Source organism: Rhodomicrobium sp., from assembly GCF_047605405.1.
Lineage (GTDB): Bacteria > Pseudomonadota > Alphaproteobacteria > Rhizobiales > Rhodomicrobiaceae > Rhodomicrobium > Rhodomicrobium lacus.
Window position 1 is genome coordinate 1 of the sequence record NZ_JASGFR010000007.1, and the last position, 56,693, is coordinate 56,693.

51 protein-coding genes and 1 tRNA gene (1 of these 52 running past the window's edge) are annotated in these 56,693 nt (G+C 62.9%); 24 read left to right on the forward strand and 28 right to left on the reverse strand.

What is annotated here, in order from left to right:
* Positions 1-209: 209 nt before the first annotated feature.
* A complete protein-coding gene (gene radC / locus QM659_RS04360) occupies positions 210-971 on the reverse strand; it encodes a RadC family protein (RefSeq protein ID WP_415187507.1) in 762 nt (253 codons plus the stop codon).
* A gap of 227 nt (positions 972-1,198) precedes the next feature.
* Positions 1,199-1,780: a TIGR00730 family Rossman fold protein gene (locus tag QM659_RS04365; RefSeq protein ID WP_127079893.1), complete on the reverse strand. Its 582-nt coding sequence runs from the start codon at positions 1,778-1,780 to the stop codon at positions 1,199-1,201.
* Positions 1,781-1,977: 197 nt separating this feature from the next.
* On the opposite strand from QM659_RS04365, the gene QM659_RS04370 reads away from it, so the two are divergent.
* Entirely contained in the window at positions 1,978-3,909 is a 1,932-nt protein-coding gene (locus QM659_RS04370) for an ABCB family ABC transporter ATP-binding protein/permease (protein ID WP_415187508.1), read from the forward strand.
* Positions 3,910-4,159: 250 nt separating this feature from the next.
* Entirely contained in the window at positions 4,160-4,891 is a 732-nt protein-coding gene (locus tag QM659_RS04375) for an outer membrane protein (RefSeq protein ID WP_415187509.1), read from the forward strand.
* A 100-nt stretch (positions 4,892-4,991) separates the two neighbouring features.
* Here the strand turns inward: QM659_RS04375 and QM659_RS04380 are convergent, their stop codons facing one another.
* Positions 4,992-6,185, reverse strand: a complete 1,194-nt coding sequence (locus QM659_RS04380) for an MFS transporter (RefSeq protein WP_415187510.1) — start codon at positions 6,183-6,185, stop codon at positions 4,992-4,994.
* A 301-nt stretch (positions 6,186-6,486) separates the two neighbouring features.
* On the opposite strand from QM659_RS04380, the gene infA reads away from it, so the two are divergent.
* From infA to yacG, 4 genes are read left to right on the forward strand one after another with little or no spacing between them, the layout of a single operon-like run.
* Positions 6,487-6,705, forward strand: a complete 219-nt coding sequence (infA, locus tag QM659_RS04385) for a translation initiation factor IF-1 (RefSeq protein ID WP_013417974.1) — start codon at positions 6,487-6,489, stop codon at positions 6,703-6,705.
* The gene (locus QM659_RS04390; protein ID WP_415187511.1) at positions 6,665-7,399 is read left to right on the forward strand and encodes a Maf-like protein; all 735 of its coding nucleotides are present in this window, start codon (positions 6,665-6,667) and stop codon (positions 7,397-7,399) included. Before infA ends, QM659_RS04390 begins: the two co-directional genes overlap by 41 nt.
* Positions 7,400-7,443: 44 nt before the next feature.
* On the forward strand, positions 7,444-7,689 hold the full coding sequence (locus QM659_RS04395) for a hypothetical protein (protein WP_415187512.1): 246 nt from the start codon (positions 7,444-7,446) through the stop codon (positions 7,687-7,689).
* Positions 7,674-7,871 (forward strand): DNA gyrase inhibitor YacG, encoded by a 198-nt coding sequence (yacG, locus tag QM659_RS04400; protein ID WP_415187513.1) that lies wholly within the window; start codon positions 7,674-7,676, stop codon positions 7,869-7,871. The genes QM659_RS04395 and yacG overlap by 16 nt, the downstream gene beginning before the upstream one ends.
* A gap of 99 nt (positions 7,872-7,970) precedes the next feature.
* On the opposite strand, the gene QM659_RS04405 is transcribed toward yacG, so the two are convergent.
* The 5 genes from QM659_RS04405 to QM659_RS04425 form a co-directional block, all read right to left on the reverse strand.
* The gene (locus QM659_RS04405; RefSeq protein WP_303487848.1) at positions 7,971-8,303 is read right to left on the reverse strand and encodes an HPr family phosphocarrier protein; all 333 of its coding nucleotides are present in this window, start codon (positions 8,301-8,303) and stop codon (positions 7,971-7,973) included.
* Positions 8,304-8,316: 13 nt separating this feature from the next.
* Positions 8,317-8,718, reverse strand: a complete 402-nt coding sequence (locus tag QM659_RS04410) for a PTS sugar transporter subunit IIA (RefSeq protein WP_127079876.1) — start codon at positions 8,716-8,718, stop codon at positions 8,317-8,319.
* Positions 8,719-8,822: 104 nt separating this feature from the next.
* On the reverse strand, positions 8,823-9,290 hold the full coding sequence (locus QM659_RS04415; protein ID WP_303487846.1) for an HPr kinase/phosphorylase: 468 nt from the start codon (positions 9,288-9,290) through the stop codon (positions 8,823-8,825).
* Positions 9,291-9,297: 7 nt separating this feature from the next.
* Positions 9,298-11,151, reverse strand: a complete 1,854-nt coding sequence (locus QM659_RS04420; RefSeq protein ID WP_415187514.1) for a stimulus-sensing domain-containing protein — start codon at positions 11,149-11,151, stop codon at positions 9,298-9,300.
* Between the two features lie 108 nt (positions 11,152-11,259).
* Positions 11,260-11,955, reverse strand: a complete 696-nt coding sequence (locus tag QM659_RS04425) for a response regulator transcription factor (RefSeq protein ID WP_013418339.1) — start codon at positions 11,953-11,955, stop codon at positions 11,260-11,262.
* Positions 11,956-12,319: 364 nt separating this feature from the next.
* On the opposite strand from QM659_RS04425, the gene QM659_RS04430 reads away from it, so the two are divergent.
* The 7 genes from QM659_RS04430 (at position 12,320) to QM659_RS04460 (ending at position 21,434) form a co-directional block, all read left to right on the forward strand.
* Positions 12,320-13,930: a phosphoenolpyruvate carboxykinase gene (locus QM659_RS04430; protein WP_415187515.1), complete on the forward strand. Its 1,611-nt coding sequence runs from the start codon at positions 12,320-12,322 to the stop codon at positions 13,928-13,930.
* Positions 13,931-14,316: 386 nt separating this feature from the next.
* A complete protein-coding gene (locus tag QM659_RS04435) occupies positions 14,317-16,137 on the forward strand; it encodes an ArnT family glycosyltransferase (protein ID WP_415187516.1) in 1,821 nt (606 codons plus the stop codon).
* Positions 16,138-16,322: 185 nt separating this feature from the next.
* Positions 16,323-16,547 carry a hypothetical protein gene (locus QM659_RS04440; RefSeq protein ID WP_303487836.1) on the forward strand — a complete coding sequence of 75 codons (225 nt, stop codon included), beginning with the start codon at positions 16,323-16,325 and terminating at the stop codon, positions 16,545-16,547.
* 263 nt (positions 16,548-16,810) lie between these two features.
* Positions 16,811-18,355: a helicase HerA-like domain-containing protein gene (locus QM659_RS04445; protein WP_415187517.1), complete on the forward strand. Its 1,545-nt coding sequence runs from the start codon at positions 16,811-16,813 to the stop codon at positions 18,353-18,355.
* A 179-nt stretch (positions 18,356-18,534) separates the two neighbouring features.
* On the forward strand, positions 18,535-19,326 hold the full coding sequence (locus QM659_RS04450; RefSeq protein ID WP_415187518.1) for a ribonuclease T2 family protein: 792 nt from the start codon (positions 18,535-18,537) through the stop codon (positions 19,324-19,326).
* 345 nt (positions 19,327-19,671) lie between these two features.
* The gene (gene truA, locus QM659_RS04455) at positions 19,672-20,409 is read left to right on the forward strand and encodes a tRNA pseudouridine(38-40) synthase TruA (protein WP_415187519.1); all 738 of its coding nucleotides are present in this window, start codon (positions 19,672-19,674) and stop codon (positions 20,407-20,409) included.
* Between the two features lie 293 nt (positions 20,410-20,702).
* The gene (locus tag QM659_RS04460; RefSeq protein ID WP_415187520.1) at positions 20,703-21,434 is read left to right on the forward strand and encodes a class I SAM-dependent methyltransferase; all 732 of its coding nucleotides are present in this window, start codon (positions 20,703-20,705) and stop codon (positions 21,432-21,434) included.
* Positions 21,435-21,496: 62 nt separating this feature from the next.
* On the opposite strand, the gene QM659_RS04465 is transcribed toward QM659_RS04460, so the two are convergent.
* On the reverse strand, positions 21,497-21,721 hold the full coding sequence (locus tag QM659_RS04465) for an FmdB family zinc ribbon protein (RefSeq protein WP_127079862.1): 225 nt from the start codon (positions 21,719-21,721) through the stop codon (positions 21,497-21,499).
* Between the two features lie 459 nt (positions 21,722-22,180).
* On the opposite strand from QM659_RS04465, the gene QM659_RS04470 reads away from it, so the two are divergent.
* A complete protein-coding gene (locus QM659_RS04470; RefSeq protein WP_415187521.1) occupies positions 22,181-23,458 on the forward strand; it encodes a hypothetical protein in 1,278 nt (425 codons plus the stop codon).
* An 800-nt stretch (positions 23,459-24,258) separates the two neighbouring features.
* Here QM659_RS04470 and QM659_RS04475 read toward each other — a convergent pair.
* A tRNA-Thr gene (locus QM659_RS04475) sits at positions 24,259-24,333 on the reverse strand.
* Positions 24,334-24,510: 177 nt separating this feature from the next.
* The gene (locus tag QM659_RS04480; RefSeq protein ID WP_415187522.1) at positions 24,511-25,923 is read right to left on the reverse strand and encodes a sodium:proton antiporter; all 1,413 of its coding nucleotides are present in this window, start codon (positions 25,921-25,923) and stop codon (positions 24,511-24,513) included.
* A gap of 143 nt (positions 25,924-26,066) precedes the next feature.
* Between QM659_RS04480 and msrB the strand changes: the two genes are divergently transcribed.
* Together msrB and QM659_RS04490 are read left to right on the forward strand one after the other, a co-directional pair.
* On the forward strand, positions 26,067-26,471 hold the full coding sequence (msrB, locus tag QM659_RS04485; protein ID WP_127075331.1) for a peptide-methionine (R)-S-oxide reductase MsrB: 405 nt from the start codon (positions 26,067-26,069) through the stop codon (positions 26,469-26,471).
* 863 nt (positions 26,472-27,334) lie between these two features.
* A complete protein-coding gene (locus QM659_RS04490) occupies positions 27,335-28,702 on the forward strand; it encodes a replication-associated recombination protein A (RefSeq protein WP_415187523.1) in 1,368 nt (455 codons plus the stop codon).
* A 143-nt stretch (positions 28,703-28,845) separates the two neighbouring features.
* Here the strand turns inward: QM659_RS04490 and QM659_RS04495 are convergent, their stop codons facing one another.
* The 4 genes from QM659_RS04495 to hisA all read right to left on the reverse strand — a co-directional run bounded on the left by QM659_RS04495 (position 28,846) and on the right by hisA (position 34,970).
* Positions 28,846-29,163 carry an RNA-binding S4 domain-containing protein gene (locus QM659_RS04495; RefSeq protein ID WP_415187524.1) on the reverse strand — a complete coding sequence of 106 codons (318 nt, stop codon included), beginning with the start codon at positions 29,161-29,163 and terminating at the stop codon, positions 28,846-28,848.
* Complete coding sequence (locus QM659_RS04500) at positions 29,160-32,582, reverse strand: helicase-related protein (RefSeq protein ID WP_415187525.1); 3,423 nt, start codon at positions 32,580-32,582, stop codon at positions 29,160-29,162. The genes QM659_RS04495 and QM659_RS04500 overlap by 4 nt, the downstream gene beginning before the upstream one ends.
* Positions 32,583-32,745: 163 nt before the next feature.
* On the reverse strand, positions 32,746-34,077 hold the full coding sequence (locus QM659_RS04505; RefSeq protein WP_415187526.1) for a DUF3108 domain-containing protein: 1,332 nt from the start codon (positions 34,075-34,077) through the stop codon (positions 32,746-32,748).
* A gap of 161 nt (positions 34,078-34,238) precedes the next feature.
* Positions 34,239-34,970, reverse strand: coding sequence for a 1-(5-phosphoribosyl)-5-[(5-phosphoribosylamino)methylideneamino]imidazole-4-carboxamide isomerase (gene hisA, locus QM659_RS04510; RefSeq protein WP_127075319.1), 732 nt, complete (start codon positions 34,968-34,970; stop codon positions 34,239-34,241).
* Positions 34,971-35,107: 137 nt separating this feature from the next.
* Here hisA and QM659_RS04515 point away from each other — a divergent pair, with 137 nt between their 5' ends.
* Entirely contained in the window at positions 35,108-35,479 is a 372-nt protein-coding gene (locus QM659_RS04515) for a hypothetical protein (protein WP_415187527.1), read from the forward strand.
* Here QM659_RS04515 and hisH read toward each other — a convergent pair.
* Genes hisH through hisB form a run of 3 tightly spaced genes read right to left on the reverse strand, consistent with a single transcriptional unit; the run spans position 35,442 to position 37,186 of the window.
* A complete protein-coding gene (gene hisH, locus QM659_RS04520) occupies positions 35,442-36,092 on the reverse strand; it encodes an imidazole glycerol phosphate synthase subunit HisH (protein ID WP_415187528.1) in 651 nt (216 codons plus the stop codon). The genes QM659_RS04515 and hisH overlap by 38 nt on opposite strands.
* A 1-nt stretch (position 36,093) precedes the next feature.
* Entirely contained in the window at positions 36,094-36,573 is a 480-nt protein-coding gene (locus QM659_RS04525) for a DUF2628 domain-containing protein (protein ID WP_415187529.1), read from the reverse strand.
* A 19-nt stretch (positions 36,574-36,592) separates the two neighbouring features.
* Positions 36,593-37,186 (reverse strand): imidazoleglycerol-phosphate dehydratase HisB, encoded by a 594-nt coding sequence (gene hisB / locus QM659_RS04530; protein ID WP_127075311.1) that lies wholly within the window; start codon positions 37,184-37,186, stop codon positions 36,593-36,595.
* Between the two features lie 85 nt (positions 37,187-37,271).
* Between hisB and hslV the strand changes: the two genes are divergently transcribed.
* From hslV to QM659_RS04550, 4 genes are all read left to right on the forward strand, one after another.
* Positions 37,272-37,844: an ATP-dependent protease subunit HslV gene (gene hslV / locus QM659_RS04535; protein WP_303487802.1), complete on the forward strand. Its 573-nt coding sequence runs from the start codon at positions 37,272-37,274 to the stop codon at positions 37,842-37,844.
* Positions 37,837-39,150, forward strand: a complete 1,314-nt coding sequence (hslU, locus tag QM659_RS04540) for an ATP-dependent protease ATPase subunit HslU (RefSeq protein WP_303487800.1) — start codon at positions 37,837-37,839, stop codon at positions 39,148-39,150. Before hslV ends, hslU begins: the two co-directional genes overlap by 8 nt.
* A gap of 121 nt (positions 39,151-39,271) precedes the next feature.
* Complete coding sequence (locus QM659_RS04545) at positions 39,272-40,150, forward strand: SHOCT domain-containing protein (protein WP_415187530.1); 879 nt, start codon at positions 39,272-39,274, stop codon at positions 40,148-40,150.
* 333 nt (positions 40,151-40,483) lie between these two features.
* Positions 40,484-40,954, forward strand: a complete 471-nt coding sequence (locus tag QM659_RS04550; protein WP_415187531.1) for a hypothetical protein — start codon at positions 40,484-40,486, stop codon at positions 40,952-40,954.
* 312 nt (positions 40,955-41,266) lie between these two features.
* Here QM659_RS04550 and QM659_RS04555 read toward each other — a convergent pair whose 3' ends face one another.
* From QM659_RS04555 to cysS, 3 genes are all read right to left on the reverse strand, one after another.
* On the reverse strand, positions 41,267-41,653 hold the full coding sequence (locus QM659_RS04555; RefSeq protein WP_415187532.1) for a DUF423 domain-containing protein: 387 nt from the start codon (positions 41,651-41,653) through the stop codon (positions 41,267-41,269).
* Between the two features lie 217 nt (positions 41,654-41,870).
* Positions 41,871-43,523 (reverse strand): citramalate synthase, encoded by a 1,653-nt coding sequence (gene cimA / locus QM659_RS04560; protein WP_303487792.1) that lies wholly within the window; start codon positions 43,521-43,523, stop codon positions 41,871-41,873.
* 100 nt (positions 43,524-43,623) lie between these two features.
* Positions 43,624-44,961 carry a cysteine--tRNA ligase gene (cysS, locus tag QM659_RS04565; protein ID WP_415187533.1) on the reverse strand — a complete coding sequence of 446 codons (1,338 nt, stop codon included), beginning with the start codon at positions 44,959-44,961 and terminating at the stop codon, positions 43,624-43,626.
* Between the two features lie 285 nt (positions 44,962-45,246).
* Here cysS and QM659_RS04570 point away from each other — a divergent pair, with 285 nt between their 5' ends.
* Positions 45,247-46,533 (forward strand): DUF2865 domain-containing protein, encoded by a 1,287-nt coding sequence (locus tag QM659_RS04570; RefSeq protein WP_415187534.1) that lies wholly within the window; start codon positions 45,247-45,249, stop codon positions 46,531-46,533.
* 175 nt (positions 46,534-46,708) lie between these two features.
* Here QM659_RS04570 and QM659_RS04575 read toward each other — a convergent pair whose 3' ends face one another.
* Entirely contained in the window at positions 46,709-47,428 is a 720-nt protein-coding gene (locus QM659_RS04575) for an RlmE family RNA methyltransferase (protein WP_415187535.1), read from the reverse strand.
* Positions 47,391-48,521: a Ppx/GppA phosphatase family protein gene (locus QM659_RS04580; RefSeq protein WP_415187536.1), complete on the reverse strand. Its 1,131-nt coding sequence runs from the start codon at positions 48,519-48,521 to the stop codon at positions 47,391-47,393. The genes QM659_RS04575 and QM659_RS04580 overlap by 38 nt, the downstream gene beginning before the upstream one ends.
* An 829-nt stretch (positions 48,522-49,350) precedes the next feature.
* Here QM659_RS04580 and QM659_RS04585 point away from each other — a divergent pair.
* Positions 49,351-50,976 (forward strand): acyl-CoA synthetase, encoded by a 1,626-nt coding sequence (locus QM659_RS04585; protein ID WP_415187537.1) that lies wholly within the window; start codon positions 49,351-49,353, stop codon positions 50,974-50,976.
* A gap of 78 nt (positions 50,977-51,054) precedes the next feature.
* Here QM659_RS04585 and QM659_RS04590 read toward each other — a convergent pair whose 3' ends face one another.
* Complete coding sequence (locus QM659_RS04590) at positions 51,055-51,348, reverse strand: hypothetical protein (protein ID WP_415187538.1); 294 nt, start codon at positions 51,346-51,348, stop codon at positions 51,055-51,057.
* 362 nt (positions 51,349-51,710) lie between these two features.
* Here QM659_RS04590 and QM659_RS04595 point away from each other — a divergent pair, with 362 nt between their 5' ends.
* Positions 51,711-52,355 carry an NYN domain-containing protein gene (locus QM659_RS04595; protein WP_415187539.1) on the forward strand — a complete coding sequence of 215 codons (645 nt, stop codon included), beginning with the start codon at positions 51,711-51,713 and terminating at the stop codon, positions 52,353-52,355.
* Positions 52,356-52,542: 187 nt separating this feature from the next.
* Here the strand turns inward: QM659_RS04595 and QM659_RS04600 are convergent, their stop codons facing one another.
* The 4 genes from QM659_RS04600 to QM659_RS04615 form a co-directional block, all read right to left on the reverse strand.
* Positions 52,543-53,517 (reverse strand): quinone oxidoreductase family protein, encoded by a 975-nt coding sequence (locus QM659_RS04600; RefSeq protein ID WP_415187540.1) that lies wholly within the window; start codon positions 53,515-53,517, stop codon positions 52,543-52,545.
* 114 nt (positions 53,518-53,631) lie between these two features.
* On the reverse strand, positions 53,632-55,485 hold the full coding sequence (locus tag QM659_RS04605; RefSeq protein WP_415187541.1) for a potassium transporter Kup: 1,854 nt from the start codon (positions 55,483-55,485) through the stop codon (positions 53,632-53,634).
* A gap of 173 nt (positions 55,486-55,658) precedes the next feature.
* Entirely contained in the window at positions 55,659-56,324 is a 666-nt protein-coding gene (locus tag QM659_RS04610; RefSeq protein ID WP_415187542.1) for a CAP domain-containing protein, read from the reverse strand.
* Between the two features lie 147 nt (positions 56,325-56,471).
* Positions 56,472-56,693, reverse strand: partial view of an FUSC family protein gene (locus QM659_RS04615; protein ID WP_415187543.1) — the 3' end only. The gene runs 888 nt beyond the window's last position; the window shows 222 of its 1,110 coding nt (coding positions 889-1,110); its start codon lies beyond the right edge, outside the window; its stop codon occupies positions 56,472-56,474.

The window sequence follows — 56,693 nt, forward strand, 5'->3', positions numbered from 1 at the left end:
GAGCCGGATCGATCGGGTTGGTTCAACCCGATCGATGAAGCCGTCTCTGAACTGCAAGAGAGACCGTTACCCGATCTGATTGCGATCCAATCAGATCGGGCAGGACTCAAGACCGGCTGATTGGAAATCGGGCTCGCTTTCCGCGCGCACCGGGAAGTGCCTTGCGCTTGTCAATTCTGGATGCGGGCCAGCCCCGCCGGAGTCCGCCGTCAGAAAGCGCCGAACGACTTCAGGCTGAGATGGCCGTCGCGGCCAAGGATGATGTGGTCGTGTACCGTGACGCCGAGCTTCTGGCCGACCTCGGCGATTTCCCTTGTCATGTCGATATCGGCGCGGGATGGCGTCGGATCGCCCGACGGGTGATTGTGCGCGAGGATGATGGCGGAAGCCGACAGTTCGAGCGCGCGCTTCACCACCTCGCGCGTGTAAACGGACGTATGGTCGACAGTGCCGCGTGACTGCACCTCGTCCGCGATCAGCTTGTTGCGCCGGTCGAGAAACAGGATGCGGAACTGCTCGCGATCCTCGAACGCCATCGCCGAGCGGAGATAATCGAGAACCGTCGACATCGAAGCCAGTATCGGCCGCTTTTTCACCTCTCCCTGCGCCGTGCGCAGCGCTGCCGCCTGCACGATACGGAACTCGGTGACGACGGCCTCGGTCACGCCTTCGACTTCGAGCAATCGGTCGCGGGGAGCATTTATCACCTCCCCGAACGAGCCGAACCGCGCGAGGAGTTGCTTTGCAAGCGGCTTCACGTCCCGCCGCGCAATGGCGCGAAAGAGCACCAGTTCCAGAAGTTCGTAATCCGGCAGCGACGCGGCCCCACCCTCAAGGAAACGCTTCCGCAGACGGTCGCGATGGCCCCAGTAATGCGGCGTGGGGCGCGGGGGTTGAGGCGGCGGAACACTCGCATCCGCTTCAAGGGTCAGGAGTTCGAAAAGCGGGCTTTCTTCGAAACAGTTCGCCATGGCTACGCACAACACCACGCAAAAGCGGAAACTTAGTTTCAACAGCAAGAATAAACATCAGATTTTATGAAAAGAAAAGCGGCATTTAGGCTGACCCGCGCCTTCATGCGCTCGTTCCTCGACTTGTGGCTGGCCAAATACAACGAGCGTCGTTGGAGAAGCGAGGCGCGAGGGGCCTCGCTGCCCGCCCCAGCGGGTCAGGCTCCAGAATATGAGACCCCAGCGTGTCAGGCTCTGATGAGCTTCGGAGCCGGCGCCTTCTTCGACGGGCGATGCTTGAGGAACAGCGGCACGACATCCTCAGCCTTTTCAACCACGATATAGCGCGTGTCGAGGCCGGGCCGGATGAACAGCTGTTCGCGCATCCGGTCGAACAGGGCCAGCAGCAGATCCCAGTAGCCCGCCGTGTTCACGATGAACACGGGCTTGTCATGATGGCCGAGCTGCGTCCAGGTGAGCTGTTCGACGAGTTCTTCCAGCGTGCCGACGCCGCCGGGCAGGGCGACGAACCCGTCGGACAGGTTGAACATGAGCATCTTGCGCTCGTGAAAGCCGTTGGTGACGTAGCGCTCGCTGATCGTTTCGAGCGCGTTCTCGATTTGAAGGAGCGAGGCCGGAATGATGCCGGTGACGTGGCCGCCATTGTCGATGACAGTCTGGGCGACCGTGCCCATCATCCCGTTTCCGCCGCCGCCATACACAAGGCCGATCCCCGCCTCGGCCATCGTGCGGCCAAGCGTTTTCGCCGCATCGAGAAAGCGCGGATCGCGCCCGGAGCCGGAGCCGCAATAAACACACAAACGCTTCATTTTCACTGCCTTCATACCGCCGCCACCACATCCTGAGCGTGTCTTTTCATGAGCTTACCAGCCCGGAACTTGCCCGCCGCTTAAAGCTGCGGGCCTCGCCCCCGAACGGGAATCCGCCTATATGGAGAGAAGACGCCGCCGCAGCCATACACCCGCCGAACCCCGAAGTTCCGGCTTCTCCGTCAACGAGGCCTTTTTTGCATCACCACGCATCGCGATCCGTCCCGCCTGAAAAACACGGCAAGACCGACCATAAAGCCATCATTCGCTACCTTCTGCCGTTCGCGTGGCCGAAGGGGCGCGCCGATCTGAAGGTCAAGCTTGTGCTGGCTGCGCTGGCGCTCGTGGCGGCCAAGGTCGTGACTGTCCTCATGCCCGTCACCTACAAATATGCAGTCGACGCGCTGACGGCCATGCCGAAGTCGGACGGCGCGCAAGCGGCGTGGGCGATCGCAGCGGTGCCGCTTTTCATGACGCTCGCCTATGCGGGCGCGCGCGTTTCGATGACCGGGTTTCAGCAGCTTCGCGACATGCTGTTCGCGCCCATCGAGCAGAACGCGACACGCGCGCTGACGACGAGCGCCTTCCGCCATGTGCACGACCTGTCGCTTCGCTTCCATCTCGACCGGAAAACGGGCGGCCTCACGCGCGTTTTCGACCGCGGCAAGATCGCGGTCGACCTCATCATTCGCATGGGCATTCTGAACCTCGTGCCCACGATCCTGGAAGTGCTGTTCGTGTGCGTGCTCTTCGGCTGGTATTTCGGCTGGCCCTTTGTTGCCATCGTGCTGGCGATGATCGCACTCTATACGTGGTACAGCATCGCGGTCAGCGAGAAGCGCATCGCGATCCGCCGCGAATATATCGAGGCCGATACCGACGCCACGACCAAGGCCGTCGACAGTCTCCTCAATTACGAGACGGTGAAATATTTCGGCAACGAGCGCTGGGAGGCGGACCGCTTCGACCGCTCGATGCGGCGCTATGAGCGGGCCAGCATCAGGACGGCGACCTCGCTCGCCGCGCTGAACTTTGGACAGACCGTCATCTTCACGGCGGGTCTGGCGGTCGCGATGGCGCTTTCGGCGCACGGCGTTGCCACGGGCGCGATGACGGTGGGCGATTTCGTGCTCATCAACGCGGTCTTCATCCAGCTTTACCAGCCGCTCAACCTGATGGGCGTCATCTATCGCGAGATCAAGCAAGCCTTCGTGGATATCGAAGCCCTTTTCGAACTCATCGGCGAGAAGCCGGAGGTGAAGGACAAGCCGGGCGCAAAGCCGCTCATCGCGGGCGCGGGCGCGATCCGCTTCGAAAACGTCGCATTCAGCTATGACGGCGTCCGCCCGATCCTGCGGGGCGTCGATTTCGAGGTGCCGCCCGGGCACATGGTGGCGCTCGTCGGGCCGTCCGGCGCGGGCAAGTCGACGATTTCGCGGCTGCTCTACCGCTTCTACGACGTGAAGACGGGGCGCATCACCATCGACGGGCAGGATGTGCGCGACGTCACACAGGACTCATTGCGCGCCGCGATCGGCATCGTTCCTCAGGACACCGTGCTCTTCAACGACACCATCGAGTACAACATCCGTTATGGCCGCGTCGACGCGACGGACGCCGAAGTGCGAGAGGCCGCGCGCATGGCGCAGATCGACGGCTTCATCAAGCAGCTTCCGCAAGGCTACAAGTCGATGGTCGGCGAGCGCGGGCTGAAGCTGTCCGGCGGCGAGAAGCAGCGCGTCGCCATCGCGCGCACGATCCTCAAGGGGCCGCCGATCCTCATTCTCGACGAGGCGACATCCGCGCTCGACAGCTTCACGGAAAAGGAAATCCAGTCGGCGCTCGACAGCGTTGCGAAAGGCCGAACCACGCTCGTCATCGCGCACCGGCTTTCGACGGTCGTCGGGGCGGATACGATCCTCGTGCTGGACAAGGGCCGCATCGTCGAGCGTGGAACGCACGCCTCGCTGCTTGAAGCGAGGGGGCTTTATGCCGCCCTCTGGATGCGTCAGCAGGAAGCGGAGGAGGCGCGGAGGAAGCTCGCGGAGATGGTTAACGAAGAGGCGCTCCCGCCCGTGGAGCCGAACGCGAGCAATGCGGCACTCCCTGCCCACACGCTTGAGATGTAATCCCGCAGAAGCTGTGACCTTGAAGAAACAGCCGGAAATAAGGGCGTTACTTCAAGGACTTGAGGTACGTACCGCTCTGCTTTTCCACAAGCTGTTCACGCTTCGGCTGTGCCCGGCAGAAGCACACGCTTGCGTTGCGATTCCGTTAATGCCACAGCTTTTTCAGTAACGTGTAAAGCTTCTCTGTGGCAACGTAAGCGGGAAAGTTATGTCAGTTGTAAAGTCAGTTGGTGGGGCCGCTCTCGGTTTGATGCTCGCGACCCAAACGGCCCATGCGGCCGATCCGTATTATGGCGGAGGCTATGGCGGATACAAGGATCCCTATCCCCCTCAGCCCGTCTTACCCATCCCACTCTGGCAGGGTTTCTATATCGGTGGCAATATCGGCGGCGCCTGGTCCTCGATCGACACTGCCAGCAACGTCGTCTTCATCAACGGCACATCGTCTGTCCTGTCTGACCGAACCGTGGACGGGTCCGGTTTTCTGGGCGGCCTTCAGCTCGGCTACAACATCCCGATCGGCAATTTTCTCTGGGGCATCGAGGGCGACATCGGTGGCCTCGGCAATGACGCGAGCAAGAGTTTCGCAATCAATACGGTGCCGGCGAGCGTTCTGTCGGTGTCATCGGATGGCGGCTGGTATGGCGACGTCACGGTGCGAGGCGGCTTCCTCTACGGCGCCGCGCTGATCTATCTCAAGGGCGGGTTTGCCTTTTACACGGGCGAAACCAATGTGTCGCTCGTGACGGATGGCATCGCCGCGCTGCGCCAGTCGAGCGGCACGTTCACCGGATGGACGCTCGGCGGCGGCCTCGAATATCAGGTAAGTCCGCGCTGGTCCATCAAGGCGGAGTATCTTTACTTCGACTTTGGAGACAGCACATTCAACTTCGATAACAATCAGTTCCACAACGACATGTCGGTCAGCACATTCAAGATCGGCTTCAATGTCTTCCTGAACGGCGTCGGGCCGCTCTATTAGGGCGTCCGATCTACGGCATTGCTGCGGTAGAAACCGAGGCGGTTGTGCGGCCGGCGCAGCCGCCTTTCGCCGGGCCGGCTGGGCCGGACAGCGCCGGTATCTACCGCGGCGAAGTCGACTGGCCGGGCCCCTCGCCGTCGCGTCCGGCAGGTGCGGTGCGGATAAGGCAAAACGCTGTCGCAGCGGCAAGCCCGATCGAGGCGGAGACGGCGAAGGTGCCGGCGCCCAGCCATTCCATGAGCAGACCGAAAAGCAGAGGCGAAGCGGCCTGCGCCATTCTCGACGGTACGCCGAGGATGCCGAGCCGGTAGCCGTAGTTTTCGGAACCATAGAGCGCGAGCGGCACGGTTCCCCTCGCGATGGTGAGAATGCCGTTCCCCGCGCCGTGGAGAATGGCGAACATCGCGATGCCAGGCAGGCCGAAAAACAGAAGCGCCACCCCGAGCGGATGCAACCCGGCCGACAGCCTCGCGGAGGTGAGAGGATGAGCGCGCTTGAACAAGGTCGCCTCGGCTATGCGCGCACCAACCTGCGCGGGCCCGATCAGCATCCCGGCGGCGATGGCCTGCGTGCCCGTCGCCCCGAGATCCTGCAACAGGCGCGGGAGGTGAGCGGCCATTCCCGTGGAAATGGTCCAGCCCGCTGCAAAGGCAAAGCCGAGCAGGATCATCGTCCGGTCTATTTCGATCTTCGGCGCCGGATCGGCCTGCGCGACCCGGTCACCCCTTTCGGCGCGCGGAAGCATCGCGTTGAGCGGCACGCCGATGAACAAATGCGCGACCGCCCATATCACGCAGGTTTCGCGCCACCCCACGGCAGCAAGGCCCCAGGCGGTCAACGGCCATCCGACCGTGCTGGCGAGACCGCCCATGAGGGTTACGCCGGTGATCGCAGACCGGGCCGTCGCTCCGTAGATGCGCGCAAGTGTCGCGAAAGCGGCGTCGTAGAGGCCGAAGCCCATTCCCGCCCCCATGAACGCCCATGCGAGCCACACCCAAACCCAATCCGAGGCACCCGCCATGAGGAAAAGTCCGGCGGCAAAGAACGCGTTCGACAGCATGAGCACCGCGCGGCCGCCGAACCGGTCGATGGTGCGTCCGACTTTCGGACCCGTAAGAGCGGAAATCAGCAGCGAGAACGAAAAGGCGGCGAATATGCCGTTTACCGACATTCCCGTGCTCGCAGCGATAGGCTCGGCGAGGATCGCCAGCAAATAATAACTCGATGCCCAGGCCAGCGTCTGCGTTGCGCCGAGCGCGAGTATCACGCCGAGACGGGAGGAGGCGTTCAACACGCGCGCTCGTTCGGGGAGGTTTCGATCACGATGAGAGGTCCGTCTCGTTTCGCCGGTTGGGCCGAGGGATTGCAGGACCACGCCACATTCGCGGGGAGCCGATGCGACGTCAAGCGCGCCGGTGAAGACTTGTTTTCAACCGTCCATGGAGTGCAGCAGCCGATCCGTCTTGATTTTGGCGTCCCGAGCGGCCATTCTCCGGCACATTCACAGATCGCTGCGTTTCTCTTCGTAATCTCAAGACGCACATCCGGCTTAGATGGCGTTTTGAAAGCGCAGCGGCATTTCATTGGCAGGAGTTATGTCGAAAGAAGAACTACTGGAATTTCCTGGTATCATAAGCGAACTTCTCCCCAATGCGACGTTCCGGGTGAAGCTCGACAACGGCCACGAAATCATAGCGCACACCGCCGGACGCATGCGGAAGAACCGCATCCGTGTGCTTGCCGGGGACAAGGTTTTGGTCGAGATGACGCCCTATGATCTTACCAAGGGACGCATCACTTATCGCTTCAAATAGGGGAACGGCCCTGAAGCAACAACCTGAAGAACGTGGCCATTCCGCCGCCGTGCAATCGGCTGCGCGCAAGCTTCTCGTTCTGGCCAGCGCCTCGCCTCGCCGCCTTGCTCTTCTTGAGCAGGTTGGCATTGAACCGGACGCGCTTCGTCCGGCGTCCATCGATGAGACGCCGAAAAAAGGCGAGGCTCCCCGCTCCTATGCTCAGCGGCTTGCACGGCAGAAGGCCCTCACCGCCAGGGAGAGGCTGGAGCGAGAGCCGAACCTCGCCGGGGCCTTCGTTCTCGCCGCCGATACGGTCGTCGCCGTCAACCGCAAGATCATCGGCAAGCCGGATTTTCTCAATGAGGCTGCCGCCGCCCTTCAAACGCTCTCGGGCCGCTCGCATCGCGTCTTCACCTCTGTTTGCCTCATCACGGATACAGGCTCCGTGAAAGTGCGGACCGTCGAAACGCGCGTCCGTTTCAAGCGCCTGTCGGCAGAGGAGCTTGACAGCTACCTTGCCAGCGGTGAATGGCGCGGCAAGGCGGGCAGCTACGCGATCCAGGGGATTGCAGGCGCGTTCGTGCAGAAGATCGTCGGCTCCTATACCAACGTCGTCGGGCTTCCGCTGATCGAGGTGGTGCAACTTCTGACCGGCGAGGGGTTTCCCGTTTATTTCAACTGGCTCAATCGCGCGGACGTCGACTCGCTTTGAGAGCGCGAAAGGGAAATCGGCAGCTGCGCACGGGAATGATCGAAATGGATAAGGAACGGGCGCGGTGGTCCGAAGACGCCGAAAGCGCAACCAGAGCGGCCCTCGATGAGTTCGCAGCGCTGCCTGCCGCCGATTTTCTCGCTCTGAAAAACATCAATGGCCGTTTCGCAACCCTGTCGATCGAGAACTGGCTCGCGAGACGTGCGAGAATCGTCGACCGCGCCAACGGCGAGGAGATGTCATTTGCCGATACGGACGAACTCATAGGCGCCGGATGGGTGATCGATTGACCGACGGCGAGGCTGACCGCTCTCTGTGCGTCATCTGCGGGTTGCATCCGCAGGCGCCGGAATACAAGCCGTTCTGCTCGCGGCGCTGTGCGGACGTCGACCTTCACCGCTGGCTCGGCGGCGTCTACGCGATCCCCGCCACGCCGGATGATGAGGACGACGAGAGCGAGGCGAGCGGGTAGCGCAAAGGGAGCCGGTTTCCTGTCTCGACACCAGGCGCCGCGCGATTTTGCGAGAAAGGCGAAACCGCCTTGGCTTCGCCTGCGTAAAATCAGAGGAAGTCAGTCCGTCTCGTGGAAGCCTGCTTCGACGAGCGCGGTCAGCGCTTCGAGCGCTTCCTCGGCCTCCGATCCCTCCGTCTCGATGGAAAGGATCGTGCCCGGTCCGGCGCCCAGCATCATCAGGCCCATGATCGAACTGCCGCTCACCTTCTGGTCGTCCTTCGTAACCGTAACCTCCGCGTCGAACTTCTCGGCGGCCTTGACGAAAGCGGCAGAAGCGCGCGCGTGAAGACCGCGCTTGTTCACGATGGTGACTTCGGCGAGGCATTGATAAATGCCATCCGCCCCGAGGATTCGCGGTTTTTGCCGTGCCGAGGTCTTTGGCATTGTCATGCGAGAGGCCGCTTTACTGCGCGCTGAGCACAAGGCTCGCGACGTGGATATATTTACGACCGGCTTCCTGCGCCTGTTTGAGCGCGTCCGCAAGAGTAACTTCCTCACGGATGCGTGCGAGCTTGACGAGCATCGGAAGGTTCACACCCGCAATCACCTCGACGGACCCCGCTTCCATCACCGAAATCGCGAGGTTGGAGGGAGTTCCGCCAAACATATCGGTCAGGATGATGACGCCGTCGCCGCTCTCGACTTTCCTGGCGGCGGCGAGGATGGCGTTCCGCCGCTCTTCCATGTCGTCGTTGGGCGCTATGGATATTGCAGCGATCTGCTGCTGCGGGCCGACCACGTGTTCAAGCGCGGAAACAAATTCCCTTGCCAGATTGCCGTGCGTTACAATGACAAGGCCAATCATCGTCTTTCCAAAGGCTCGCGCGGTAATCTATCAGCTGGATTCATTCTGAAGCGCATCGAATTAACGTTCAAGCTCTATATACGTTCTAAAGTGGACAAAGTCGGTTACCTGCCGTCATCCTCGAAGCGTCCTTGCAGCGCAAGCGCGAGTTTCATCGGTGAGGACATCTCGAACGGGTCGAGCGCGATCCGGCGGACGGCAACCCCCAGAACGTCTTCCCAATCGATGCTTTCGGGGAAACGAGGCAGATCGCTCACGGCGCCCAGGTCGACGAGAAGCCGCAGATGCGCCGTGCCTTCGATCAAGGGCGGTGGAAGATTGGCGATGCCGAGAGTGCGGACTTCCATCTTACCGGCTATGGTCTCGGGAGAGGTCGCGTGAATTTCGCCATCGACGCGGCGAAGGCGCGCGCCGTCATCGGCGACAAGCCGAGGCCTGACGCCAAGTGCGTCGCCCGGCAAAAACAGGAAACGAAGCGCGAGGTCCGATTTGCCCGCGCCCGATGCGCCGCGCAGGAGCGCCGCCGCTCCGCCGAGCGCAACGCATGTTCCGTGAACGACGATCCCATCCATCGGCGCCTCATTCCAGCGGGCAGGCGGGCAGGCGGATCACGAAGCGCGCGCCCCAGCTGTAACGTTCCTTCACTCCGCAGGCGAACGCCTCCTCCCGCGTCGGGACGGGAGTACGCGCCGCCGCACCGCCCCATGCCGGGCGATTCGGGTTCAAGGGCTTCGGTGAAGTCCGGTTCTCTGCCCAGATGTGCCCGCCATGCGCTTTCACGATCTGCTGCGAGATGTTGAGCCCGAGCCCGGAATTCTGCCCGAACGATTCGGGGCGGTCGGTGTAGAAGCGCTCGAAGATCTTTTCGAGGTTCTCATCGCGTATGCCGGGGCCCTCGTCCTCCACGCTGATCTCGATTTCGTCCTTTTTCGGCAGTCTTCGCGCGCTGACATAGATCGAGCCGTTCTTCGGCGAGAAAGAAATCGCGTTGTCGAGAAGGTTCGCGATTACCTGGCTCAAGCGGCTGTCATTGCCGTTCGCGATGAAGCGACGCGTCTCGACGAAGTCCTTTTCGGTCGCGCATCCCTCCACATTGAGCACGATACCGATGCCGCTTTCACGGCGGACCTCCCGCTGAATTTCGCACAGTGTTTGCAGCAGCTTGGCCATATCGACGGGCTTCGCCATCTCGCGCGCGAGTTCCGCGTCGAGCCGGGAAGCGTCCGAAATATCCGTGATGAGACGGTCGAGACGGCGCACATCGTGCTTGATGATTTCGACGAGCTTGTCGCGGTCCTCGTCATTCTTCACCCTCGGCAGCAAACTCGCCGCGTTTCTGAGCGACGTCAGGGGATTTTTCAGCTCGTGCGAGACGTCCGCGGCGAAGCTTTCGATGGCGTCGAGCCGCGAGTAAAGCGCGTTCGTCATGTCCCGGAAAGCGCGCGAGAGATGGCCGATCTCGTCAGGACGGTCGCTGAAGTCGGGGATCTGCTCGCGGTTCTTGATGTTGCGGCGGACGCGTTCTGCTGCGACCGCAAGGCGGCGCATCGGTTCGGCGATGGTGCTCGCGAGGAGGAGCGACAGGATCGCGGTCACCACAGCGACAAGCGCCGCCACCTCGACGATCTGGAGCCGGTCGCGGGCGATCATGTCGTCGATGTCCCCGCCCTGCGCCGTGAGGAGGAGCGCCCCGAGCGTGGCGGAATCGCGCTGGATCGGCACGGCGATGGATATCACGATGTCGCCGGACTCGCTCACGCGGATGAGCGGCGCCAGACTGCCCGCGAGCGCGACGCGAACTTCCTCGTAGGACTTTCCGTCCGCGCCGAACTCCTTGTAGATCGGCAGATCGGACGTCCAGAACTGGCCGCGAAGCCACGCCCAGATCGTGCTGAAGAAGTCGGGATCGCCCTGCGACACGCCGCCGTCGGCTGCACGGCTGGCAGGAGCGCGCGTATAGAGGTTCAGGCTGTCGGAGATGAGCGTGCCGTAAGGGTCGAAAACGCGCGCCCGCGTCTTCGTCGGCCCGACCAGATCGCGCAGCATCGGCGAGACGACCTCCGGGTCGACACGAAACGAGAGGTCGGGATTGGACAGCCCCGAGGACGCCGCCAGCCTGTCGTCCGCGCGCGAGCCATTATCACCGCCGTTCTTGCTTGTCTGCGCGATCGCCGTGGCGATGATCTGCGCCTGCGTCGTAAGGTTCTCGACACGGGTGCCGATGAACTTCACGCGGTACTGGTTCAGGTACAGGATGCCGCTCACCAGAACGGCCACGCCGACGATGTTGATGACGATGATGCGGCGGGTGATGCTGTTGAATCGGTAGCGGCTGAAAAGATGCCGCCCGGCGCGCAGCAAACGCAGACGAAGCGCGCGGCCCGGCCGCCTGACGCTCGCCGCTTCCCACCACCGGGACATATCGAGGACCATTTTCAACCCGGGTCCGAAAAATCTGACGCGGCCGGAACACCTGTCCGGCGCCGCGCCTCATTGCAGCAGCAGACTCTCATCTTTTCAGAACGACCGCAACGCCGCGTGCTATTCCTTGAAGCGATAACCCACACCGTACAGCGTTTCGATGACATCGAAATTGTTGTCGGCCACCTTGAACTTTTTCCTGAGGCGCTTGATGTGGCTGTCGATGGTGCGGTCGTCGACATAGACCTGATCGTCGTAGGCGGCGTCCATCAGCGCGTCGCGGCTTTTGACGACGCCGGGGCGCGTCGCGAGCGCCTGAAGGATCAGGAACTCCGTCACGGTGAGCGTGACCTGCTTGCCGTCCCAGATGCAGGTGTGGCGCTCGGGATCGAGCTTGAGCTTGCCGCGCTCGATGATCTTCGACGAATCCTCCACCTGCGCCTGAGCCTCGCGCGGGGCGCTACGGCGCAGGATCGCTCGAACACGCTCGACGACCAGACGCTGGGAGAAGGGTTTGCGGATGAAATCGTCCGCGCCCATCTTGAGGCCGAACAGCTCGTCGATTTCCTCATCCTTCGAGGTGAGGAAGATGACAGGCATCTCGGTCTTCTGGCGAAGGCGGCGCAAAAGCTCCATCCCGTCCATGCGCGGCATCTTGATATCGAGTATCGCGAGATCAGGCGGATCGTTCGTGATTCCGTCGAACGCGGAAACGCCATCCGTATAGGCCAGGATCTTGTATCCTTCCGCCTCCAGAAGCATCCGCAGCGAAGTCAGGATGTTACGGTCGTCGTCGACGAGAGCGATTGTGGGCATCAGCGATCCAAGGTTGCTTTCTGTTTGCCGGTAAAGTTTCTGTTGCCGAAATACCTCTATGCAGAAAAAATCATAAAGCGCAACCAACCCACCGTTCCATGATGGCGGAATTGCGGAGCTGCAGTCAATTTTCCATTTAAGGTTTCGTTAACGTCATTGACGGCTAGCACGAGGACAAAAAGTAGCAGTCAAGTTTTTTTGGTCAATCAGCCCCGCGTTAGTTTGACCGATTGCGAAGCGCGAAAATTGAGCAAAGTACAGCGTCAGGAGCGGTGGACTGTTACCGTGCGGGCGTTGAGGTGTTATCCTGACCCGCGTTTTTGCGAGACCGCTCGCTTTGAAATTCAACCTTGATGCCCTGGAGATGAAAGTGCCTTCCTCAAATTCCTCTTCCCCTTCCAATCAATTGGCGGCGCCGGATCTCCAGCGGGCAGTACTTCATAACGGGTCCGTGGCGGCCCTTTACGAACAGGCGATTCGCCGCGGCGAGGGTCAGGTTACGGCCACGGGCGCTTTCGCGACGGTGACGGGCCTGCATACGGGACGGTCGGCAGCGGACAAATTCATCGTGCGGAACGCCGAGACGGAAGGCACCGTCTGGTGGGACAACTCGAAGGCGATCTCGACCGAACAGTTCGATCTTCTCCACAAGGATTTCCTGGCGCACGCGGCCGAGAAGAACCTTTTCGTGCAGGATCTGTTCGGCGGCGCCTCCGAGGACCATCGCGTTTCGGTTCGCGTTTTCGCGGAATATGCGTGGCACGCGCTGTTCATCAATCACCTTCTGATCAACCCGACACCGGACCAGCTTCGCACCTTCACGCCGAAGCTCACGATCATCGATCTGCCGAGCTTCAAGGCCGATCCGGCGCGCTACGGCGTGCGCAGCGAAACGGTCATCGCCTGCGATTTCACGCGCGGCCTGATTCTCATCGGCGGCACATCGTACGCGGGCGAGATCAAGAAGTCCGTCTTCTCCTATCTTAATTACGTGCTGCCGCCGGAAGGCGTGCTGCCGATGCACTGCTCCGTCAGCGAGGGCAAGGCGGGCGACGCGGCCGTGTTCTTCGGCCTTTCCGGCACTGGCAAGACGACGCTCTCCACCGATCCGCTGCGCACCCTGATCGGCGACGACGAGCACGGCTGGTCGAAGAACGGCCTCTACAACTTCGAGGGCGGCTGCTACGCGAAAGTCATCAAGCTTTCGAAGGAGAACGAGCCCGGCATCTATCACGCCGTGTCGCAATGGGCGGCGGTGCTCGAAAACGTGGTGCTCGACAAGGACACGCGCGAGCCGAACTATGCGAGCGACGCGCTGACCGAGAACACGCGCGGCGCCTATCCCATCTCCTATGTTCCAGGCGCGAGCCTCGAAGGAATCGCGGGCCAGCCGAAGAACATCCTGATGCTCACGGCGGATGCGTTCGGCGTCCTGCCTCCGATCTCGAAGCTGACGCCCGGCCAGGCCGTCTATCACTTCCTTTCCGGCTACACCGCGAAGGTGGCGGGCACGGAAAAGGGCGTGACCGAGCCGACGGCGACGTTCTCCACCTGCTTCGGCGCACCGTTCATGTCGCGTCATCCCACCGTGTACGGCGACCAGCTCCGCAAGCTCATCGCCGAGCACAAGGTGAACTGCTGGCTCGTGAACACGGGCTGGACGGGCGGCAAATACGGCGTCGGCAAGCGCATGTCGTTGCCTGCCACGCGTGCGCTCGTGAACCTCGCGCTGTCTGGCGGCTTCGACGCCATCGAATTCGTGCAGGACCCGGTCTTCGGTCTTCTCGTTCCGACCGAAGCGCCGGGGGTCGATTCGCGGATTCTCAACCCGCGCGAGACATGGGCCGACAAGGCCGAGTATGACGCGACCGCGAAAAAGCTCGTCGCGATGTTCACCGAGAACTTCAAGAAGTTCCAGCCGCTCGTCGAGTCGGACGTGGCCATGATCGCGCCCGCGCTCAAGGCGGCCGAGTAACGTATCGTTCCGCGCCCCGCGAGTGCCTTTCCGGCGCTCGCGGGGCGTTTCGTTTCCAGAGCGTAGCTGCCGGGGTAGAATCGGGCATTCCCTGTTTCGCCGCATCGGCATCCGCAGCGGCGCCATGCGCAGGCTCTCGCCAGCTTTCGTTACAATCCGCACCGTTGCTTTCGGCCGAGTTCCCGCCTAAGCGTTTCGAGCGAAGTGGAGGAAAACCGCCTCGCCTGAGAAAGCGCGTTGCATCAGGGGCGAGACCCTTTCGATGAAACGCAAAACCTGCTTCAGGCATATCCGGGAAGCGGAAGGCCGTTTCTCGAAAGGCATGCCTTCAAAAAGGGACGGGCTCACGCGCGATCAAGCTTCGCACCGCGATCTCGGCAAAACGCATGGAAGCGATCACGGTCAGCGTTCCCCGCGCCCACGGCGACACCTCGCGGCTGGCCGTCGTCGACGTCGCCTTAGCAAAGGGATTGCGCGCTCTTGCTTATCGTCCCTATGCGGCAGTGCTCGGTCTCGCACTTCTTTGCGGCTTGCTTTTCCTTCCGGGCATAGCGTCGCTTCCGGTCACCGACCGCGACGAGGCCCGCTTCGCGCAGGCCACGAAGCAGATGCTGGAAACGGGCGATTTCGTCGACATCCATTTCCAGCAGGAAACGCGCTACAAGAAGCCTGTCGGCATCTATTGGCTGCAATCGGCGGCGGTGACGGCGGCTGAAAGCGCGGGCGCGACCCTCACCGACATCTGGGCCTATCGCATCCCGTCGTTTCTCGGCGCGCTCGGCGCGGTCCTTCTGACATTCTGGGCCGCGCGCGGCATTTTCGGCCGAGAGACGGCGCTCGTTGCCGCGACGCTGTTCGCAACCTGCCTAACGCTATCGTTCGAGGCGCGCATCGCGAAGTCGGACGCAGCGCTCATTGCCGCAATGATGCTGGCGCAGGGGGCGCTGTTCCGCCTCTACATGGCGAGCGATCCGGCCCGCACGCGCGGACTGGCCGCGTTGTTCTGGATCGGGCTTGGCGTTGGCATCCTCATCAAGGGCCCGGTCGCGCCGGGGCTGTCGTTCATCACCGCAGCCGTGGTGCTGATTTTAGACCGTCGCCGTACGTGGCTCAGGAACCTGCACTGGAAATGGGGCGTGCCGCTGCTTCTGCTGCTGACGCTTCCGTGGTTCATCGCCATCGGCGTTTCGTCCGGCGGCGCATTCTTCAAGGCGTCGCTCGGGCAGGACTTCGCGGGCAAGCTCGCGAGCGGTCAGGAGAAGCACTGGGGACCGCCCGGCTTCTATTTCCTCGCCTTCTGGTGGACGTTCTGGCCCGCAGTCCTGTTCGTAACTGGCGGAGCGATTGCATGGCTGTGGCGGCAGAGGCGCGTCTCGCGCCGCGTGCTGTTCCTGCTGGCGTGGATCGTGCCGTGGTGGCTCATCATCGAGGCCATTCCGACGAAGCTGCCTCACTATGCCCTGCCGCTTTATCCAGCCATCGCCATGGCCGCTGCGTTCGCCTTTCGCGAGGCGGCGCAGGGGGTATCACGCGCGCGACTGAGCGCCGTTCTGTGGGCGACGCTTGCGATCGCGCAGATCGTGCTGCTTCTCGGGTTGTCATGGATTGCGGAGGCGCCGGCCTTTCCGCTGCTCGCAGCCGTTCTTGTCGCGCTCGCGGCAGTATCGGCTTTCACGGCGGCGTCGGCGTGGGGCAGATATTCCCGCGCGGCGTTGGCCGGGGCGGTCGTCTCCGCCGCGTTGTTCTACACCGCCGCCTTTCGCGTCGGGCTGCCGGGCCTTGAGCCGATCTGGATTACGAGGAGCGCCGCCGCGGCTGCGGAAAAACTGCGGGGATGCGGCGATGCCCCTGTTGCGTTCGGTGGCATCAGCGAGCCGAGCCTCGTCTTCATGAACGGCACGCGCACGATCCTCGGCAGTGTCCCCGGATCGGCCGAAGCGCTTGGATCGGGCGCCGCGCGACTGGCCTTCGTCAACGGCAGCAGGCTCGAAATGTTCGAAAAAGCTTTCGAGGAGAAGACCGGAGCGGCGCCGCGCGTCCTCGGCTGCGTGGACGGCATCAACATCAACGGGCGCGGTCCGACACGCCTTGTCGTCTTCGCGCGGCCTGACACGGCGGCGCTTCCTGCCTGCGTGCCGGTGCCCGACACGGAATGCCGCGACAAACAGACCGTGCGCTGGCGGCGTTTGTTCGATACGAAATTCTGATCTTTTGGCTTTTTGCCGACCTAATTCTTGGTTAATATTCCCGTATAAGTTTTAGTCAGGTGGATTCCATGAAACCGCTTATTGCCGTTGCTTGCCTTTGTTTTTCCGCAGCTTGCTTCAACCCTTCTCCCGCCGCTGCCGTCCCACTCCAGCCCGCACCAGCGTCGACAGCCTCGCAACCGCTCATGAAGGTCGGCTGCAGCTATTACTACTATGTGGAATGCGAGCACAGCACATGGCGCAGCCATCATCGCTGGGGCTCGCGTGGAGACTATCCGTATCGTTGGCGCAGCCACTTCCGCTGGGGCTCTTTCGCGGGAGACGACCCGTGGCACAGCCGCGCGCGCAGCCACTATCGCCCCGGCTCGTATCATCGCTACTGGGCTCCGCGTTACGACGACTGGGAGTGATCGCGTTTCGTCTCACGGGGCGGCCTCCGTCAAACTTCGCTACAATTTTCACGAAACCGCCATTGTTCGAACGCAACCGCGCCCCCCGTCAGGAGCAATTTCCCCTTCCAAGCAGGAGCCGGTGCCGGTTCGCTTTCTCCGACCCCCCAATGCCCAGAGCCCTCTGGCACCGGTGCCTGCTTGGCCTTTACGCCTTTCCCATAGCGAAAAGCGATGCCGATGCTTAGGTTTCAGGCATCGATTCGGCTCGCACGGGAGACGGCATGAGCGAAGACACCGAGACCGGCATTTTCGTCGGCAAGAGCGTTAAGCCCGAATATCTCAATTTCAAATTCGCCAACCGGCACGGCCTGATCACGGGGGCGACCGGCACCGGCAAGACCGTGACCCTGCAAATTCTCGCCGAAGGGTTTTCGCGGGCGGGCGTTCCCGTTTTCGCCGCCGACATCAAGGGCGATCTTTCCGGCATCGCGGCCGCGGGCGAACCGAAGCCCTTCCTCGAAAAGCGGGCGACGGAAATCGACCTCGACAATTACACGTTCGAGGCGTTCCCCACGATCTTCTGGGATCTGTTCGGCGAGCAAGGGACGCCGATCCGCGCCTCCATCGGCTCGCTCGGGCCGATGCTCCTTGCGCGGCTCATGGAGCTGAACGAGACGCAGGAAGGCGTGCTGACCATCGCGTTCCGGCTCGCCTCCGACGAGAATTTGCCGCTCAACGATCTCAGCGACCTCCGCTCCGTGATCGCGCTGGTTTCGGAGCGCGCGCAGGAGCTTTCCCAGCAATACGGCAATGTGTCGAAGACGTCCGTCGGAGCCATCCAGCGCCGCTTGCTCGTGCTCGACGAACAAAAAGCCGAATTGTTCTTCGGCAAGCCCGAACTCGACATCGACGACTTCATGCGAAAGGCGGACGACGGGCGCGGCTATGTCAGCGTTCTCGCCGCCGACAAGCTCATGTCGACGCCGCGGCTCTACTCGACCTTCCTTCTGTGGCTGATGACGGAACTCTTCAACAGGCTGCCCGAGGTCGGCGACGTCGAAAAGCCGAAGCTCGTCTTCTTCTTCGATGAAGCGCATCTCCTCTTCAATGAGGCGCCGAAGGCGCTCCTCGAACGCATCGAGCAGGTCACGCGCCTCATTCGCTCGAAGGGCGTCGGCGTCTACTACATCACGCAGAACCCGCTCGACGTGCCGGATCGCGTATCGAGCCAGCTCGGCAACCGCGTGCAGCATGGCCTGCGCGCCTTCAGCCCGCGCGAGCAGAAGGCCGTTCGCGCAGCCGCCGAAACCTTCCGCGCGAACCCTGCCTTCAATGCCGAGAAGGCCATTCTCGAACTCGGCACGGGCGAGGCGCTCGTCTCCTTTCTGGAAGGGAAGGGGGAGCCCTCCATCGTTCAGCGGACGCTGATCCGTCCGCCCTCGTCGCAGCTCGGGCCGGTCACGCCGGAAGAGCGCAAGGCGGTGATCGAGGCAAGCCCCGTGGCTGGGAAATACGACGAGGAGGAGAGTGCCGCGCCATCGAACGGCGGCAGGACGCGCAGCGCAAACGGAGCGCGTTCCGGCAAGGCTCGAAACGACGACGATTACGAATGGGCGGGCGAGTTTCGCATCCCGAAAAAGCCCGGTTCGCCGGACGAACCGCTGCCGCGCGAGGACGATCCTCAGCCCGAACCGCAGCCGAAGGGGCGCGGGCGTGGCGGCGGATACAGTCGCCAGACCTACGGCGAGGCGTTCGGCAAGTCGCTGCTGCGCTCGCTCGGCTCGGCGGCGGGTCGCATCCTTGAGCGCGTGCTGAGGCCAAAATAACCCACCTTACCAATTTCTCATTTGGGATCGCGGCAGCAATCACCAGTTTTCCCAAATGCGCGCTTCGGCAGCTTGACTTTGCCGCCGAAGCGGTTACGTTCATGCTTCGTTCTGTAAATTTTTCGGGTGGCGTTGTGATGGTTACGGGGATCAGACGTTCCTTGCGAGTGGCGTGCGTTGTGTTGGGCGTGGCCTCGCTGGCGGCGATCGGTGGCGCGCATGCGCAGGGCGACCGCAGCGCGCGGCCGGGAGATTTCGATTATTATGTTCTGACGCTGAACTGGTCGCCGACCTATTGCGCGGGACGTGAGGAAGATGGCGGCAATGATCGCGGCCGCACCCGGTACGAGGACAATGGTTATGGCGGCGGCTATCGCTTCTTCGACGACCGCCGCAGCCGCCGCGACAGCGGTACCGAGCAGCAATGCAACGGCACGCGTCCCTATGCCTTCGTGCTTCACGGCTTGTGGCCTCAATACGAGCGGCGCGGTTGGCCGGAATCGTGCCGCACGGATTCCCGCCCGTGGGTTCCGAACGAACTGATCGACCGCATGCTCGACATCATGCCGAGCCGTCAACTGGTCATTCACGAATACAAGAAACACGGCACCTGCTCGGGGCTTGATCCGCGCGGGTACTTCGCCGCCGCTCGCAAGGCGTATAGCAGCATCCGCATTCCCGACGAATTCCAGGATCTTACGAAGCCGCTGCGCGTGGGACCGGAAGAAGTGCGACGCGCCTTCCTTGACGTCAATCGAGGGTTGACGCCGGACATGGTGCAGATCGTCTGCTCGCGGAACCGATTGCAGGAGGTTCGAATCTGCATGACCAAGGATTTACAGCCGCGCCCCTGTGCCGAGGGCGACCAGAAGCGCAGGCTCTGCAATTACGAAACCGTGACCATGCCGCCGGTTCGCGGTGGCGGTGTCGGTCCGCAGGGCGGCCAGACACAGCGCGGCGACCGGCTGTAGGCCAGGTGAAGCGGTGCACGGAGGCCGGTTGCGCGGCCTCCGCGGTCCAGAGCGGGCCACGTCAGGCTAAGTCCTGCAAGGTCGTGCCGCTCCGAATTACGCCATGACGCTTTAAGATCAGCCTCGCTAGATCCGACCCTGTTTAACGCACAGAAGCTGATCGACAACCAAGACTTGCAGTGTCGTGGCTGTGTCTGATTTTACCGCATGGCGATTTAGGCCGCTCTTATGTTCGGGCCGGTCGCGAGCCACTTTTCCGCCGAAGGCGATTGTCTGCAAGAATGTTCGCCGCTCTTGCGGCGTACCCGCTTTCTCTTCCTGTCGAACCAGCGTAAGCCCCTCAGCATGCCGCGCTACAAAATCACAATCGAATATGACGGGACGCCCTTTTCGGGCTGGCAGATGCAGGCGAACGGCCCTTCGGTGCAAGCTGAACTCGCGCGCGCCATCATGGGGTTCACCGGCGAGGATGTCATCCCGCGCGGGGCGGGGCGGACGGATGCCGGTGTGCACGCGCGCGGGCAGGTAGCGCATTTCGATCTGGATCGCATGTGGCCGCCCGCAACGGTCCGCGACGCGCTGAATTTTCATCTTCGCCCGGCACCCGTTGTCATCCTCGCTTGCGAAGAGGTGGATGAGAGCTTCGACGCCCGCTTTTCAGCCAAGGCCCGACATTATCTCTATCGGATCGTCACCCGCCGCGCGCCGCTTGTGCTCGACCGTGACCGCGCCTGGCTGGTCGGCGTCGCCCTCGATACCGAAGCGATGCAGAAAGGCGCGGGCCATCTTCTCGGCTACCACGATTTCACAACCTTTCGCGCCTCGCAATGTCAGGCGAAATCGCCGCTGCGCACACTCGACACGCTTTCCGTCTGGCGCGACGGAGAAGACGTGTTCATTGCGACAAGCGCGCGATCATTCTTGCACAATCAGGTTCGTTCGATCGCGGGCAGCCTGAAGCTCGTGGGCGAAGGGAGGTGGGCGCCCGACAGGATGCGGGAAGCGCTCGAAGCGCGAGACCGCACGTCATGCGGCCCGGTCGCCCCCGCCTCCGGCCTGTATTTCATGGCGGTCGATTATTGAGGCGTCGGCGGGCCAGCCGAAATGCGGCGAATGAAAAGGCGGAGGCGCCGCTTGCGGCCTGCGCCGTCATGCCGCAAATCGGACGCAGCACGACGCTGTAGATCCTTTGTGGCGGGTTCGATTTGACGCAGGCTGATCTGGATCTCGCCGAGTGAGGATCAAGGCGTTCGCCCGGCAATGTGGGCAGCATTGGCGGTCAATGCCGGCAGGGAAGGCCGGGCAAAAGTCAAACACGGGACGCCGCGCCAACCTCCCCGCATTTCGGGCGCAACATCGGATGGAGGGTTGAAGAAGTGAAGCACTGGATCGCGCGGGCAATCGCCCTCGCTGGACTGATGGGATGCGGCATGACGCAACAGGCGCTCGCCCAACCGGCCGCCGAGCCGCCCGGTGCAGGCGCGGAAACGGGACACCATCCCGGCCATCACGGCTCGTATGACGGGGCCTTTCACCGCCGTTTTGACGACGCCGCGAAATGGGCCAGGGAATTCGACAACCCCGAGCGCGACAGTTGGCAAAAGCCCGAGGAGGTCGTCGAAGCCTTGCGTCTGAACGGCGATTCGAGCGTCGCAGACATCGGCGCGGGGACCGGCTATTTCTCCGTGAAAATCGCCCGGCGCGTTCCCGAAGGCAAGGTCTTCGCGGCGGATGTGGAACCGGACATGGTGCGCTATCTCGGCCAGCGCTCCCAGGCTGAGGGCGTGGCCAACCTCAAGCCGGTGCTGGCGGGCACCGACGCGGCTAACCTGCCCGAGCCGGTCGACCTCATCCTGATCGTGGATACCTATCATCACATAGGGCACCGGAAGCCCTATTTTGCGAAGTTGAAGTCCTCGCTCAGGCCGAACGGACGGCTTGTCATCATCGACTTCAAGGCGGATTCCCCGAATGGTCCGCCCCCGGAGCACCGAATTTCCCCTGAAAAGGTGACGGAGGAAATGAGAGAAGCCGGTTACGTGCTCGCCGAAGTGCGCGATTTCCTGCCGAGGCAGTATTTTCTCGTCTTCAAGGCTGACGGCTCTTGAGCGGAGCATGAGGGCCTTGCGGCCCTCATTTCATCGCCCGCGCCCTTTGACGCCGCCGTTCTTCAGCGGCGCTCGGAAGGGCTGAAATTGCTGAGATGTCCCGCCCGCTCGGCCGCAGCGCGAGCGGCCTTGAGCTTGGCCTTCGTCTTGCCGTGGATGACAATGCGCGACATGAGGCGCGTCATGGCTTCGTTGCCGCAAATCGGGCAAGCGGGCTTCGCGGATGCGCTCACAAGCAATTCCACGTCATTGTCGCATTTGTCACAATGAAAGCCGTAAAGCGGCATTTATGTCTCCTTGGCCGTCGTTACGACGACCGGCATCTTTCATTTCGATTCAGAATTCGGGCGGAAAGCTCCGCGACCCGGCATTTCAACGCGTTACTAGCATGAAACGGGCCAGATGCCGAGATCGCGAGCGTCGGCATTGGCCCGATCAGGTGACCCCGGCCCGATCGGTGAATCCGCCTCTGAGTTTTCTAGAAGAGACCGCTTTTTCAGCGGTTGGGGTGAACCTTTGATGTTCGCGCCCTCGCGAGGGGCGCCAGCCGAAAGACGGGTGATCACTCTCATCCTGCTCGGAGCGAGATCGATCGGCGAGACGTTCCGGCGTGGCGTCGGCCCATTTTTTAACGATTTCTTCCGAATTCCGGCAGGCGCAAGGCAAGGCTGCCAAGATTTGACCCTGTTTCGCAGGCTAACGCTTCAGCGAAGCAATTCGGCTGTAACCTCCGAAGGATCGAAACGATGAACGCACGGACTAAGCCAAGCCACGCGATATTCGGGATCGCATGCGCCATGGTCTTCGCCACTTCGCTGGCGGTAGCTCAGGAGCCTGACGAGCAGAAGGCGCCGAGTGCGGCACCGGCGAGCGAGAGCGCCGCGCCGGTTGCTCCAAAGCCCGGCGTCTCCGATCCGGTGCAAGCGCCCAACCCGGTTTCCAAGGATACCGTAGACGCGAAGCCACAATCCGCCGAGCATGCGCATCAGCCTGCGAAGGCTGACGATGCGGCGAAGGTGGCACAGCCCGCCGCCGAAAAGCCTGCCGAACCCGCGAAGGACGCTGCGAAAGCCGACGACGCGAAGAAGCCTGTGGCCGAGGCGGTCAAGGCGGAAGAGCCGAAGAAGCCCGAGCATGCGCATCAGCCTGCGAAGGCCGACGATGCAGCGAAGGTGGTCCAGCCCGCCGCCGCTGAAAAGCCTGCCGAGCCCGCGAAGGAAGCCGCGAAAGCCGACGAGGCGAAGAAGCCCGTGGCCGAAGCGGTCAAGGCGGAAGAGCCGAAGAAGCCCGAGCATGCGCATCAGCCCGCGAAGGCGGACGATGCGGCGAAGGTGGCCCAGCCCGCCGCCGCCGAAAAGCCCGCCGAGCCCGCGAAGGACGCTGCGAAAGCCGAGGAGGCGAAGAAGCCTGCAGTCGAGGCGGTCAAGGCGGAAGAACCGAAGAAGCCCGAGCATGCGCATCAGCCCGCGAAGGCTGACGATGCGGCGAAGGTGGCCCAACCCGCCGCCGCTGAAAAGCCTGCCGAGCCCGTGAAGGAAGCCGTGAAAGCCGACGAGGCGAAGAAGCCCGTGGCCGAAGCGGTCAAGGCGGAAGAGCCGAAGAAGCCTGCCGAAGCGGTGAAGTCTGACGAAGCCAAAAAGCCCGCCTCCGAAGCTGCCAAGGCTGAAGGCGAAAAGAAGGAAAAGCCCGCGGAGCCAGCCAAGGCCAAGGAAGCCGCGAAAGCCGGGCCCGAGAAGAAGGTGAAAGCAGAAGACGGCGAGAAGAAGCAGAAGGGCAAGGCTGCCGCGAAGGAAGAAGAAAACGCCAAGCCGAAGAAGCGCAAGGGCGAGGACGAGGCGGGCTCCGGTCCGGCAAAGGTCAGCGTCGAAAAGCCGAAGCGCGGTCAGTTCGCCAGCGAGCGTGAAGCGGCGGCCAAGTGCCCCGGTTCGGTTGTGTGGGTGGACAAGAGCGGGTTCAACCACTATCCGGGCACGAAGGAATATGGCCGCAAGCCCGGTGGTTTTGGCTGCGAAAGCGGGCTGTAATCGACCGCTGCCCCAAGGCGGCGTTTCATTCAGGAGCGGTGGATTTGAAATCGGCCTCGTTTTTTGACGAGAGCATTGCCGATTTCAAATTCACGAGCCGCTCTAAACTTTAACTTCCAGAGCGCCTTATGAACTTTAATTGCGACCAAAGCCGCCGACCCACCTCGGTCGCATTTGAAAGTCCGGCGCTCTTGTCGGCGATGCCGATACGGATTCGATCAATCCGCGATCAGACGGGTTCGTTTGGGTGCGGGTTGATCGCATCATCCTGATGAAAGGTAGTTCCGGGCAGCATTCGGCACTCGTTGAGGCGACGGTCGGCGGGTGGGACGGAAGAAATCTGGAAGCCTGTCAGGAAATCCGTCGTTGACGGCAAACTGATAAAGTGGTCGCTCTTGCGGACAAGACAGTTCGCAACCGGAGCTAAACGGCTGCGGCAAGCGTGACGGCTGCGCAGAATGTGAGTGCGCCGGCAGCCGCGATGCCACGCTTGAAAAACGCTCCGAAACGGCAACGAACGGCAAACCGCGCCCTCAACAAGTCGTCGAACTTATTTGCGTCGTCCGAGCGATGTGGGAGCGCGCTCGCCCCCGCATCCCAAAAGCGGCGCGACGAGCGCCGCTTCGCATACCTTACGGTTCCGCTCCGCGAAACTGAACGATGCTGCCCCGGAGAGAGATTATAGGAGCGTCATGGGAGGCGGACCTACTCCACGATTCTGCCAAAATGCGCGGAATGCGGGGACTATCGCTGCTCGCCCTCACAAGGCGCGCTTTTCTCCGAGATGTCAGGGGGATGGATGGTGCTGCAAGAGAGGATTGAACTCTCGACCTCTCCCTTACCAAGGGAGTGCTCTACCACTGAGCTACTGCAGCGATGCGGCGGAAACTGCCACAGCCGCCGCCAAGGTGCAAGACCTCATAAGCGATCATCTCAGGCAATTCGACGCGATATCGTTCAATGAGCGGTTCAGCGGCTTAAAAGACGCGCAGGAACCGCCATGACGGCGTTGCAGCTCCGCTCGCCTCGGCCGCTGGACGCCTTGCGCCTTCTCAGCCGGCGAAAAACAGCGCTGTCATCAGCAGGAGCGGCGGAATCATGAAGGCCCCCGACCACAGCATGAAGCCGAAGAAACTCGGCATCTTGACACCTTGATGCTCGGCGATGGCGCGAACCATGAAGTTCGGCGCGTTGCCGATATAGGTGAGCGCGCCCATGAAGACCGCGCCCGCCGAGATGGCGGCCAGCGTCGAAGCCAGCGGACCGGAGAGGGCCACGGGGTCGCCGCCCGCCGCGTTGAAGAAGACGAGATAGGACGGCGCATTGTCGAGGAAACTCGAAAGCAGCCCGGTCAGCCAGAAATAGGCGATGTGATTCGGAGCGTCGGCGGTGCCGAGGGCGGCGAACAACGGCGCGGCCGCGCCGTGTTCGCCCGCCTTCAGGATGGCAATCGCCGGCACGATGGTCACGAAGATTGCAGCGAACAGTTTGGCCACTTCGAGCACGGGCGCCCAGCTGAATTTGTTCTGTCGGCGCGCCTTGAGCGGGGTCAGCGCCAACGACAAGACGGCGAGGGCGACGAGCGCCGCGTCGCGCACAAGGCTTTCGCCCCGCACTTCGACGCCCGCGATGTCGACAGGCCCGATGAAGGTCGTGCCGCTTGCCGCAACCGCGAACACCACGCCCGCGATCAGCGGCAGGTTCACCACGCCCCAGATCTTCAGGCCCTCGCCACCGAGCCGGTGCTCGCGCGGCGTCTCGGTTTTATAATAGCGGCGGTCGATCAGATAGAACCAGCCAAGAAGAATGGCCGCGAGCAGAAGCGTATGCGGCCACAGATGCTGGAACGGCCAGGAAAACGGCACGCCCTTCAGATAGCCGAGGAAGAGCGGGGGATCGCCGAGCGGGGTCAACGCGCCTCCGACGTTGCAGACGAGGAAGATGAAGAAGATCACGAGATGAGCCTGATGCGTGCGGCTGCGATTCGCGCGCATCAGCGGGCGGATGAAGATCATCGCAGCGCCGGTCGTTCCGACGAAACTTGCGATGCCCGTTCCGGCGGCCATGATCGCCGTGTTCTGGCCGGGCGAGCCGCTGAGGCTGCCGCCGAGCCAGATGCCGCCCGCGATGATGTAAAGCGAGCCGATCAGCACGATGAAGGGGATGTATTCCAGCAGCGCCACATCGAGCAGTTGATGCAGCGTTGCGGATAAACCGAAGACGCCTGCAAACGGCACGAGGAAAAGAAGCCCCCAGACGAGCGCGACCAGTCCCTGCCGCCGATGCCAGAAATGCGGCGCGATCATCGGCAGGATCGCAAGCGACAGGAGCACGCCAGCGAAAGGCAGACACCACAGGAGGCTCAGGCCGGCGCCATCCGGCGAAGGTCCGGCGGCCATGGCACGCGTCGAGCCTGTCAGCACGGCCAGGGCCGCGATACCAAGACGGGGAGATCTGAAGGACATGATCATTGCGGTGATTCTCGGAGGCCGGACGGATGACGCCGTTGTGAGCGGAAGGGCAGGGCGACTGCGGGGGCGCCCTCTTCAAAAAAGCTACCGGCCTCCACATAACACATTCAAGAAGAATGCGAGAGGAGGTCGGGTCAATGACCGAGCGCATGATAAAGAGCGATGCGGAGTGGCGAGCGAAACTGACGCCCGAGCAATACAAGGTCACGCGTCAGCACGGGACGGAACGAGCGGCGTCCAGCCCGCTGAACGACGAAAAGCGCGAAGGCGTCTTCGCCTGCGTCTGCTGTGGCGCGCCGTTGTTCGCCTCGGATGCGAAGTATGATTCCGGGTCCGGCTGGCCGAGCTTCACGAGCCCCGTGGATAAGGATGCCATCACGACGCACGAGGATCATTCCTTCATGATGAACCGCACGGAGGTGCGTTGCGCACGCTGCGACGCACATCTTGGGCACGTGTTCCCGGACGGGCCGCGTCCTGCGGGCTTGCGCTACTGCATGAACGGGGTGGCGCTCGATTTCAGGCCGTCTTCGGCGAAGTAGGCGGCGGCGATCCCCGCGCTGCATCTAACCGGCAGCGCGGGTTGCAATTTTTCCGTGTACGTCCGGATCAGCCCCAGGACCCCACGCCGCAAACGCGCCTGCGCCGAATTTTCCACACCGGCCGCCGCACACCCGATCCATTCGGACGCGGCTTCGTTACCGATACAAAAGATCATATCTTTCAATGATGTGCAAAATCCGGGGAGGGGCGTTTCTCGTCGTTTGTGGACACGTAGCCGCAACTGCCCGACAATTGTCCCCAGCTTGTAGACAGCGGCGACAGGCGGCTTGTTAAGCTCGCGGCTATGCCACAAGATGGGCACCAGTTCGGGTTGAAAGCAACAAGCACAAGGCACTTTGCAACCGTGCGACAGTGCCGTTCCCGAATGCGAAAGCCTCCTACTGCCGCTTAGCGGGGAGCATCCTCGCGACTGGGATGCGGCGGCAGTCTTTTCGCTGGCGGTCTATCGGAAGATCGGTCCTGTGCCGCATCCGTGGACGCATGCAGCGCGCCAGCGAATGGAGCGTTTTTGAGCAAGGTGCATACTGGATCGTGCATGAAAACGCGTTCAGGGCAGCAAGCTTGGGGGGCCGTCGTCACGCGATGGCCCCCAAAGCCGATCATGCGCGAACTGACAGGCATGGAACAAATCCTGGGTGTCGGAAGCGCGATGCGATGTATTTCTTCGGCCGGGCCTGTTGAGCACGCCCGCGTCGAATTTCCGGTCTGCGCATTGACGCGGCTCCCATAGCCCGGCGAAGATGGACGAGAGAGGCGCGCCCTCCAAATCTCCGCGTCTCGTTGCCATCTCCAGCAGGTCGGCAAGCGAACGAAGTGCAGCCGAACCCCACCGGTGACAGTCATGGCTAAACCGCGCTCATCATCATCCGCACCGTCCGAAGGCGCGACGCTGTTTGAAAGCGTGCCGCCGTCGCCCGCCGTGCTGGCCTCGCGACCGCTTCCCGACCGGCTGCGTCCGGCTTCGCTCGGCGAGGTGATCGGGCAGGAGCATCTCCTTGGCGAGGGCGGGCCGCTGCGCCGCATCGCAGATGGCGAAGCTCCGCGATCCATGATCTTCTGGGGGCCGCCCGGCACCGGCAAGACCACCGTCGCGCGGCTCATGGCGAAGGGCGCGGGCGCGCATTTCGAGCAGATCTCCGCGATCTTTTCCGGCGTGGCGGACCTGCGCAAGGTGTTCGACGCCGCGAAGGATCGCCAGCGCTTCGGTCAGGGCACGATCCTGTTCGTGGACGAAATCCACCGCTTCAACCGCTCGCAGCAGGACTCGTTTCTGCCCTTCGTCGAAGACGGGACCATCATCCTGATCGGCGCGACGACGGAAAACCCCTCCTTCGAACTCAACGGCGCTCTTCTGTCGCGCGCCAAGGTGCTCGTCTTCAGGCGTCTGACGGACGAGAACATCGGGCAGCTTCTCGCGCGCGCGGAAAGCGTGCTCGGCAAGACGCTGCCGCTGACGGCGGACGCGCGCGCCGCGCTGATCGGCATGGCGGACGGCGACGGGCGCACCGCCCTCAACCTCACGGAAGACGTGTTCGCCATCGGCCGCGATCCGTCGCAACCCATCGACGCGCCAGAACTCACCGAAATCGTCCAGCGCCGCGCGCCGCTCTACGACAAGAACCGCGACGGCCATTACGATCTCATCAGCGCGCTGCACAAGGCGGTGCGCGGCTCCGATCCCGACGCGGCGCTCTACTGGTTCTGCCGCATGATCGACGGAGGCGAGGCCCCGCTGTATCTCGCGCGGCGCATGGTCCGCATGGCGGTGGAGGATATCGGGCTTGCCGATCACAACGCGCTCGTGCAGGCCATCGCAGCGAAGGACGCTTACGACTTCCTCGGCAGCCCCGAAGGTGAACTCGCGCTCGCGCAATGCGTCGTCTATCTCGCCACCGCGCCGAAATCGAACGCGGCCTACAAGGCCTATGGCGCGGCGATGCGCTATGCGAAGGAAAGCGGCTCGCTGCCGCCGCCGAAGCACATCCTCAACGCGCCGACGAAGCTCATGAAGAGCGAAGGATATGGCGCGGGCTATGTCTACGATCATGAGACGGAAGAAGGCGTCTCGGGTCAGAACTACTTCCCGGACGGGCTTGAGCGCGCCGAGTTTTACCATCCGAGGGGGCGCGGCTACGAGGTCCGTATCGAGGAACGGCTGCGCGCATGGGCCGAGATTCGGCGCGACGTGGCGCGGCGCGGCGGTCGATAGAGCGCAAGGGGTTTTACGGACGGCGCCCCGGCAGCACGCGGGTTACCGTGGCTGCCTCGATGGGGCGGTGGGAAAGCCTCCAGCGAGACTTTCATGGACCGATGAGCACGCGCTGATCGGTTCCTCGCGCGAAAGGCTTCGCTTCAGGCGTTCGGTTCGCTTGCTTCGCCGCTTCCAGAGACCGGCGACTGCGGCCCCAGCCGCTCGCTATAAAGCGCGGCGGCTTCCTCGGGAGGCCCGCGCCGCTCGCCGATACCGCGTATCTCGATCACGCGAACACGCCCGAACAGACTCGCCGTCAGCACGTCGCCGCACTTGATGCAGGTGGCGGCTTTCACGACGCGTTGACGGTTGACCCGGATGCAGCCCTCCTCGATGAGCTTCGCGGCGAGGCTGCGCGATTTCACGAACCGCGCATGCCAGAGCCACTTGTCGAGGCGCTGCTCGTCCGGTGCTGTCAAGCGGTCTGATCCTCGGTCTGTTTTTCGAGGCGCTCCTTGAGCTGGCTCAGCGCGGCGAAGGGTGAATCGGGATCGACCGCACCGGAAGCCCGTTTTGGTGCCGCGCTGGCGGCGATTGGCTGCCTGCCCTGCGGACGTGGAGGCCGAGCATCGCGATTGCGGTCGTTCGGCCTGTCGGAGCGCTGATGCTGAGGCCGGTTCGGCTGGCCGCCGCCCGAACGGCGCTCGGCATTGTCGGGGCGTGGTCCGTCGCCCTGACGTTCGCCTTGCGGGCGATCGCGGTTGCCATCGGATCGCGCCTGGTGGCGGTTGCGGTCGCCCCGCTCGCGGTTCTGATCGCGCGGGCCGCTGCGGTCGCGCGAGAAATCGCGGCGCGGCTCTCTGCGGTCGCCACCCGCGGCGGCGCTCTCATTCTGTCCTGCCTGGGCCTCCGCGCCAGCGGCGGCTGCCGGCTGGTGTGGGGTATCGGAACGGTGACGCGGCCCGCGTTCTCCGGGCTGCCGCTGACCGCCGCGCTCGCCCTGTGGGCGGTCGCCATGGCCAGCGCCGCCATGGCGGCGATGCTGTGGGCGACGGTCTCCCTGTCCCTCGCCGCGCTCGAATTTCGGCTTCGGCCGACGGAAACGCCAGACTTCCTCAAACTCCGGCTCGGCGTTTTCGGCGTTTTCGGCGGCCGCTTCGGAAACAGCGGGCTCGTCCGCCGACGCCTCGGCGTGCGGTTCGGCCACGCCCCGCGCGACGGTTGCGGCTGCTTCGGCAGCTTCTTCCTGCGCCGGTTCGATGGAAACGCCGTCCTGGTGTTCGGCCTGCGAGAAAGCTTGCGGCGCGCCTTCCGGCGCGAGTTCGCCTTCCGGTCCGGCGGTCTGGGCTTCGGCTGCTGCCTCCGTTACGACCGACGGTTCGGCGCCCGTTGCGGCCTGCGCGACGTCAGCGGCCGGGGCCTTCTTGACGGGGCGCTTCTCGCGGCGGAATCCGAGCGATTCGAGGATCGCGCCCAGTTCTTCGGCCGAACAGCCCATGATGGACATCATTTCGGGCCGGATGCGGAAAGCGCCGCCGCCCGCCGCGCCAGCCGGCGGCTCGGCGCTGGTGTCGGTCGGCTTCCACGTGGTGAGCGGCCGGATGATGTCGGCGAGCCGTTCCAGCATGTCGATGCGCACGGCGCGCGGTCCGCATACGTGGAAACCCGCCGCGCGATAGAACGCCTCCGGCAACTCGGCGGTCTTCGGCACCGACGTCAAACCCTGGCGCGGAGCCTCGCCGATGGATGCCGGCGTCAAATTATGCTCGGCGCCGCTCTTCAGGAGCCAAAACAGCAGCAGCAGATCCGCCGAAGCGGGCTTCAGAAGCAGCGGGAAATAGATGTGATGCGCGCCGAAACGCACGCCATATTTGCGAAGCTGGGCGCGGCCATCCTGGTCGAGCGATTTGATTTCCTCGGCCACGGTATCGCGCTTGAGGATGCCGAAACTTTCGCGCAGGCGAAACGCGATGCCGCGCGCAAGGCCGGTGATTTCCTCGGCCTTGGCGATCTCGACGAGCGGCTTGAGACGCACCTCGATATAGTGCTGGAGCCACGTATCGACGCGCTTGCCGATATTTTCCTTGTCGATGGCGGCGAGATGCTCGTCCGAGTTCAGCACGAAGGCCGGCTTGAGCGGATCTTCGCTCGCGGCGAGCTTGCCGATCTCCTGGTTTTCCCAGACGATCCGCCCCTCGCGTGTCAGCGTGAAACCGGTATCGGGCGCCGATGCCAGACGATCCGCGCGGGCGGCAAGTTCATGTACCAGCACCTTCGCTGCGGCGTTGCGCGCGGCCTTGCCGTTGATGCCGGACGTGGCTTCGAGGTCGGGCGTGAAGCAGAAGCCTTCGAGCTTGCCGACGTAATGCTTTTCCACGACGACGCGGCCGTCCTTCTCGATTTCGGCGAAGAGGCTGTCCTTGTCGCGCATGCTCTTCATGAGCACGCTCGTTCGCTTGTCCACGAAGCGCTGCGTCAACTGCTCGTGCAGCGCGTCGGAGAGCCTGTCCTCGATCTCGCGCGTCTTGCCCTGCCAGTGCTCGGGATCCTTGAGCCATTCGGAGCGGTTCGAGACGAACGTCCAGGTGCGGATGTGCGCGATGCGGTTCGACAGCGTGTCGATGTCGCCGTCGGTGCGGTCGGCCTGTTCGACCTGCTGGGCGAACCAGTCTTCCGGGATCAGGCCTTCGCCTGTCATGATGTGCTTGTACAGGATGGCGACGAGATCGCCGTGCTGGTTCGGGCCGACCTTGCGGTAGTCAGGCACCTGGCAGACATCCCAAAGCCGCTTCACCGCGCCGGGGCCGGTCGCGAGTTCCGCGATGCGCGGATCGCTGGCGGCGAGATCGAGCGCTTCGACATCGTCTGCCGTGCGCACGCGCGTGAGACGCGGATGGTCGGGCAACTGGCGCAGACTGTCCTTCAGACGATCGACGCTGTCGAAATCGAGGCGCGTATTGCGCCACTGCAGCAGCTTCACCGGCTCGAAATCGTGATTTTCGAGCTTGTTGACGACATCCTGATCGAAGGGGTCCACATCGGCGGTGACGCCGAAAGTGCCGTCGTTCAGGTGGCGGCCCGCGCGGCCCGCGATCTGGCCGATCTCGGCGGGCGTAAGGTCACGGTGATTCCGCCCGTCGAACTTGCGGGTTCCGGCAAAAGCGACATGATCGACGTCGAGATTGAGGCCCATGCCGATGGCGTCGGTCGCGACGATGAAATCCACATCGCCGTTCTGATAGAGCGCGACCTGCGCGTTGCGCGTACGGGGCGAAAGCGCGCCGAGCACGACGGCAGCGCCGCCGCGCTGGCGGCGGATCAGTTCGGCGATGGCGTAAACGTCGTTCGCGGAGAACGCCACGATGGCGGAGCGGCTTTGCAGCCGCGTGATCTTCTTCTGGCCGGAGTAGGTCAGCTTCGACAGACGGGGGCGCGCGATGAAGTTCGCGCCGGGGATGAGTTCGCGGATCGCGTCTGTCATGGTCGAGGCGCCGAGCAGCAGCGTCTCGCTTGTCCCGCGTGCGTGGAACAGGCGGTCGGTGAAGACGTGGCCCCGGTCCGGATCGGCGGCAAGCTGAATTTCGTCGACGGCCAGGAAGTCGACCTCCACATCGCGCGGCATCGCCTCGACGGTGCAGACGTAATAGCGCGGACGTTCGGGCTTGATCTTCTCTTCGCCCGTGATGAGCGCAACGTCGCGCGGGCCGATCTGCGCGACGATCTTGTCGTACACTTCGCGGGCGAGAAGCCTGAGCGGCAGGCCGATCAGTCCGCTTTCGTGTGCGAGCATGCGCTCGATGGCCAGATGCGTCTTGCCGGTATTGGTCGGACCCAGCACCGCCGTAACATGACGGGACTGGGATGGCTTGATGGAAGCCGTCTGCGTTGATGCGCTCATGAGCGGACTTTCTGATAAACCGCACGCTGTTGGTGGTTATGTATCAGGCTTCGGCGCGATGCGTGTGCGAAGAGGTGCGCCTGCGGCAATAAAGCGAGCCCGCCGTGATTTCGTCGGCAGCTCAGCCTATCGTCGCGAATGGTAGCCCGTGTTTTTCCCCTCTTCACTCGGCGAGTGCATGACGCCCCCCGACCGTTTCCACGTTGAATGTCGCTGTCACAAGGGAAGCGGTGCCTGCGGGGGTCGGCACATGCACATAGTAGGGTACTATTAAACCTGCTTCCGGCAACGGTACAAGCCAAACTTCTATACCGGTATTTCCGGTTGCATAATCATTTTCGCCGGTTTTGCCCAGCTTGTAGCCCGCAATCGGAACGTAACGCACGCTGCAGACATAGGCCGGCCCCCTGAGTTTGCCGGCTCCCGAGACCGATCGCGTCCCCTTCGGCGACAGCACAAGGTCATAACGGATCTTGCCGTCGAAGATCGGCAGGCGCTTGTTGCAGGCACCTTCGCCCGTATTTTTCGCGAGCCGCGCCTGAGAAAGGAGGACCAGCGCGCTCAAGGGATCGACCACGTTCTGCAGATGCGCCGCCGTGATCGGGGCATTGCGCGGGCCCGGCCGCGCGGGCGGGTTGATCAGAATGTCGCGCACCATCCTCTGCTGGAAGCGCAATTCCACCGTCTCCCCGCGATTGCCCGTCTGGTAGCGGAAAATGTAGTTTTGCGGAACGGGTCCGTTGGCCGTCATGAGCCCGCTGCTCGATGTCACGCCCTGCCAGCTCACGCTGCCGAACAAGACGCTGATGTTGGCGTCGGCCTGCAAGGAATATTGGCGGTTTGTGATCGACGAGCGGATGCGGAAATCGCCGATATGCGCGCCGATCCAGTGGATGCGGTAGAGGGCGTTGATGGTGGAACTGCGCACGGCGAGGTCGCCATTGCCGCCGTCGATTCTGGGCGTGAGGCTCTTCGGCTGGTCGGCAGCCTTCTCGGCGGCACGTTCGCGCTCGGCCGGAGACTTCTCCGCGGCTTTATCTGCGGGGCGCGCTTCCTTGCCGTCGCCGCCGGTCTTGGCATTGCCGGAAGCGCTCGTCTGGGTCTGGGAAGGTCGCTTCGCTTCCGGGGCGTCGGCTGCCTTGGGAAGCGGCTTGTCGCTGTCGGACCTTGCATCGGGTGCCGCCTCGGCCTTTTTTTCCGGTGGCTGAGAGGCTTCCACTTTTTCCGAACGCTGCGGAGCTTCGGCTTTCTGTTCCGGTGAGGGGGAAGCCTCGGCCTTCTCCACGGGCTTGACAGCCTCTGAATGCGAAGGAGCCTCGGTTCTCTTTTCCTCCGCCTTCTTTTCCGACGGCGCATCGCTCGCGGGGACGCTGCCTTGCGGCGTCTCCTCCGCGCGCGCCCTGACTATGGAAGCAGAGGCGAAAAGCAGAAGCAAAAGGAAGACAACGGCAGCGGGGCCCGCCCTATCGCTGCCAAGCAACGGTCGCTTTGCCATTAAGGAGGCTCTTCCTTTCGCAGGCATCGTTTGCCACTCCTTTGCCGGTAGTGGCGGATTTCGTCAATTATGTGTTGCAGAAGGCAAAGGGGCGTTAACGCCCCGATCAGGTGACAGATAAACCCGCGAGATGAGGCGAAGCTTGCGTTTCCTTCGCGGGATCAGGATGCCCCGCCGATGAGCGCAAGCGCCGCCTTGGGATCGAGCCGCCCGTCGTAAAGCGCACGGCCCGCTATAGCGCCCGCGATGATGGCATGGGCCGGGGACAGAAGCCTTTCGATGTCGGCGATGCCGGCAAGTCCACCCGACGCGATCACGGGAATGTGCACGGCGCGGGCGAGTTCGGCGGTCGCTTCGAGATTGAGGCCGGTCAGCATGCCGTCCCGCGCGATGTCGGTGTAGATGATCGCGGCGACGCCCACGTCGGCAAGGCGCTGCGCAAGGTCCACAGCCGAAAGCTCAGACGTTTCGGCCCAGCCCTGCACCGCGACGCGGCCATCCTTCGCATCGATGCCGACCGCGATCTTTCCCGGAAAGCGGGCGCACGCTTCCTTCACGAGATGAGGATCGCGCACGGCGGCCGTGCCGAGGATCACCCGCGACACACCCCGGTCGATCCAGTGCGACACGCCTTCGAGCGTGCGGATTCCGCCGCCTAGCTGCACCGGGATCGTCACCGCCGCGAGAATGTGCGTCACGGCGTCGGCGTTGACCGAGCGGCCTTCAAATGCGCCGTTCAGGTCCACGACATGCAATGCAGAGAAGCCTTGCGCCTGGAACTGCCTCGCCTGATCCGCCGGGTCGTCGTTGAACACCGTGGCCTGATCCATCAGACCTTGTTTCAAGCGCACGCATTGCCCGTCTTTGAGATCGATGGCGGGATAGAGAATCATTCAAGTTGTCCCCAGGATTAAACACACGTGGATCAACACCACGAGCGCAGGCTGTTTTCTTTGACCGGACGCGTCGGCTTTCCTTTAGTATCAGTCCGAGAGGCCCCGTTCAAACCGAGTTATGCGAAGAGTGTGCGATGCGCCGTTATCTCGTCTGCTGCGAGTTTCACCGTGAGAAGCGCGCCGCGAAGGCAGCCGATACCCTCCGCAGGCTCGCAACGGAATGGGAACACCCGATGACGGGGGTCTGGTTCATCCGCACCGAGGCAACGGCTGACGAAATTCGCGCGGCGCTGATGCAGGACCTTACATTCCGGGACCGCCTGCTTGTCTGCGAGACGGGCGAAGAGGCTGTGGCGTTCAATACGAGCGACGCGTTTGGCGAGAAAGTCTCGCAGATCGCCGACGCGCGATCGAAAAGCCAGATCCTCAAGGCCATCTTCAGCCGCAACGGGCAGACTTCGCGTCACCTCAAGGCCGCCACCGCAAGAAATTTGAAATCAGCCTGAGGCCGAGCTTCTGGCTTTTCTCCGGGTGGAACTGGCTGCCGGCGATGTTGTCGCGCGCGACGAGTGCCGTGATCGGGCCGGCGTAGTCCGTGCGCGCCACCACGTCGGCCGCATCCGTCGGCTTGAAGTGATAGGAATGCACGAAATAGGCATGCCAGCCCTCCTCGCCGCCGGGAATGCCGTCCAGCAGCGGATGCGGGCGCGCTATGTCGAGCGTGTTCCAGCCCATATGCGGGATCTTGAGGCGCGCGTCGGACGGCGCGATGAGGTCCACCTCGCCGCCGATCCAGCCGAGCCCCTTGTGCTCGCCATGCTCAAGCCCGCGATCCGCCAGCATCTGCATGCCGACGCAGATGCCAAAGAACGGTCGTCCGCGGTCGAACACGGTTTCCTTCAACGCCTCGATCATGCCGGGCGTTTCCGAGAGCCCGCGATAACAGTCCCCGAAAGCGCCGACGCCCGGCAGCACCACGCGGTCGGCGCGGCGCACGGCTTCGGGGTCGGAGGTTACGCGGATGTCGGTGTCGAAGCCGCCTTCGCGCGCCGCGCGCTCGAACGCCTTGGCCGCTGAGTGAAGGTTTCCCGACTGGTAATCGACGATTGCGACGCTCATGTCAGGCCGTCGCCTCCGGCCAGGTGCCCACGGAATGCGGCGTCTGCCATGCGCCCTTGATCGGGCCGGAAGCCCTTCCGCCGCCGATCCCGGCGATGGGAGGCATCCATGCCGCGAAGAAGCGGTGCTCGCATTCCTCGCGGTCGCGCCCTGCAACGGATGAAATGAAGGTGTACCCCTTGCGCTGGAGCCGCCAGCGGATGAGGTCGTTGCCCTCGAAGCCGATGATGAGCGCGACAAGCAGATTGACGATTCCCGCAGTCTGTTCGCCTGCGCCGAATTGGATCAGGATCGAATAAAGCCCCGCCGCCAGCGCCGCCACGGCGATGGCTTCCAGCCAGAGGCGATTCCAGAGCAGCCAGAACGGGCCGAACAGGAAGCCCCAGAACGTGAAGCCCTCACGCACGAAGGCAACGCGTTCGGAGCGCTCCTCGACATTGCCGGTGGAGTGCGGCGGCTCGTGCACAGTGTAAATGATCATGGGCGGTTCCAGCCAGGCGTCACCCGCCGAGCTGCCCTTTCGTCGATGGAATTTCGCCGCGCGCGGCCTCGTCGATCAGAATGGCCTCGCGCAGCGCTCGCGCCAAGCCCTTGAAGCAGCTTTCGGCGATGTGATGCGCATTTTCGCCGTAGAGCGTCTCGATGTGAAGCGTGATCCCGGCATTCTGGGCCAGCGCCTGAAAGAACTCGCGGAAAAGCTCCGTGTCCATCTGGCCGATCTTCTCGGTCGGAAACGTCACGCGCCAGATCAGGTAGGGGCGGCCCGAAATATCGAGCGCCACGCGCGTCAGCGTCTCGTCCATGGGCAGATAGGCGTGCGCGTAGCGGCCGATGCCGCGCTTGTCGCCCAGCGCCTGCGCGATGGCTTGCCCCAGCGCGATGCCGACGTCTTCAACCGTGTGATGCTGGTCGACATGCAGGTCGCCCTCGGCCGAGAGGGTGATGTCGATGCGGGAGTGCTTGGAGAGCTGCTCCAGCATGTGGTCGAAAAAGCCCACACCCGTCGCTATTGAAAAAGCGCCGGTTCCGTCCAGATTCACCTCGACAGCGATCCCGGTTTCCTTTGTCTTCCGTTCGATCCGCGCTTTTCTCACAGCTCAGTCCTCGTTGGCCACGCAAGCCGCTTCTTGACGGTTTTAGCGCGCGCGCCATATCCGCTCGATAAAGCAGGTACGACAAATGACGCATTTTGCGCAATCCCCTCACGACCCCACAGGCTGGCACGGCACCACAATTCTTACCGTTCGCAAGGGCGGCCGGGTGGTCGTCGCCGGTGACGGACAGGTGTCCCTCGGCCAGACGGTTATCAAGGCCAACGCGAAGAAGGTCCGAACCCTCGGCAAGGGCAATGTGATCTCAGGCTTCGCGGGCGCGACCGCCGACGCGTTCACGCTGTTCGAGCGCCTCGAATCCAAGCTTGAAATGTATCCCGACCAGCTTGTCCGCGCTTGCGTCGATCTCGCGAAGGACTGGCGCACCGACCGCTATCTGCGCCGCCTCGAAGCCATGATGATTGTCGCCGACAAGAACGCGACGCTGGTGCTCACCGGCACCGGCGATGTGCTGGAACCCGAGCGCGCCGTCATGGGCATCGGCTCCGGCGGCAATTATGCGCTCGCCGCCGCTCGCGCGCTCCTCGATACCGACCTGTCCGCAGAGGACATCGCGCGCAAATCCATGGCCATCGCCGCCGACATCTGCGTTTACACGAACAACAACATCATCGTCGAAAGCCTGCCGTCCAATGTCTGAAGTCAATTTTTCCCCGCGCGAGATCGTCTCCGAACTCGACCGCCACATCGTCGGCCAGAACGACGCGAAACGCGCCGTCGCCATCGCGCTGCGCAATCGCTGGCGCAGGCAGCAGCTCAAGGACGACATGCGCGAGGAGGTGCTCCCGAAGAACATCCTCATGATCGGCCCGACGGGCGTCGGCAAGACGGAGATTTCGCGCCGCCTCGCCAAGCTCGCCAATGCGCCGTTCCTGAAGGTCGAAGCCACGAAATTCACCGAAGTCGGGTATGTCGGCCGGGACGTGGACCAGATCATCCGCGACCTCGTCGAAAGCGCGATCAGCCTCGTGCGCGAAACGAAGCGCAAGGAAGTGCGCGCAAAGGCCCATCTTCTGGCGGAAGACCGGGTGCTCACCGCGCTCGTCGGGCCGCATGCCAGCCCCGCCACGAAAGACGCGTTCCGCAAGAAGCTGCGCGATGGCGAACTCGACGACAAGGAAATCGAGATCCAGGTGGCCGATACCGGTGGCCCGATGGGCGGCTTCGAGATCCCGGGCATGCCCGGCTCGTCCATAAGCATGATGAATCTCAACGATGTACTCGGCAAGGCGTTCGGTCAGCGCACCAAGACGCGCCGTCTTTCCGTGCGCGATTCTTACGAGGTGCTGATCAACGACGAAAGCGACAAGCTGCTCGACAACGAGGCCGTGGTTCAGGATGCGATCACGGCGGTGGAAGAAAACGGCATCGTCTTCCTCGACGAGATCGACAAGATCACCGCGCGGTCCGAGCGCATGGGCGCCGACGTCAGCCGCGAGGGCGTGCAGCGCGACCTGTTGCCGCTGATCGAGGGAACGACCGTCAGCACGAAATACGGCCCGGTGAAAACCGACCATATCCTGTTCATCGCGTCGGGTGCGTTCCATGTGGCGAAGCCGTCGGACATGCTGCCCGAGTTGCAGGGCCGTCTGCCGATCCGCGTCGAGCTTCAGGCGCTGACGGGCGACGATTTCCGCCGCATCCTGCGCGAGCCGAAATCGAGCCTCATCAAGCAATCCATCGCGCTCATGGCAACCGAGGGCGTGGAACTCGAGTTCAGCGAGGACGCCATCGACGCCATCGCCGATGTGGCAGTGGAAGTGAACGCGAATGTCGAAAATATCGGCGCGCGCCGTCTCTCTACTGTCATGGAACGCGTGCTGGATGAAATCAGCTTCGAGGCGGCAGACAAGGCGCGGACCAAGTTCGTTATCGACGCGGCATATGTCAAGGCGCAGGTCGGAGATCTCGCGAAGAACGCGGACCTGTCGAAATTCATTCTTTAGAGTTTGCGCGAGAAGAGCGACGCAAGTCTTGCGCACGTTTCATTCAGCATTCGAGCGAGCGCTCGAATGCTCCAAAGGTAGAATAACGCCGAGCGCAGATGCGCTAAAGGGAGACGCCGCAATGACAAACCTGACGCCCGAGGGCGAACGCCTCGTCGCCGCTATCGCCGACCGCTATCAGATCGCCATCGACTCCGTGAAGATCATGTTCGACGCCGTCATTCGCGGCGGCGGAAGCATGGCGCAGTTCAACTTGTCCGAGTTCGGCGGCGGCGGCCAATGGATGCGGGGCGGCATGACCATGGTCGGCGACATGTTCAACAATTCCGCAAAGGTTACGGTCGACAATCTCTGCAATGAGTTGTCTAACCTGATGTTCCAGCCGGGTATCTTCGCGCCGCAACCGCAGCAGCAACCTTACGCCAACCAGAATCACTCGAATCAGCAGCAGCAACAATCGGGCGGTTTTCCGGGGCAGCAGCAGCAGTCGGGCGATTACGGACAGTCGCAATATCAGGGCGGCGGCTTCGGCCAATCCTCGTCGGGCGGCTGGTGGCCGTCGGAGCTTGGCAACCCGTCGTCGACGGGTGGGCAGAACACGACGCGTTATGCCTATTTCCCGCACGCAAACCGCCTCGCCATCGATTACGGAAATGGGCGCATCGAAATTTACGACACCACGGGCTACTCGGTTTATGGCTTCGGGCAGCAGCAGGGCGGCGGCGAGAGCATGACGTTTTCGAGCCAGAACGGCACCGTGCGCATCGACACGCTGCCGCGCGTCGGCGGCGCTGCCGGACAAAACGCGCCCGCGGCTGTCTCGCATGGCGGCGAACACGCGTCGCCCGCAGCGGTAACGACCTCCGGCGCGACCACGGTCAGCGAGTTGCAAAATGCGGGGCTGGCCCTTCTCGAACAGCTCGGCGGCTTGCGCGACAAGGGATATATTTCCGAGGAAGAGTTTTCTGCGAAGAAAGCGGAAATTCTCAAGCGGCTGTAGCGGGTCGCAGCGTTGCAGGCGTCTTGGGACGCCGTCAAAAATCGGTTGCAGGAGGCGCGGCGCATCGGCGTGGCGCCTTTTTTGCGCCGCTGCACACGCGGAACGCGACTGATTCGAACGGTCGCCCCATCGCTTGTGCGTGCCGGTTTGGATGCGATGCGCATTATATTTGGCGAGATTTCAGCCGTTTGGCCGATAAAAAAATCCGTCTAATGAAAAAAGAAGAGCCATGTCATTGTTAAAAGCCCACTTTTTACGTAAAATTAAACACAACCATAGATTGCTAAGGGAGAAGCCGGCCGCGGGGGCCGGTTCAAACCGAAAGCAAAAACAATGGCCTCTCTCTCTCCCAACACTATTGCGATCAACACGATCGCCCATAATCTCGCCAACGCAGCCGATGCCGTTGCAGCTCTGGACGTTGCGATTTCCGAAGAGCTGCGCGCGCTGATCCGCCTTGCGAATGCCGAAGTCGCCCGTGTGCGCAAGGCCGCCCGGAAGGCCGCCGCCACAGCCAAACGCGCCGCCGCCGCCGCTGCCGCCTCGATCGCTGTCGAGCCGAAGCAACCCGCGCGCCGTGGCCGCAAGCCGAAGGCGAAGGTCGAAGCCGTCGCCGTCGTCGAATTTCCGGCTGTTATCGACGTCGTGGCTGAAGCGGTCGAAACTCGGGCTGAAAAAGTCAAGGCTGCGCCGATCGAAATCCCCTCGGAAGCGCTCGAAATTTCCGCCGTTATCGCCACCGCCGCGCCGAAGGCACGGGGTCGCCGCCGCAAGACCGTCGCCAACGGCGTGACCGCCCATTAAGACACGTCGTCGTCAAGCAGAGGTTCAGACAGCCACCAGTGCAGTCCGGGCCGCAAGTTCAGAGCGAGTGCTTCGTAATGGAATGGAGTTACACCGCGTGATGAAGCGTCCAGTGTTTTCCGCATGCGACGAGGAGCAGGGGAGCGCGCCCCCGCGCACCGCAGACGGCGGAAGGTCCAGTGCAACAAGCCGGTAGCAGGCGTCGACGGGTTTCGTCGTCGCCCGAGCGCCGGCTTCTTTGTTGTGATGCGATCCGAATGCGGAAATATGTTTAGGGCCTATCCCTCTGATTGATTGGGAAAACAGCTCCACCTAGCGGCGCAGGCCGAGAGCGCCGATGGCGAAAGCCAGCCAGCCGCCGATGAGGGCCGCCCCGCCAGCGGGAACCACGCCGAACGGCGTCGCGAAGATCTCCGTATGGCGCGCATAGATGCCGCCCGAGAACAAGACGATCCCGACGACGAACAGCAGCGCCGCGAGGTTCAGGAAGATCGTGCCGACACGCGTCCGCCAGCCCTGCGAGATGAAGAGCACGACGCCGACGCCGAGCAGCGCAAGCGAATGCAGCGTGTGATAAAGCGCCGCCGAAGCGAACGCCTGACGCGACGCATCGGCCGTCACCTCGTGCGCGCCGATGGCTCCTGCCGCGACCGAGAGCGCGCCAAGAACTGCCGCGATGAAAATCCAGAAACGCCCCATGTCTTTACCCCCCGAAAACCCGCCGGTCGGCTTCACCCTCCGGCTCAAAACAACACGAGATACGCGGACGGGCCGCGCGAAAAAATTCCGTCAGCCAGCGGACGCGTGGCATCGCGCCCGATCCTGGAAGCCTGACCCTTGCCGCACCGTCCTACGCCAACGCGACCCTTCCGTCATCGCCAATCGAGGGAAGCGATTAACGGGCCACGAAGGAGTGTCAGGCGCTCCTTCTCACGGCCGCGCCATCGAAACGCACCACGCTGTCCGTGCGCGCGACCGCCGCCACCCCGTCTTTTAGAAGCTTGAAATTGACGGAATCGAGCAACGCCTCGAACGACGCATCTACAATATTGGGCGAGACGCCCACCGTGAACCAGCGCACGCCCGACGATTTTTCCCGGCACTCGATGAGCACGCGCGTGATCGCGTCCGTGCCGCCGGTCAGGATACGCACGCGGAAATCCACAAGTTCGAGATCCTGTATGCTCGGCTGATAGGCGCCGAGATCCTTTCTCAACGCCTGGTCGAGCGCATGCACCGGGCCATTGCCCTCGCCCGCATTCATGAGAACGTCGTCGCCGATACGCACCTTGACGACCGCCTCGGACACCGTGACAAGCTCGCCCTTCGCGTTGTGGCGGCGTTCCACCATGACGCGGAACTGATCCACGTCGAAGAAATCGGGCACCTCGCCAAGCGCCCGCCGCGCGAGAAGCTCGAAAGAGGCGTCGGCCGCTTCATAGGCGTACCCTTGCGCCTCGCGCGTCTTCACATCGTCGAGGAGCGCGGCGAGGCGCGGATCGTCCTTGTCGACCTCCATGCCGATGCGCGCGAGTTCCGCCAGGATGTTCGACCGTCCCGCCTGATTGGAGACGAGCAGCTTCCGCGCGTTGCCGACGCTTTCCGGCGGCACGTGCTCGTAGGACTTCGGCTCCTTGTTCACCGCCGAGGCATGGATGCCGCCCTTGTGCGCGAAGGCCGATTCGCCGACATAGGGCGCGTGGCGGTTCGGCTGGCGGTTCATGAGTTCGTCGAACTGGCGCGACACGGAGGTAAGCGTCTTCAGCGCGGAGGGCGTGACACGCGTCTCGAACGCGCCCGCGAAATCGTCTTTCAGCAGCAGCGTCGGGATGATCGAGGTCAGATTCGCGTTGCCGCAGCGCTCGCCGAGGCCGTTCAACGTGCCCTGCACCTGACACGCGCCGGACAGCACGGCGGAAAGCGAATTCGCCACACCCTGCTCGGTGTCGTTATGCGCGTGGATGCCGATGTGGTCGCCGGGGAGCACGCTTGTCACCGCCGCCACGATCTTCGCGACCTCGTGCGGAAGCGTGCCGCCGTTCGTGTCGCACAGCACCACCCAGCGCGCGCCCGCCTCGTACGCCGCCTTCGCGCAGGCGAGCGCGTAGTCGGGGTTCGCCTTGTAGCCGTCGAAAAAGTGCTCGCAGTCGATGATGGACTCGCGCCCGCGCTCGACCACCGCCGCTACCGATGCACGGATGGCGTCGAGATTTTCATCGAGCGTGATGCCGAGTTGCAGGTCGACATGAAAATCCCACGACTTCGCGACGAGACAGACCGCGTCCGCCTTCGCCGAAAGAAGCTGCTGGAAGCCCGGATCGTTCGAGGTGGAGCGGCCCGCGCGCTTCGTCATGCCGAAGGCGACGAGCTTCGCGTTGAGCTTCGGCGGCGCCTCGAAAAAGGCGGTGTCCACCGGGTTCGCGCCGGGATAGCCGCCCTCGATATAGTCGATGCCGAGCGCGTCGAGGCGCTTCGCGATGAGATGCTTGTCTTCGAGCGAGAAATCGACGCCGAGGGTTTGCGCACCATCGCGCAGCGTGGTGTCGAAGAGATACAGCCGCTTTTTCATAACTTGCCCAATCAAAAAGAATGCGCTCCGCGCCAGCCGGGAGCGCTGAAAATCGCGCGCGTTTTGCAAGTTTCGCCCCGTTTCCGGTCGGCGGGTTTTGCTATCGCGCGATTTCCCAGGTCGTCTCGATTTCGCCTGTCGCCGGGTTCTTCGCGTCCTTCAACGCGACGCCCATCGCGGCCAGCTCGTTGCGGATGCGGTCAGCCTCCGCCCAGTCCTTCGATTTGCGGGCCGCCAGCCGCGCGGTAATTCGCGCCTCGATCGCGTTTTCGTTCACCGCCTTCAAACGCGGATCTTCCGCAGGTTCGCCGAGGCCGAGCAGATCGAGCGCGCGAAATTTGTCGCCCGGCTCCATCTGGTGGATCGCCGAGATGGCGAGCGGCGTGTTGAGGTCGTCGGCGAGCGCATCGAGAAACGCGCTGTCGTCGAAATCGCCATCGCTCACCACGCCGTCTTCGTCAATGGCCGCGCGCCAGCGCCTGAGCAGCGAATCGCTTTCCGCGAGACCCTTCGCCGTCCAGTCCATCGGCTGGCGGTAATGCGTGCGCAGCATGTTGAGACGGATCACGTCGCCGGGCCAGTCTTTCAGCAGGTCCCGGATGGTGATGAAATTGCCGAGCGACTTCGACATCTTCTGTCCTTCGACCTGAAGATGGCCGTTGTGCACCCAGTAGTTCGCCATGACTTCGGTATCGTGCGCGCAGGTCGATTGCGCCAGCTCGTTCTCGTGATGCGGGAAGAGCAGGTCGATGCCGCCGCCATGGATGTCGAACACGGTGCCGAGGTGCTTTTCGGCCATGGCGGAGCATTCGAGATGCCAGCCGGGACGGCCGAAGCCCCACGGGCTTTCCCATCCGGGCTCCGCGCCCGTGCTCGGCTTCCAAAGCACGAAGTCCATCGCGTCGCGCTTGTAAGGCGCGACCTCGACGCGCGCGCCCGCCCGCATATCGTCGACGGACCGGCGGGAAAGTTCGCCATAATCGTCGTCCGACGGCACGTTGAACAGCACATGACCTTCCGCTGCGTAGGCGTGGCCGCGCTCCACCAGCCGTTCCACGAGCGCGATCATCTCCGCGATATGCTCCGTTGCGCGCGGCTCGATGGTGGGCGGCAACGCGCCGATGGCGGCCACGTCTGCGTGAAACTGCGCGGCGGTGTGCTCGGTCAGTTCGCGGATCGATATGCCCTCGGCTGCCGCCCGCGCATTGATCTTGTCGTCGACGTCGGTGATGTTGCGCGCATAGATGACGTGCTCGGCGCCGTAGAAATGCCGCAGCAGTCGGAACAGCACGTCGAACACGATCACGGGGCGCGCATTGCCGATATGCGCGAAATCGTAGACGGTCGGACCGCAGACATACATCCGCACGGCCTTCCCATCGATGGGCCGGAAAATTTCCTTGCGTCGTGTCCGTGTATTGTAAAGCTTAAGCTTCATAAGCCCTGGCCCTTGCTGGCGGGGCTTGTCTCTGAAACAAAAATCCTGTGCCGCGCCAGCGTTTTTCTAGCTCGCGTTGATAATGCACCGGCAGCAGATCGAAACATTTTGTCTCATGATCAGAACATCGCCGCAAATTTGTGCGAGGTCAAGCCGGACAGTGCGTGACTCGCCGATTTTGCAGTGAAATTTCGCGTGAGTGTTAAGGGCTGGTTTGCGAACGGCGGCAATCGGGGCTAATAGTTCGAGGCAGGGGCCGCCCGGCCCCGATCGGCGGCAGGTGTTATGACGACTTTCTTTCGCAGTGTGAGCCTTGTTTGCGCGTTGGCGGCGACGCTCGCCTTCGGTGTCACGGAGAGCGCGGCGCAGTGGGGCAGTTCAGGCCGTTACGATTCGTCGCCTTACGGGCAGCAGCAGCCGGTTTATGGGCAGGGGCAGGCACCTTACGGGCAGCAGACACCCTACGGGCAGGGCCAGCAGCAGACGCCTTACGGTCAGCCCTATGGAGCGCCGCCATACGGCAATCAGAACCCGCGCTGCCGCGACCTCGAAGCGCAGCTTTCAGGCGGTGGCGCAAACACGGGGCAGGACCAATTGCCTAGGATCGACGCCGACATGCGCACGGCCGATATGATATTCCGCCGCGCGCAGGCCGATGCCGACCGCTCCGACTGCTATGAGGACATGTTCCTGTTCGGCAAGACGCTGCGCCGCACGCCGCGCTGCCTCGACCTCGACCGGCAGGTGCAGGATGCGAAGGCCAATCTCACGCAGTTGAAATCGCGCCGCGACGCCATCGTGCGCGGCAGCGCGCCGCGCGCCCGCCATGACGACATCGTGGCCGAACTCGCCCGCAACCGTTGCGGCGATCAGTATTCGCGCGAATACGACGCGCAGCGCAGGCGCGACAACTCGATCTTCTCGTTCTTCAGCAATGAGGAAGATTCCGAGCCCGCCGCGCCGCGTTCGCCGTGGACCACGACGCCGACCTATGGCAGCGCGTCCACCTACCGGACGCTCTGCGTGCGTGAATGCGACGGCTTCTATTATCCGATATCCACCGCCACGGCCGAAAGCCAGTTCCAGGCCGACGCGGAGCGCTGCCAGTCGCAATGCGCGTCTCCGGCCGAACTTTATTATCACCGCTCCGATCAGGACGTGGATCAGATGGTTTCGCTCTCGGGGCGGCTCTACGTGACGCAGCCTTTCGCCTTCCGAAACCGCAAGGTTTACGTGAAGGGATGCTCGTGCAAGGCGAGCGAATATTCGCGTGAGGAAATCGCGAAGTTCGAGGAATCGCAGCGGACATCGAAGCGCGCCGATGCGAGCGGCAACAAGGCGAGCAAGGCTGCTGCGGCGGCGGCTGCTCCTTCTCCGGCGGCGCCTGCGACGACCACGGCACCAAGCGCAGGCGGCGATCCGAACTTCGCTCAGCGCATCTCGCAGGCGGTGCAGAATGCGCCTGCTACGCCGCCCGCGAGCGCCGGATCGACGCAAACCCTGCCGTCGACATCGTCGAGCGTCGCAACCGATGGCGATCTGACCGTGACCCCCATTCCGCGGAACCGCTGACCGCGCGAAATTGGCGCGCGTTGCCTGTTCGCAACCGGATCGAAAAGCGGGGCTCAAGAGCGCGTGCAGGCCGCCTGCCAACAGGAATGCCTGGAGTAGATAAAGCGCGGCCAGCAATGCACGGCGTGAGTGTCAGCGTGGGTAAAAAGAGAGCCGAATGCCACGCTTGTGGCTGTTATTCTTCTTCCTCGCCGAGCCTCTCGCGGGCCTTCCCGCGATAGCCGGTCGCGAGCACGTATAGCTCGGGGCTTTCGGCGCGGCTCGCCTTCGGCTTGATATGGCGCACGGTCGCGAAATCGCGCTTCAGCACATCGAGCAGGCTTTTCTCGCTGCCGCCCTGGAATACCTTTGCGAGGAAAAAGCCGCCCGGAGCCATCACGCGCACGGCGAAGGCCAGCGCTTCTTCGGCAAGCCCCATGATGCGCAGATGGTCGGTCTGGCGGTGGCCCGTGGTCGGCGCGGCCATGTCGGACAGCACCGCGTTCGGATGGCGTCCCGCCAGCACGTCGAGCAGGCGGTCGTCGGCGGCGGGATCGGTGAAATCCTGCTGGAGAATGGTCACGCCGGGAATGGCATCGAAGTCGAGATAGTCGAGCGCGACAACCGCGCCCCGCCCCTCGGCCGCCTTCACGCGCTCTGCGGCGACCTGGCTCCAGCCGCCGGGCGCGGCACCGAGGTCGACGACGAGGTCGCCCGGTTTCAGAAGACCGTATTTGTCGGCGATCTCCTCCAGCTTGTACGCGGCACGACTCCGATAGCCGTCGCGCTTCGCCGCGGCGACATAAGGGTCGTTCAACTGCCGCTCAAGCCATTGCCGCTGCGAGGCGGTGCGCCCGCGCGTCTTCTTCAGCTTGACCTTAAAGGATCGGTCCGGATTTTGCTCTCGCTTCGTCATGCGCCGATAATGCCGAATCGAGACGAAGTTTGCCGACATTTTTTTCGGCAAGCCCACGCTCGCGGATGGCGTCTTCGGCGATCAGCGTAGCGAGGATGCCTTCGCGCAGGCCCCGGTCGGCGACGCGCAGCGAGTTCACGGGCCAGACACGGATCATGGCTTCCATGATCGCGCAGCCCGCGAGAATGAGATCGGCCCGTTCCGCCCCGATGCAGGGCTGCGCCGCGCGCTCCGCCCAGTTCATACCGGCGATTCGTGCGGACACTTCGCGGATGCTGTCGGTCGAGAGCCAGCAGCCGTCCACCTTTGCGCGCGTATATTCCGCAAGGCCAAGATAAACGCCGGCAATGGTGGTTACGGTGCCGGACGTGCCGAGCAGGTGCGTATCGGCGCTGGCGATCTTGGCGCCGATACCGTTCGCGCGGCTGAAAGGTTCGAGTTCCGCCTGCACGAAACGCACCATGTCCTCGAACTGGAAACCCTCTGCGCGGCTCGACCCGAAACGCTCGGCGAGCGTCACCACGCCAAAGGGCAGGGATGTCCACGCCTCGATGCAATCCTGAATGCGAAGCCGGTCCTCGATGGAGATCCGCCGGGCGCGCCGCCCGGTCCTGAGGTTGAGCCAGACGAATTCCGACGACCCGCCTCCGATGTCGAAGATGAGCGCATAGTCGCTCTGCTTGTCGATAAGTGACGCGCAGCCCGAAACGGCAAGGCGTGCTTCCGTCTCCCGGCCGATGATTTCGAGCGAAAGACCCGTCTCGCGCTTCACGCGGGCGATAAAGTCCTGTCCGTTCTTCGCGATCCGGCAGGCTTCAGTCGCGACGAGGCGCGAGCGCGTCACACCGCGCCGGTTCATCTTCGCCGAGCACACCTTGAGCGCCTCGATCGTACGGGCGATAGCCTCTTCCGACAACACGCCCGACATGCTGACACCTTCGCCGAGCTTTATGATGCGCGAGAAGGCGTCGATCACGAAAAAGCCCCGGCGCGAGGGACGCGCGACGAGCAGGCGGCAATTGTTTGTTCCCAGATCGAGCGCGCCGTAAATCGCGGAGGATGAGGCTTCCGGCGCGTCGGCTGAGCGCGACATTTTTCCCGAGCGATAGACCGGCGGAGTAACCTTTATGGCCGAACGCGGGGAGGCCGTGGACGCGCAAGGGGCAACGGGAATAGGAAAAGCAGCTTCGACCGTTTCGTCGCAGACGGCGGTGTCTTGCTCTCCGAAAATGGCGCCGCCTCTTTCTCCGATGGCCAAACGAACCTCCGTCTGCGTTATTTTTCGCAGATTGTGTCTTGCCGCCCCACTAACAGAGAAGACTAACAGTTTTTTTAGCATCCGCAAACGAAAGACATCGCTTCTTCGGGCGCGCGCGGAACGCTGCGGAAAGGCCGCCGTAAAAACTTCCTTACAATTTAGCGATTGAGCGAATCGCCACCTTCGATGCAGGAGGGGAGGGTAAATCAATCCCGGCACGGAGGCTACCATGGCCCGCGTGTTCTCTTGCGTCGCGATTTCGCTCATTCTGTCCGCATGCGCAGCCGAAGCGCCACGGACATCTGTTGGCACCGAAACCCAACCATCCGCGTCAGCTTCAGCGGAAGGCCAGAAGGCGACCGGAACGACTGTAACGCAGGAACCGCCCAAAAGCATTCTTGCATGCACAGGGCTGCCACTCGCGGGCCGGAAGTGCGGTATCCCGAACATCTAGCTAGCGGGCCTGGCGTGTGCGAGGCTTGCGGTCCGGGTGCGTCGTATCCCTTGGTCTGATGCGCCGAGGTTTCGGTTTTTCGGCCGGACGATTTACGATAAAAGCCGCAACATATGTTGAAGAAAGCGTCATCGCGGGCGCACCGCTTCCGGTCGGCTCCTTCAGGGACACCGGACTTCTCGCGCTGACGGCGCTGCTCCGAGGGCCACCATGACCGCCGCCTACACGCAAAATCTCGACAAGACCCCGGCCAACCATCAGCCGCTGACACCGCTCGGATTTCTCGCCCGCGCGGCGCGGGTCTACCCCAACCATCCCGCCATCGTGCATGGCTCGAAGACCTATACCTACGCCGAGTTTTACGCTCGCTCGCGCAGGCTGGCCTCCGCGCTGTCGAAACTCGGCATCGGCAAGTACGACACCGTGTCCGTGATGCTGCCGAACGTGCCCGCGATGCTCGACGCGAAGTACGGCGTGCCGATGACGGGCGCGGTGCTGCACTCGATCAATACGCGCCTCGACGCGGCGAACATCGCGTTCATGCTCGATCACGCCGAGACCAAGGTGGTCATCACCGACACCGAATATGCGAAGGTCATGGCGGAGGCGCTGAAGCTCTCGGAAACGAAGCCCGTCGTCATCGACTATGCGGACACGGAGTTTCCGGGGCTCGGCGCTCGCCTTTCCGAAGTCGAATACGAGGATTTCATCGCTGGCGGCGATCCGGAATACGACTGGCAGCCCCCGGCGGACGAGTGGGACGCGATCACGCTCAATTATACGTCCGGCACCACCGGCAACCCGAAGGGCGTCGTCTATCACCATCGCGGCGCGTATCTGACGAGCCTCGGCAATACGCTCGCAGGGCAGATCGGCAAGCATCCGAACTATCTCTGGACGCTGCCGATGTTCCATTGCGACGGCTGGTGTTTCGGCTGGACGATCCCGCTCGTGGCGGGCACGCAGGTTTGCCTGCGTTATGTGCGCCCCGACGCGATCTGGACATCGCTTTACGAGAACGAGATCACCCATCTCTGCGGCGCGCCCATCGTGATGTCCACGATCCTCAATGCGCCCGCGGACGTGAAGCGCAAGCTGAAGCAGAAGGTGCAGTTTCTCACCGCCGCCGCGCCGCCGCCGGAGGCCGTGCTCGCCGAAATGCGCGAGGCAGGGTTCAACGTCACCCACGTTTACGGCCTCACGGAGACCTACGGTCCGGCCGTGGTGAACGAGTGGAAGACCGAGTGGGATGCGCTCGACGGGGCGGGGCAGGCGCAGAAGAAGGCGCGGCAGGGCGTGCGCTACGTGCCGCTCGAAGACCTCTCGGTTATCGATCCGCTCACGATGCAGCACGTGCCCGCAGACGGCGAGACGCTCGGGGAAGTCATGTTTCGCGGCAACGTGGTCATGAAGGGCTACCTCAAGAACAAGGAAGCCACCGAGGACGCGCTCGCGGGCGGCTGGTTTCACTCGGGCGATCTCGGCGTGATGCACCCCGACGGTTACATCCAGCTCAAGGACCGCTCCAAGGACATCATCATCTCGGGTGGCGAGAACATCTCGTCCATCGAGGTGGAAGACGTGCTGTTCAAGCACCCCGCCGTGCAGGCGGCGTCCGTGGTGGCGAAGCACGACGAGAAGTGGGGCGAGACGCCCTGCGCGTTCATCGAACTGAAGCCCGGTGCGACCGCGACGGCGGAAGAGATCATCGCATGGTGCCGCCAGCATCTCGCGGCCTACAAATGCCCGCGCCACGTGGTTTTCAACGAACTGCCGAAGACGTCCACCGGCAAGATCCAGAAATACATCCTGCGCGAGATGGCCAAGACGTCCTGAGCCACAAGAAAAAACCCTTCCGCCGGGTGGCGGAAGGGCGATTTCGAGGCCGTCGGTCGCAAAAGCCGGAGATAGCAACTACCAGCGGCGCCAATAATGGCGGCGATAGTAGTGGCGGTGCGGCCGGTGATAATAGCGATATCTGTACCGCGGATAGGAATAATAGCGGTAACGAGGATAATAGTAATACCTGCGATAGACGCGGTGTCGCGGGTAATAGCGGCGGTGGCGGTAATAACGGTAATGGACGGCAACCGCCTCCGACGCCACGGCTTCCGTCGCAATGCCCGCCGGCGTGGCCGGTGTCGCCTGTGCAGGCGCGAACAGCGCAGCGGCGACAAGCGACAGAGCGGCAAAGATAGCTTTGATCATTGTGCCTCACCTGAAAGTCTGGAATTTCAGACGTGGCGGAGCTTACCTTTTCAGGCAGTTTTATTCAAACTTTCCAGATCGGCGGGTAGTGTCTCAGTTTGAAATTTGTCCCGCCTGACGCGGGGTGGCGTTTGGGCTGGGATGACGTGATTGCCCTTATCGACGCCGCGAAGGGTGCGCCGAAAAAGCGCGACTCCTACAAGAAGAAAGCTGCCTAAAACGCCTCAAATCCGTTGACGGAATGGTAAGCCCTCCGCTATATATCTAGTTATAATACTTTCGCCCTCGGCCTACACAGCGACGGCGACAATCCTCAGCCCCTGCTGCGCTAACACGTAGCAGGGGCTTGGTTTATTTGGTTGATGATAAAAACAGCTCTCTTGATTGATGGCGGCTATGTTCGGGCTGGCGCACAGGCGGCTGGACTGGCCTACGATAACACATTCATACAAACTTTTGCGGCGTCCTGCGTACAGGCCCAGGACGAGTATCTTTTGCGAGTGCTCTATTACGATTCGCCTCAATACAAAGGCAGAGTGGCGCTTCCAGTAAGCGGAAGGTGGACGAATTTTCAAGCAAACGACAGATGGTTGGACGACCTAGCTAAGTTAGATAGGTTTGCTGTTCGTCGCGGCACGATGGGGTTCCGTGGCTGGAAATTGAAACAAATTCCATATGTGGCGAACCGACCACCGACAGACGCTGACTTCGCCCCGAACTTCGAGCAGAAGGGCGTTGATATGAGGGTTGGCCTCGACATTGCCGCTTACTCGAATAGCCATGTGGTGGACCGAATTGTTTTGGTGTCCGGTGATCAAGATATGATCCCCGCAATGAAACACGCCAGAAAGGCCGGCCTAGAAATGGTCCTTATCGAGTTGCCAGCACCAACTCAGCCAATTCACGACAATCTTAGAATACATACCGATCTGATACGATCAGTGGCTTGGCCAGCGGTTGTCGCGCAACCGGAAAATAACCAGGTTCTTCCTGCCGCTGCGGAATGAACGCAAAAGGGTCGCGTACTTTCGGGAGGCGATCCATAAATTTCCAACTGAGACGCTACCGATTGGCGTATCGGCAATCAGGTCACAGCGTCGTGCCGCGTGCGATTTACCGAACGACGCCGGTAATCGGGCGCTGAGAGCGAACCGCGACCTCGAATGGCTGGTGTCAGGGGAGCTGTCAGTTGCCTCAACTCAGTGTGAACACGACACGCTCGCGCCCCGATCCGCCGCGCGTCCAAGCCTCTTCACCGTCCGCCATCGGAACCGGACTGACGTCGACGGTGAGACCGAGCTTCGTCGCCACCTTCAACGCCTCGCCGATGTCGGCAACGAGATCGCGGTCGGGAACGCTGCCGAGGCCGCTGCCCATGAGTTCGAGCGTTGTACTGCGGAGCACAGCTGCCGGAAGCATTATCGTCTGTCCGCTGATCGAGCCGATCTGAACGAAGCGGATCGGATCCTGTCCCGCCGCATGACGTCGGCCGAGCCGTTCGACCGCGCCGAGGATCAGCGAAGCCGACGCGCCCCAAACATAGTCGAGCACGACGGTCACGCGGTCGCGCTCTATGACTCGCTCCAAGGAGGCCGCGAGCGCGTCCGGCTCCTGAGTCAGCGAGATGGCTTCATCCGCGCCAAGTCCAAGGAGCAAATCGAGCGCGGCGGCATCCCGGCCCGTGACGATCACGCGCCCCGCTCCGAGATGCCTGGCGATCGTGACCGCAAGCCGCCCCGAGGCACCGGTGGCGCCGTTGATGAGCACCGTCTCGCCCGCGCGAAGCCCGGCGCGTTGCACGAGGGCTGCCCAGGAGGACATGGCGGGGTTTGCCAGCGCCGCGGCAGTCACGTCGTCGAGATCGTCGGGGACAGGAACGCAAAGATCGGCAGGAGCCACGCACCGCTCCGCGAACGCACCAAAGGGGCGGCGCCCTGCGAAGAAATACACCCGGCTTCCGTCGTCGAGCCGTCCCACGCCGTCGATACCGGCGACGAAAGGCACTTCCTTCGGGCTTGCGTAGTGGACGCCGCTCGCCTGGATGCGCGCGAGGTTGCTGAGGCCAGCCGCCGTCACGCGGATGAGCCGTTCGCCCGTATCCGCCGAAGGCTCGGCGAAGTCGCTCCACCTTGGCGGTGACTTAAAGTCGCTTACGATCAGCGCTTTCATCGTGTGCCCCTCCCGGCCCTATCGGCAACGCATCGAGTGCCCCGATGGTGGCGAAAATGCGGAGCCATGGCCTCACCCTAACGCCGCGCCGCCGGGCAGCACGCGCGCTGCGGTTCAGATCGCGACCTGCCGGCCGATTTCCACGACCCTGTCCACGGGCAGGCGGAAGAAATCCGTCACCTGAGCGGCGTTGCGCTCCATGATCGAGAAAAGATTTTCCTGCCAGCGCGGCAATCCCTGGCCGTCCTCCCGGGGTACGACCGTCTCGCGTCCGATGTAGTAGGTCACGTCGTCGAGATTGATATCGTAGCCCCGGCTCTTGATGAGTTCGAGGATGGGCGGGATGTCCGGCCGCTCCATGAAGCCGTAATACACCATGGCGCGCCAGAAATTGTCGTCTTCCGTTTCCACCTGGAGGCGGTGTTCGGGGTTGACGAACGGCACAGGTTCGATCGAGACGTGGATCACCACCACACGCTCGTGCAGCGCGCGATTATGCTTCACGTGCCAGGCCATGACCGGCGGAACCCCCTTCTTCGAGCGCGTCATGAAAACGGCGGTGCCTGGCACCCGGGGAATGCCGCGCTCCTCGATCTCGGCGAGAAACTCGTGGATCGGCAGATATCTCGAAACGAGGACGGCCATGACCGCGCGCCGCCCCGAATGCCATACCCACATCAGACCCGCTATGAGGGCGGCGAGCGTCAGGGGAACCCAGCCGCCGTCCAGCATCTTCGCCGAGTTGGCGATAACGAAGGCGCAATCGACGATGATGAAGCACGCCGCGAGCAGCGCCGAAAGCCGCGGGTCCCAGCCGAGATATTCGCGCATCGCGATATAGAGCAGGAACGAATCCATGAGCATGGTGGCGGATACGGCGATGCCGTAAGCGGCGGCGAGATTGTCGGCCTCGCGGAACGAGATCGTCAGGCCGATGGTGATCACCATCATCGTCCAGTTCACCACGCCGATGTAAATCTGACCGTAGCCGAGCGCCGAGGTCTGCGTGATGTTGAGACGGGGCAGCCAGCCGAGCTGGATTGCCTGCCGTGTCATGGAGAACGCGCCGGTTATGACCGCCTGACTGGCCACGATGGTTGCAATTGTCGCGAGGATGACCAGCGGGATGAGCAGGTCCCGGGGGCACAGCGCATAGAAGGTGTTCTCCGCGATGGGCGTTCCGTCGAGCACGAGCGCGGCCTGCCCCGCGTAATTGAGCACGAGGCAGGGGAAGACGATGAAAAACCACGCCATCTGAATCGGTCGTCGCCCGAAATGCCCCATATCCGTATAGAGGGCCTCCGCGCCCGTGACGCAAAGGAACACGCCGCCAAGGATCAGGAACGACGTCAGACCGCCTTCCAGAAGGTAGTAAAGACCGTGCGCCGGGTTGAGCGCGGCCAGCACCGAGGGGTTCTCCCAGATGCCGCCGATGCCGAGCAGTCCCAGCGTCGCGAACCAGACGAGCATGACCGGCCCGAAAAGGCGGCCGATGGTGGCCGTTCCGCGCGGCTGCACGAGGAACAGCAACACGAGAATGACGATCGTCGCGGGCAGGATGTAGGGCTCGAAGCTGTGCGCCTTGATCGCCAGTCCTTCGAGCGCGGAAAGCACCGATATGGCGGGCGTTATGACGCCGTCGCCGTAGATGAGGGCTGCTCCGGCGAGGCCGACCATGACAACGAAGGTTCGCTTCTGGCGCGGGCTGCCGAGGCCCTTGCGACCACGGCTCAAGAGCGCCATCAAGGCCATGATGCCGCCTTCACCGTGGTTGTCGACGCGCATCGCCACGGCGATGTACTTCACCGACGTCACGATGATGAGTGTCCAGATGATGAGCGAAAGCGAACCGAGCACCATGGCGCGGTCAACCACCTGGTGGCCGCTCGCGCCGAGCACGATCTTGAGCGTATAAAGCGGACTCGTACCGATATCGCCGAAGACGACCCCAAGGGCTGCGAGAGCCATGGCTTTCGTCTGCCCTTGCGGCACTGCCGCTACGCCTTGTGGCTCAGCAGCGACCTGACCCTGGATATTCATCACCACCCGAGCTCTTTCGAATCCTCCACGAGCGGCGCAGCTTTAACAGGGATTTGAGCCTCGTGCATCGTCAACTTTGCGAGCAGGCCGCTGTCGCCGATTTACGGCGCCGCCACGACAAGTGCCCAGAACCGCTTGAACTTCGTGTCGGGCTTGTATTCGAACGCGATGCCCATGTGTTTCGCGTCGGCGAGCAGCAGGTTTCGGCTATGCGGCGGACTGTTCTTCCAGCCTTCGATGATCTGGGCGACGGATGTCTGCCCCGCGCCGATGTTTTCGGCTGCGAGCCGATACCGGTAGCCCGCCATGGTCAGGCGCTTGCCGACATCGGCGCCGCCGGGGCCGACATGGGACATCTTGTCGGTCTTCGCCATGTTTTTCGCCAGGATCTGGGCGGCTTCGGTCGCGTGCGTCTCCAGGGAGAGCTGAGAGAGCCCCTGCGACGCGCGGTAGTCGTTCACAAGGCGAAGGGCCTCGTTCGGATCGAGATTGTCCGGCTGCTGCCCGATTGGCGGCTTCGACGCCGCGTCGCCCGAACTGAATGCTGACGAGAAGTTCGACCATATCCCGGAAATACCGGACGACGACCCCGAACTAGGTGCGGTGGACGCGGTGGACGCAGCGACCGGCCCTGCGGCCAACGCGGCGTTGGGCGGCTCCGCATCGGAAAGACTGCCGCCAAATCCTGACAACGACGGCAAAGCGCTTGTAGCTGCGCATCCGCCGAGACTCGCGCAAAGCGCGAACAAACCAAGAGTACGCCACATGACATCGGCCCCCGGAACAATGCCGATTATGTCAAATCGTGGTTAACGAACGCTTGACCCCCCACCGGCAAATTCCCGTATCGCGCGATAAAGACAATATCGTGATGATTTGATCGAAACACGCCGCTCGCGCGGTCGATGCCGCATTCAGTCGTCATGGTTATGCCTTTGTTCGGCCGCCCGTTCGACGCGCCTCTCGCTTGTGAGTTCGCCCGCGCGGTTCGCCAGATCCTGAAGGTTCTGGATGAACTGGCCGCACACGAACAGCAGCGCGTAGATACGCTGCGTGTCGGCGCTGGCCGATGACAGACGGCCATCCTTGATCGCCTTGTCGAGCGTCGCCCGATAGTCTTCGAGCGCGGCCTGAAC

What these genes read in the sequence shown, in the direction of transcription:
- radC (WP_415187507.1), bottom strand. Translation starts at nt 971, where the DNA reads ATGGCGAACTGTTTCGAAGAAAGCCCGCTTTTCGAACTCCTGACCCTT.
- QM659_RS04365 (WP_127079893.1), bottom strand. Translation starts at nt 1,780, where the DNA reads ATGAAGCGTTTGTGTGTTTATTGCGGCTCCGGCTCCGGGCGCGATCCG.
- QM659_RS04375 (WP_415187509.1), top strand. Translation starts at nt 4,160, where the DNA reads ATGCTCGCGACCCAAACGGCCCATGCGGCCGATCCGTATTATGGCGGA.
- infA (WP_013417974.1), top strand. Translation starts at nt 6,487, where the DNA reads ATGTCGAAAGAAGAACTACTGGAATTTCCTGGTATCATAAGCGAACTT.
- QM659_RS04390 (WP_415187511.1), top strand. Translation starts at nt 6,665, where the DNA reads ATGATCTTACCAAGGGACGCATCACTTATCGCTTCAAATAGGGGAACG.
- QM659_RS04395 (WP_415187512.1), top strand. Translation starts at nt 7,444, where the DNA reads ATGGATAAGGAACGGGCGCGGTGGTCCGAAGACGCCGAAAGCGCAACC.
- yacG (WP_415187513.1), top strand. Translation starts at nt 7,674, where the DNA reads ATGGGTGATCGATTGACCGACGGCGAGGCTGACCGCTCTCTGTGCGTC.
- QM659_RS04405 (WP_303487848.1), bottom strand. Translation starts at nt 8,303, where the DNA reads ATGACAATGCCAAAGACCTCGGCACGGCAAAAACCGCGAATCCTCGGG.
- QM659_RS04410 (WP_127079876.1), bottom strand. Translation starts at nt 8,718, where the DNA reads ATGATTGGCCTTGTCATTGTAACGCACGGCAATCTGGCAAGGGAATTT.
- QM659_RS04415 (WP_303487846.1), bottom strand. Translation starts at nt 9,290, where the DNA reads ATGGATGGGATCGTCGTTCACGGAACATGCGTTGCGCTCGGCGGAGCG.
- QM659_RS04420 (WP_415187514.1), bottom strand. Translation starts at nt 11,151, where the DNA reads ATGGTCCTCGATATGTCCCGGTGGTGGGAAGCGGCGAGCGTCAGGCGG.
- QM659_RS04425 (WP_013418339.1), bottom strand. Translation starts at nt 11,955, where the DNA reads ATGCCCACAATCGCTCTCGTCGACGACGACCGTAACATCCTGACTTCG.
- QM659_RS04430 (WP_415187515.1), top strand. Translation starts at nt 12,320, where the DNA reads ATGAAAGTGCCTTCCTCAAATTCCTCTTCCCCTTCCAATCAATTGGCG.
- QM659_RS04435 (WP_415187516.1), top strand. Translation starts at nt 14,317, where the DNA reads ATGGAAGCGATCACGGTCAGCGTTCCCCGCGCCCACGGCGACACCTCG.
- QM659_RS04440 (WP_303487836.1), top strand. Translation starts at nt 16,323, where the DNA reads ATGAAGGTCGGCTGCAGCTATTACTACTATGTGGAATGCGAGCACAGC.
- QM659_RS04445 (WP_415187517.1), top strand. Translation starts at nt 16,811, where the DNA reads ATGAGCGAAGACACCGAGACCGGCATTTTCGTCGGCAAGAGCGTTAAG.
- truA (WP_415187519.1), top strand. Translation starts at nt 19,672, where the DNA reads ATGCCGCGCTACAAAATCACAATCGAATATGACGGGACGCCCTTTTCG.
- QM659_RS04465 (WP_127079862.1), bottom strand. Translation starts at nt 21,721, where the DNA reads ATGCCGCTTTACGGCTTTCATTGTGACAAATGCGACAATGACGTGGAA.
- QM659_RS04470 (WP_415187521.1), top strand. Translation starts at nt 22,181, where the DNA reads ATGAACGCACGGACTAAGCCAAGCCACGCGATATTCGGGATCGCATGC.
- QM659_RS04480 (WP_415187522.1), bottom strand. Translation starts at nt 25,923, where the DNA reads ATGTCCTTCAGATCTCCCCGTCTTGGTATCGCGGCCCTGGCCGTGCTG.
- msrB (WP_127075331.1), top strand. Translation starts at nt 26,067, where the DNA reads ATGACCGAGCGCATGATAAAGAGCGATGCGGAGTGGCGAGCGAAACTG.
- QM659_RS04490 (WP_415187523.1), top strand. Translation starts at nt 27,335, where the DNA reads ATGGCTAAACCGCGCTCATCATCATCCGCACCGTCCGAAGGCGCGACG.
- QM659_RS04500 (WP_415187525.1), bottom strand. Translation starts at nt 32,582, where the DNA reads ATGAGCGCATCAACGCAGACGGCTTCCATCAAGCCATCCCAGTCCCGT.
- QM659_RS04505 (WP_415187526.1), bottom strand. Translation starts at nt 34,077, where the DNA reads ATGGCAAAGCGACCGTTGCTTGGCAGCGATAGGGCGGGCCCCGCTGCC.
- hisA (WP_127075319.1), bottom strand. Translation starts at nt 34,970, where the DNA reads ATGATTCTCTATCCCGCCATCGATCTCAAAGACGGGCAATGCGTGCGC.
- QM659_RS04515 (WP_415187527.1), top strand. Translation starts at nt 35,108, where the DNA reads ATGCGCCGTTATCTCGTCTGCTGCGAGTTTCACCGTGAGAAGCGCGCC.
- hisH (WP_415187528.1), bottom strand. Translation starts at nt 36,092, where the DNA reads ATGAGCGTCGCAATCGTCGATTACCAGTCGGGAAACCTTCACTCAGCG.
- QM659_RS04525 (WP_415187529.1), bottom strand. Translation starts at nt 36,573, where the DNA reads ATGATCATTTACACTGTGCACGAGCCGCCGCACTCCACCGGCAATGTC.
- hslV (WP_303487802.1), top strand. Translation starts at nt 37,272, where the DNA reads ATGACGCATTTTGCGCAATCCCCTCACGACCCCACAGGCTGGCACGGC.
- hslU (WP_303487800.1), top strand. Translation starts at nt 37,837, where the DNA reads ATGTCTGAAGTCAATTTTTCCCCGCGCGAGATCGTCTCCGAACTCGAC.
- QM659_RS04545 (WP_415187530.1), top strand. Translation starts at nt 39,272, where the DNA reads ATGACAAACCTGACGCCCGAGGGCGAACGCCTCGTCGCCGCTATCGCC.
- QM659_RS04550 (WP_415187531.1), top strand. Translation starts at nt 40,484, where the DNA reads ATGGCCTCTCTCTCTCCCAACACTATTGCGATCAACACGATCGCCCAT.
- QM659_RS04555 (WP_415187532.1), bottom strand. Translation starts at nt 41,653, where the DNA reads ATGGGGCGTTTCTGGATTTTCATCGCGGCAGTTCTTGGCGCGCTCTCG.
- cimA (WP_303487792.1), bottom strand. Translation starts at nt 43,523, where the DNA reads ATGAAAAAGCGGCTGTATCTCTTCGACACCACGCTGCGCGATGGTGCG.
- cysS (WP_415187533.1), bottom strand. Translation starts at nt 44,961, where the DNA reads ATGAAGCTTAAGCTTTACAATACACGGACACGACGCAAGGAAATTTTC.
- QM659_RS04570 (WP_415187534.1), top strand. Translation starts at nt 45,247, where the DNA reads ATGACGACTTTCTTTCGCAGTGTGAGCCTTGTTTGCGCGTTGGCGGCG.
- QM659_RS04575 (WP_415187535.1), bottom strand. Translation starts at nt 47,428, where the DNA reads ATGACGAAGCGAGAGCAAAATCCGGACCGATCCTTTAAGGTCAAGCTG.
- QM659_RS04580 (WP_415187536.1), bottom strand. Translation starts at nt 48,521, where the DNA reads ATGTCGCGCTCAGCCGACGCGCCGGAAGCCTCATCCTCCGCGATTTAC.
- QM659_RS04585 (WP_415187537.1), top strand. Translation starts at nt 49,351, where the DNA reads ATGACCGCCGCCTACACGCAAAATCTCGACAAGACCCCGGCCAACCAT.
- QM659_RS04590 (WP_415187538.1), bottom strand. Translation starts at nt 51,348, where the DNA reads ATGATCAAAGCTATCTTTGCCGCTCTGTCGCTTGTCGCCGCTGCGCTG.
- QM659_RS04595 (WP_415187539.1), top strand. Translation starts at nt 51,711, where the DNA reads ATGATAAAAACAGCTCTCTTGATTGATGGCGGCTATGTTCGGGCTGGC.
- QM659_RS04600 (WP_415187540.1), bottom strand. Translation starts at nt 53,517, where the DNA reads ATGAAAGCGCTGATCGTAAGCGACTTTAAGTCACCGCCAAGGTGGAGC.
- QM659_RS04605 (WP_415187541.1), bottom strand. Translation starts at nt 55,485, where the DNA reads ATGGCTCTCGCAGCCCTTGGGGTCGTCTTCGGCGATATCGGTACGAGT.
- QM659_RS04610 (WP_415187542.1), bottom strand. Translation starts at nt 56,324, where the DNA reads ATGTGGCGTACTCTTGGTTTGTTCGCGCTTTGCGCGAGTCTCGGCGGA.